The sequence below is a fragment of the Streptomyces uncialis genome (assembly GCF_001905345.1).
Taxonomy (GTDB): domain Bacteria; phylum Actinomycetota; class Actinomycetes; order Streptomycetales; family Streptomycetaceae; genus Streptomyces; species Streptomyces uncialis.
In genome coordinates this window covers 172,360-230,030 of record NZ_LFBV01000005.1, presented here as the reverse complement: position 1 = coordinate 230,030, position 57,671 = coordinate 172,360, and the positions used below count along the sequence as shown (strand labels likewise).

The 57,671-nt window shown below is 71.3% G+C and carries 46 protein-coding genes, 1 tRNA gene and 1 pseudogene (2 of these 48 only partly in view); 24 read left to right on the top strand and 24 right to left on the bottom strand.

What is annotated here, in order from left to right:
* From AB852_RS21295 to pyk, 4 genes are all read left to right on the top strand, one after another.
* On the top strand, positions 1 to 20 hold the final stretch of the coding sequence (locus AB852_RS21295; protein ID WP_073790945.1) for a chorismate mutase. Its footprint begins 322 nt before the window's first position; only the last 20 of its 342 coding nucleotides appear in the window; its start codon lies beyond the left edge, outside the window; it ends in the stop codon at positions 18 to 20.
* Positions 21 to 424: 404 nt separating this feature from the next.
* Positions 425 to 2,920 carry an aminopeptidase N gene (pepN, locus tag AB852_RS21290; protein WP_178391079.1) on the top strand — a complete coding sequence of 832 codons (2,496 nt, stop codon included), beginning with the start codon at positions 425 to 427 and terminating at the stop codon, positions 2,918 to 2,920.
* Between the two features lie 174 nt (positions 2,921 to 3,094).
* Complete coding sequence (locus AB852_RS21285; protein ID WP_073790939.1) at positions 3,095 to 4,525, top strand: lysine N(6)-hydroxylase/L-ornithine N(5)-oxygenase family protein; 1,431 nt, start codon at positions 3,095 to 3,097, stop codon at positions 4,523 to 4,525.
* Between the two features lie 221 nt (positions 4,526 to 4,746).
* Positions 4,747 to 6,177 carry a pyruvate kinase gene (pyk, locus tag AB852_RS21280; RefSeq protein WP_073790936.1) on the top strand — a complete coding sequence of 477 codons (1,431 nt, stop codon included), beginning with the start codon at positions 4,747 to 4,749 and terminating at the stop codon, positions 6,175 to 6,177.
* A 56-nt stretch (positions 6,178 to 6,233) separates the two neighbouring features.
* Here the strand turns inward: pyk and AB852_RS21275 are convergent, their stop codons facing one another.
* Both AB852_RS21275 and AB852_RS21270 read right to left on the bottom strand, forming a co-directional pair.
* On the bottom strand, positions 6,234 to 7,022 hold the full coding sequence (locus AB852_RS21275) for a hypothetical protein (RefSeq protein ID WP_073790933.1): 789 nt from the start codon (positions 7,020 to 7,022) through the stop codon (positions 6,234 to 6,236).
* Positions 7,023 to 7,101: 79 nt separating this feature from the next.
* Positions 7,102 to 7,188 (bottom strand) — tRNA-Leu (locus AB852_RS21270).
* Between the two features lie 95 nt (positions 7,189 to 7,283).
* Between AB852_RS21270 and AB852_RS21265 the strand changes: the two genes are divergently transcribed.
* Positions 7,284 to 7,940 (top strand): ANTAR domain-containing response regulator, encoded by a 657-nt coding sequence (locus AB852_RS21265; protein ID WP_073790930.1) that lies wholly within the window; start codon positions 7,284 to 7,286, stop codon positions 7,938 to 7,940.
* 111 nt (positions 7,941 to 8,051) lie between these two features.
* Here the strand turns inward: AB852_RS21265 and AB852_RS21260 are convergent, their stop codons facing one another.
* The 7 genes from AB852_RS21260 to AB852_RS21230 form a co-directional block, all read right to left on the bottom strand.
* Entirely contained in the window at positions 8,052 to 8,768 is a 717-nt protein-coding gene (locus AB852_RS21260) for an ABC transporter ATP-binding protein (RefSeq protein ID WP_073790927.1), read from the bottom strand.
* Positions 8,765 to 9,664: an ABC transporter ATP-binding protein gene (locus AB852_RS21255; RefSeq protein WP_073791661.1), complete on the bottom strand. Its 900-nt coding sequence runs from the start codon at positions 9,662 to 9,664 to the stop codon at positions 8,765 to 8,767. The genes AB852_RS21260 and AB852_RS21255 overlap by 4 nt, the downstream gene beginning before the upstream one ends.
* 5 nt (positions 9,665 to 9,669) lie before the next feature.
* Positions 9,670 to 11,469, bottom strand: coding sequence for a branched-chain amino acid ABC transporter permease (locus tag AB852_RS21250; protein ID WP_073791659.1), 1,800 nt, complete (start codon positions 11,467 to 11,469; stop codon positions 9,670 to 9,672).
* A 5-nt stretch (positions 11,470 to 11,474) separates the two neighbouring features.
* Positions 11,475 to 12,407, bottom strand: coding sequence for a branched-chain amino acid ABC transporter permease (locus AB852_RS21245; RefSeq protein ID WP_073790925.1), 933 nt, complete (start codon positions 12,405 to 12,407; stop codon positions 11,475 to 11,477).
* 212 nt (positions 12,408 to 12,619) lie between these two features.
* Positions 12,620 to 13,849: a branched-chain amino acid ABC transporter substrate-binding protein gene (locus tag AB852_RS21240; protein ID WP_073790923.1), complete on the bottom strand. Its 1,230-nt coding sequence runs from the start codon at positions 13,847 to 13,849 to the stop codon at positions 12,620 to 12,622.
* A 1,460-nt stretch (positions 13,850 to 15,309) separates the two neighbouring features.
* Positions 15,310 to 15,774 (bottom strand): PaaI family thioesterase, encoded by a 465-nt coding sequence (locus AB852_RS21235; protein WP_073790921.1) that lies wholly within the window; start codon positions 15,772 to 15,774, stop codon positions 15,310 to 15,312.
* 86 nt (positions 15,775 to 15,860) lie between these two features.
* Complete coding sequence (locus tag AB852_RS21230) at positions 15,861 to 18,140, bottom strand: FdhF/YdeP family oxidoreductase (RefSeq protein WP_073790919.1); 2,280 nt, start codon at positions 18,138 to 18,140, stop codon at positions 15,861 to 15,863.
* A gap of 138 nt (positions 18,141 to 18,278) precedes the next feature.
* Between AB852_RS21230 and polA the strand changes: the two genes are divergently transcribed.
* From polA to AB852_RS21215, 3 genes are all read left to right on the top strand, one after another.
* Entirely contained in the window at positions 18,279 to 21,008 is a 2,730-nt protein-coding gene (gene polA, locus AB852_RS21225) for a DNA polymerase I (protein ID WP_073790916.1), read from the top strand.
* Positions 21,009 to 21,662: 654 nt separating this feature from the next.
* Positions 21,663 to 22,082, top strand: a complete 420-nt coding sequence (locus AB852_RS21220) for a hypothetical protein (RefSeq protein WP_073790913.1) — start codon at positions 21,663 to 21,665, stop codon at positions 22,080 to 22,082.
* Between the two features lie 303 nt (positions 22,083 to 22,385).
* Positions 22,386 to 24,230 carry a lytic transglycosylase domain-containing protein gene (locus tag AB852_RS21215; RefSeq protein ID WP_073790911.1) on the top strand — a complete coding sequence of 615 codons (1,845 nt, stop codon included), beginning with the start codon at positions 22,386 to 22,388 and terminating at the stop codon, positions 24,228 to 24,230.
* A 264-nt stretch (positions 24,231 to 24,494) separates the two neighbouring features.
* Here the strand turns inward: AB852_RS21215 and AB852_RS21210 are convergent, their stop codons facing one another.
* Positions 24,495 to 27,236: an ATP-dependent RNA helicase gene (locus AB852_RS21210; RefSeq protein WP_073790908.1), complete on the bottom strand. Its 2,742-nt coding sequence runs from the start codon at positions 27,234 to 27,236 to the stop codon at positions 24,495 to 24,497.
* A gap of 140 nt (positions 27,237 to 27,376) precedes the next feature.
* Positions 27,377 to 28,195: a class I SAM-dependent methyltransferase gene (locus AB852_RS21205; RefSeq protein ID WP_073790906.1), complete on the bottom strand. Its 819-nt coding sequence runs from the start codon at positions 28,193 to 28,195 to the stop codon at positions 27,377 to 27,379.
* Between the two features lie 389 nt (positions 28,196 to 28,584).
* Between AB852_RS21205 and rpsA the strand changes: the two genes are divergently transcribed.
* The 4 genes from rpsA to AB852_RS21185 all read left to right on the top strand — a co-directional run bounded on the left by rpsA (position 28,585) and on the right by AB852_RS21185 (position 32,485).
* Positions 28,585 to 30,099, top strand: a complete 1,515-nt coding sequence (gene rpsA, locus AB852_RS21200) for a 30S ribosomal protein S1 (protein ID WP_073790903.1) — start codon at positions 28,585 to 28,587, stop codon at positions 30,097 to 30,099.
* A 261-nt stretch (positions 30,100 to 30,360) separates the two neighbouring features.
* Positions 30,361 to 31,299, top strand: coding sequence for a PAC2 family protein (locus AB852_RS21195; protein WP_073790901.1), 939 nt, complete (start codon positions 30,361 to 30,363; stop codon positions 31,297 to 31,299).
* Positions 31,300 to 31,381: 82 nt separating this feature from the next.
* A complete protein-coding gene (gene coaE / locus AB852_RS21190; protein ID WP_073790899.1) occupies positions 31,382 to 31,990 on the top strand; it encodes a dephospho-CoA kinase in 609 nt (202 codons plus the stop codon).
* A 114-nt stretch (positions 31,991 to 32,104) separates the two neighbouring features.
* On the top strand, positions 32,105 to 32,485 hold the full coding sequence (locus AB852_RS21185; RefSeq protein ID WP_073790897.1) for a tetratricopeptide repeat protein: 381 nt from the start codon (positions 32,105 to 32,107) through the stop codon (positions 32,483 to 32,485).
* Positions 32,486 to 32,517: 32 nt separating this feature from the next.
* Here AB852_RS21185 and AB852_RS21180 read toward each other — a convergent pair whose 3' ends face one another.
* A complete protein-coding gene (locus AB852_RS21180; RefSeq protein ID WP_073791656.1) occupies positions 32,518 to 32,778 on the bottom strand; it encodes a DUF6343 family protein in 261 nt (86 codons plus the stop codon).
* Between the two features lie 259 nt (positions 32,779 to 33,037).
* On the opposite strand from AB852_RS21180, the gene AB852_RS21175 reads away from it, so the two are divergent.
* Complete coding sequence (locus AB852_RS21175; protein ID WP_073791654.1) at positions 33,038 to 33,958, top strand: acyltransferase domain-containing protein; 921 nt, start codon at positions 33,038 to 33,040, stop codon at positions 33,956 to 33,958.
* Positions 33,959 to 34,041: 83 nt separating this feature from the next.
* Entirely contained in the window at positions 34,042 to 34,719 is a 678-nt protein-coding gene (locus AB852_RS21170) for a class I SAM-dependent methyltransferase (protein ID WP_073790895.1), read from the top strand.
* Positions 34,720 to 34,957: 238 nt separating this feature from the next.
* Here the strand turns inward: AB852_RS21170 and AB852_RS37940 are convergent, their stop codons facing one another.
* The gene (locus AB852_RS37940) at positions 34,958 to 35,707 is read right to left on the bottom strand and encodes an RNA-binding S4 domain-containing protein (protein ID WP_245876861.1); all 750 of its coding nucleotides are present in this window, start codon (positions 35,705 to 35,707) and stop codon (positions 34,958 to 34,960) included.
* A gap of 210 nt (positions 35,708 to 35,917) precedes the next feature.
* On the opposite strand from AB852_RS37940, the gene AB852_RS21160 reads away from it, so the two are divergent.
* A complete protein-coding gene (locus tag AB852_RS21160) occupies positions 35,918 to 37,456 on the top strand; it encodes a YfcC family protein (protein ID WP_073790893.1) in 1,539 nt (512 codons plus the stop codon).
* 214 nt (positions 37,457 to 37,670) lie between these two features.
* Here AB852_RS21160 and AB852_RS21155 read toward each other — a convergent pair whose 3' ends face one another.
* Positions 37,671 to 38,075, bottom strand: coding sequence for a RidA family protein (locus tag AB852_RS21155; protein ID WP_073790891.1), 405 nt, complete (start codon positions 38,073 to 38,075; stop codon positions 37,671 to 37,673).
* A 258-nt stretch (positions 38,076 to 38,333) separates the two neighbouring features.
* On the opposite strand from AB852_RS21155, the gene AB852_RS21150 reads away from it, so the two are divergent.
* The gene (locus tag AB852_RS21150; protein ID WP_073790889.1) at positions 38,334 to 39,305 is read left to right on the top strand and encodes a serine/threonine dehydratase; all 972 of its coding nucleotides are present in this window, start codon (positions 38,334 to 38,336) and stop codon (positions 39,303 to 39,305) included.
* Positions 39,306 to 39,625: 320 nt separating this feature from the next.
* On the top strand, positions 39,626 to 40,315 hold the full coding sequence (locus tag AB852_RS21145; RefSeq protein WP_073790887.1) for a DUF899 domain-containing protein: 690 nt from the start codon (positions 39,626 to 39,628) through the stop codon (positions 40,313 to 40,315).
* Positions 40,316 to 40,580: 265 nt separating this feature from the next.
* On the opposite strand, the gene AB852_RS21140 is transcribed toward AB852_RS21145, so the two are convergent.
* Together AB852_RS21140 and AB852_RS21135 are read right to left on the bottom strand one after the other, a co-directional pair.
* Positions 40,581 to 41,024: a hypothetical protein gene (locus AB852_RS21140; protein WP_073790885.1), complete on the bottom strand. Its 444-nt coding sequence runs from the start codon at positions 41,022 to 41,024 to the stop codon at positions 40,581 to 40,583.
* Between the two features lie 38 nt (positions 41,025 to 41,062).
* A pseudogene (locus AB852_RS21135) lies at positions 41,063 to 41,554 on the bottom strand (ATP-binding protein); the annotation flags it as partial.
* A 166-nt stretch (positions 41,555 to 41,720) separates the two neighbouring features.
* Between AB852_RS21135 and AB852_RS21130 the strand changes: the two are divergent.
* The 3 genes from AB852_RS21130 to AB852_RS21120 all read left to right on the top strand — a co-directional run bounded on the left by AB852_RS21130 (position 41,721) and on the right by AB852_RS21120 (position 44,053).
* A complete protein-coding gene (locus AB852_RS21130; protein ID WP_073790881.1) occupies positions 41,721 to 42,584 on the top strand; it encodes a helix-turn-helix domain-containing protein in 864 nt (287 codons plus the stop codon).
* On the top strand, positions 42,585 to 42,827 hold the full coding sequence (locus AB852_RS21125; protein WP_073790879.1) for a DUF397 domain-containing protein: 243 nt from the start codon (positions 42,585 to 42,587) through the stop codon (positions 42,825 to 42,827).
* Positions 42,828 to 43,126: 299 nt separating this feature from the next.
* Entirely contained in the window at positions 43,127 to 44,053 is a 927-nt protein-coding gene (locus AB852_RS21120; protein WP_079184818.1) for an SAM-dependent methyltransferase, read from the top strand.
* 173 nt (positions 44,054 to 44,226) lie between these two features.
* Here the strand turns inward: AB852_RS21120 and AB852_RS21115 are convergent, their stop codons facing one another.
* Together AB852_RS21115 and AB852_RS21110 are read right to left on the bottom strand one after the other, a co-directional pair.
* Positions 44,227 to 45,711, bottom strand: coding sequence for a glutamate synthase subunit beta (locus AB852_RS21115; RefSeq protein WP_073790877.1), 1,485 nt, complete (start codon positions 45,709 to 45,711; stop codon positions 44,227 to 44,229).
* Positions 45,712 to 46,103: 392 nt separating this feature from the next.
* Positions 46,104 to 46,586 (bottom strand): anthrone oxygenase family protein, encoded by a 483-nt coding sequence (locus AB852_RS21110; RefSeq protein ID WP_073790875.1) that lies wholly within the window; start codon positions 46,584 to 46,586, stop codon positions 46,104 to 46,106.
* Positions 46,587 to 46,917: 331 nt separating this feature from the next.
* Between AB852_RS21110 and AB852_RS21100 the strand changes: the two genes are divergently transcribed.
* Positions 46,918 to 47,337 carry a CBS domain-containing protein gene (locus AB852_RS21100; protein WP_073790870.1) on the top strand — a complete coding sequence of 140 codons (420 nt, stop codon included), beginning with the start codon at positions 46,918 to 46,920 and terminating at the stop codon, positions 47,335 to 47,337.
* Between the two features lie 221 nt (positions 47,338 to 47,558).
* Here AB852_RS21100 and AB852_RS21095 read toward each other — a convergent pair whose 3' ends face one another.
* The 3 genes from AB852_RS21095 to AB852_RS21085 all read right to left on the bottom strand — a co-directional run bounded on the left by AB852_RS21095 (position 47,559) and on the right by AB852_RS21085 (position 50,774).
* Positions 47,559 to 48,686: a magnesium and cobalt transport protein CorA gene (locus AB852_RS21095; RefSeq protein WP_073790868.1), complete on the bottom strand. Its 1,128-nt coding sequence runs from the start codon at positions 48,684 to 48,686 to the stop codon at positions 47,559 to 47,561.
* A gap of 154 nt (positions 48,687 to 48,840) precedes the next feature.
* Entirely contained in the window at positions 48,841 to 49,869 is a 1,029-nt protein-coding gene (locus AB852_RS21090) for a carbohydrate kinase family protein (RefSeq protein WP_107499305.1), read from the bottom strand.
* Positions 49,866 to 50,774: a pseudouridine-5'-phosphate glycosidase gene (locus tag AB852_RS21085; RefSeq protein ID WP_073790866.1), complete on the bottom strand. Its 909-nt coding sequence runs from the start codon at positions 50,772 to 50,774 to the stop codon at positions 49,866 to 49,868. Before AB852_RS21085 ends, AB852_RS21090 begins: the two co-directional genes overlap by 4 nt.
* Before the next feature lie 112 nt (positions 50,775 to 50,886).
* Between AB852_RS21085 and AB852_RS21080 the strand changes: the two genes are divergently transcribed.
* The gene (locus AB852_RS21080) at positions 50,887 to 51,249 is read left to right on the top strand and encodes a cupin domain-containing protein (protein WP_073790864.1); all 363 of its coding nucleotides are present in this window, start codon (positions 50,887 to 50,889) and stop codon (positions 51,247 to 51,249) included.
* Between the two features lie 43 nt (positions 51,250 to 51,292).
* Here AB852_RS21080 and AB852_RS21075 read toward each other — a convergent pair whose 3' ends face one another.
* The 3 genes from AB852_RS21075 to AB852_RS21065 all read right to left on the bottom strand — a co-directional run bounded on the left by AB852_RS21075 (position 51,293) and on the right by AB852_RS21065 (position 54,495).
* Entirely contained in the window at positions 51,293 to 52,576 is a 1,284-nt protein-coding gene (locus AB852_RS21075) for an MFS transporter (protein WP_073791650.1), read from the bottom strand.
* 347 nt (positions 52,577 to 52,923) lie between these two features.
* Complete coding sequence (locus AB852_RS21070; RefSeq protein WP_073791648.1) at positions 52,924 to 53,487, bottom strand: methylated-DNA--[protein]-cysteine S-methyltransferase; 564 nt, start codon at positions 53,485 to 53,487, stop codon at positions 52,924 to 52,926.
* Between the two features lie 111 nt (positions 53,488 to 53,598).
* On the bottom strand, positions 53,599 to 54,495 hold the full coding sequence (locus tag AB852_RS21065) for a glycerophosphodiester phosphodiesterase (RefSeq protein WP_245876860.1): 897 nt from the start codon (positions 54,493 to 54,495) through the stop codon (positions 53,599 to 53,601).
* Positions 54,496 to 54,771: 276 nt separating this feature from the next.
* On the opposite strand from AB852_RS21065, the gene AB852_RS21060 reads away from it, so the two are divergent.
* Complete coding sequence (locus tag AB852_RS21060) at positions 54,772 to 55,614, top strand: MHYT domain-containing protein (RefSeq protein WP_079184816.1); 843 nt, start codon at positions 54,772 to 54,774, stop codon at positions 55,612 to 55,614.
* A gap of 72 nt (positions 55,615 to 55,686) precedes the next feature.
* Positions 55,687 to 57,671, top strand: partial view of an excinuclease ABC subunit UvrB gene (uvrB, locus tag AB852_RS21055; protein ID WP_073790862.1) — the 5' portion only. Its footprint extends 145 nt past the window's final position; only the first 1,985 of its 2,130 coding nucleotides appear in the window; its start codon is at positions 55,687 to 55,689; the stop codon falls past the right edge of the window.

The window sequence follows — 57,671 nt, the reverse complement described above, 5'->3', positions numbered from 1 at the left end:
AGATCGCCGACGCCCGCTGAACACCACACGGGCCGCCCGCACCTGACCCCCGCGCCCGGCCCGCCCGCCGACCGCCGCCCACCCGCACCGGCCACCGGCACACCGGCACACCGGCTTCCCCCGCCCCCGCACCCCAGGGGCGGGCCCCACGGGCCCCGCCGACGAACGGGCCCCGGCCCACCCGCCCCACCCGGCCCGGACCCCGCGAGCGCCCCCGGCCCCGCGAGCACCCGCTCCCGCGTGCCCCTGCCCCCGCGTGCCCCCGGCCCCGCGCGCAGCCGTTCCCCGCCCGCCGGAACAGCCGCCCCCCGAGCCCCCGCACCCGCTCCACCACCACACAGCGACCGCACCGCGCCCGCACAAGCGGCACAGACCGGCCCGGACAGGACACCGCCCCTGTGCCCGGCGCCCCGCATCATGCAGCATGAGCAGCATGTCCGTACTCACGCGCGACGAAGCGCACCGCCGAGCCCAGCTCCTCGACGTCCAGCACTACACCGTCGACCTAGACCTCACCACCGGCGACGAGACCTTCACCTCCCGCACGGTCATCCGCTTCACCTCCCGCGCGGACGCGGACACCTTCGTGGAACTCAAGCCCACCGCACTGCACACCGCCACCCTCGACGGCGAACCCCTCGACCCCGCCACCCTCACCGACAACCGACTACCCCTCACCCTCACCACCGGCCCCCACGAACTCACCCTCACCAGCACCATGCGCTACAGCCGCACCGGCGAAGGCATGCACCGCTTCACCGACCCCACCGACGGCGAGACCTACGTCTACACCCAGCTCTTCCTCGACGACGTCCAGCGCGTCTTCCCCGCCTTCGACCAGCCCGACCTCAAAGCCACCTTCGACGTCACCGTCACCGCCCCCGACGACTGGACCGTCCTCGCCAACAGCACCACCACCCGGGACACCGACGGCCGCTGGACCGCCGCCACCACCCCCCGGATCTCCACCTATCTCGTCGCCGTCGCCGCGGGCCCCTGGCACACCGTCCGCACCGAACACCGCGGCATCCCCTTCGGTATCCACTGCCGCCGCTCCCTCGCCCCCTACCTCGACACCGACGCCGACGAGATCCTCGACATCACCACCGCCCTCTACGACCGCTACCACGAGAAATTCGAGGAACCGTACCCCTTCGACTCCTACGACCAGGCATTCGTCCCCGAATTCAACGCCGGCGCCATGGAGAACCCCGGACTCGTCACCTTCCGCGACGAATTCGTCTACCGCTCCGCCGTCACCGAAACCGAACGCCAGACCCGCGCCATGGTCATCGCCCATGAAATGGCCCATATGTGGTTCGGCGACCTCGTCACCCTCACATGGTGGGACGACATCTGGCTCAACGAGTCCTTCGCCGAATACATGGGCTACCAGACCCTCACCGAATGCACCCGCTTCACCGACACCTGGGTCGACTTCGGCGTCGCCCGCAAAGCCTGGGGATACGACGCCGACCAGCGCCCCACCACCCACCCCGTCGCCCCCGACGCCGTCGACGACACCGCCTCCGCCCTCCTCAACTTCGACGGCATCTCCTACGCCAAGGGCGCCTCGGCCCTGCGCCAACTCGTCGCCTGGCTCGGCGAGAAGGACTTCCTCAACGGCATCAACACCCACTTCGCCCGCCATAAATTCGCCAACGCCACCCTCGCCGACTTCCTCGACTCCCTCGCGAGCGCCACCGAACGCGACGTCCACACCTGGGCCGACAGCTGGCTCCGCACCACCGGCGTCGACACCCTCACCACCGGCGTCACCGCCAAACCCGGCACCTGGACCCTCACCACCACCCACCACGGCACCCGCCCCCACCGCATCACCACCGGCGTCTACGACCGCGACCTCAACGACCCCCGCGCCCTCGTCCTGCGCGAACGCCTCGACACCGACATCCCCCACACCGGCCCCACCACCCCCCGCACCGGCGTACGCCCCGCCCTGGTCCTCCCCAACGACCAGGACCACACCTACGCCAAACTCCGCCTCGACCCCCAGTCCCGGGAAACCGCCCTCAGCCACCTCTCCGGCATCCCCGACCCCCTCGCCCGCGCCGTCGTCTGGAACACCCTGCGCGACATGGTCCGCGACGGCGACCTCGACCCCACCACCTACCTCACCACCGCCGAGACCCACCTCCCCGACGAAACCGACCTCGCCCTCACCCAGGGCGTCCTGACCTTCGCCGCCACCCACATCACCGACCGCTACCTCACCCCCCGGCAACGCCCCGAAGCCCTCACCACCCTCACCAACCTCACCCGCGCCCTCATCCGCCGCACCGAGGACGGCGAACACCCCGGGCTGCGCCTCGTCGCCGTACGCCACTACATCTCGGCCGCCGCCCACCCCGACACCATCAGCGACTGGCTCACCGACGGCACCGCCCCCGGCGGACCCGAACTCGACCCCGAACTCCGCTGGCGCATCCTCCACCGGCTCGCCGTCCTCGGCGCCACCGACACCACCGCCATCGACACCGAACTCGCCCGCGACCCCAGCGCCACCGGCCAGGAAGGCGCCGCGCGCTGCCGCGCCGCCCTGCCCGACCCCGAAGCCAAGAGCGCCGCCTGGAACGCCCTCTTCCACCCCGACGACCCGCTCTCCAACTACCTCTTCACCGCCACCGCACAAGGCTTCTGGCAACCCGAACAGGCAGACCTCACCGCCGAGTACATCCCCCGCTACTTCACCGAGGCCGTCACCGTCGCCGCCCGCCGGGGCCCCGCCATCGCCGCCGCCATCGGCCACCACGGATTCCCTGCCCACGCCGTCGACGCCACCACCCTCACCCTCGGCCGCGCCGCCCTCGACGACCCCGGCACCACCCCCGCGCTCCACCGCAGGCTCGCCGACCAGCTCGACGACCTCGCCCGCGCCCTGCGCGTCCGCACCACCTGACCCACCACCAGCACACCCCACCCACACGGCGGGGGGACCGGGCCCACGCCCGTCCCCCCGCCGTAACTCTTTCGGGTCCCAAACCCACAGAACCCCACCCCTTCCACACCCCGCCGGTCACCCTGAGGATTTCCGCCCCCCACCCCCCTGAACAGGTGGAAGGACCCGCCCCCGATGACCCCCCACCCCCACATCCCCGCACCCCGCCAGGCATCCGACACCCCCCGCGACCTCATCGGTATCGGCATCGGGCCCTTCAACCTCTCCCTGGCCGCCCTCGCCCACCCCCTCACCACCCTCGACACCGCCTTCTACGACGAGCACCCCGCCTTCCACTGGCACCCCGGCCTCCTCATCGAAGGCGCCACCCTCCAAGTCCCCTTCCTCGCCGACCTCGTCACCCTCGCCGACCCCACCAGCCCCTGGAGCTTCCTCAACTACCTCCGCACCCGCGAACGCCTCTACCCCTTCTACTTCGCCGAGCGCTTCCACACCCACCGCACCGAATACGACGCCTACTGCCGCTGGGTCAGCGACAACCTCCCCGCACTCCACTTCGACCACCACATCGACGCCGTCCACTGGAACCCCGAACGCGCCCTCTACGAAGTCGACTACACCCGCCGCGACCCCCACACCGACACCGGAACCCCCGGCCGCTCCTACGCCAGGAACATCGCCCTCGGCATCGGCACCGCCCCCCACGTCCCCGAAGCCCTCCGCCCCCTCGCCGACACCCCCACCGCCCCCGTCCACCACGCCGCCGACTACCTCACCCACCGCGCCCGCATCCTTGCCGCCGACCACATCACCGTCATCGGCTCAGGCCAGTCCGGCGCCGAGATCTATCTGGACCTGCTGCGCCACCGGCCCCCCGGCCGCGAACGGCTCCACTGGCTCGCACGCACCCCCGCCTTCGCCCCCATGGAGTACTCCAGACTCGGCCTCGAACACTTCACCCCCGACTACACCCGGTACTTCCACCACCTCACCCAGACCACCCGCGACACCCTCGTCCCGCAGCAATGGCAACTCCACAAAGGCATCGACGCCGACACCATGACCGCCATCCACGAAGAGCTCTACCGCCGCACCCTGCACGGCGGCTGGCCCGACACCGTCCTCACCCCCGGGGTCACCGTCCGCACGGCCGGCCGGATCGCCACCACCCAGGTCGAACTCCACCTCGAACACGCCCAGCAGAACACCCGCAGCCGCCTCACCACCGACGCCGTCGTCCTCGCCACCGGCTACCGCGAACGCCCCCTCACCACCCTCCTCGCCGGACTCACCCCCTACCTCCGCCACGACACCGCTGGCCGCCCCCGCGTCGACCACCACCAACGCCTCGTCCTCGACCCCGCCATCAGCGACACCGGACACCACATCTACGTCCAGAACGCCGAACACCACACCCACGGGGTCGGCACCCCCGACCTCGGGCTCTCCGCCTGGCGCAGCGCCACCATCCTCAACGCCCTCACCGGCAAGAACCCCTACCCCCTCCCCACCCGCACCGCCTTCACCACCTTCGGCCTCACCCCGCACCCCACCGCGACCCCCGCCCCCGGCCACCGGCTCACCCCCCTCGCCGAACCCCGCTGACCCACCATCACCCCCACCGGCCACCGCCGATCGCCCCACAGTCACCCACCCGTCACACCACTACCGAGCGTGCCCACCCCAGCGCACCCAGCCCGCGGAAATTGCTCATCAGAGCACCCCCGTGCACAATTCAACACTTGTTAAAAACCCCTCATGCAAAGGATGTTGAGTAGTCACCACAACCCAATTCCCTACCGACCGGTAAGCCCTACGCTCGAAACATGCGCCGAGCAAAAATCGTCTGTACCCTGGGCCCCGCAACCGACTCATACGACCAGATCAAGGCACTGGTCGAAGCCGGGATGGACGTAGCCCGCTTCAACCTCAGCCACGGCGACTACGCCGACCACGAGGAGCGCTACCAGCGCGTCCGCAAGGCATCCGAGGAAACCGGCCGCAGCGTCGGAATGCTCGCCGACCTTCAAGGCCCGAAGATCCGGCTCGGCCGTTTCACCGAAGGCCCCGTACTCCTTGAACGCGGCGACACCTTCACCATCACCGTCGAGGACGGCGCCCCCGGCGACCGCCACATCTGCGGCACTACCTACAGTGGCCTCGCCGCCGACGTCACCCCCGGCGAACACATCCTCATCGACGACGGCAAAGTCACCCTCAAGGTCACCGAGGTCGACGGCCCCCGCGTCCGCACCACCGTCATCGAAGGCGGCATGGTCTCCGACCACAAGGGACTCAACCTCCCCGGGGTCGCCGTCTCCGTCCCCGCCCTCTCCACCAAGGACCAGGACGACCTCCGCTGGGCCCTGCGCACCGGCTTCGACGTCATCGCGCTCTCCTTCGTGCGCAGCGGGAACGACATCAAGGACGTCCACCGCATCATGAAGGAGGAAGGCCGCCGCCTTCCCGTCATCGCCAAGGTCGAAAAACCCCAGGCGGTCGACAACATCGAGGACATCGTCGCCGCGTTCGACGGCATCATGGTCGCCCGCGGCGACCTCGGCGTCGAAATGCCCCTGGAACAGGTCCCCCTCGTCCAGAAGCGCGCCGTCAAACTCGCCAAGCGCAACGCCAAACCCGTCATCGTCGCCACCCAGATGCTCGACTCGATGATCGAGAACTCCCGCCCCACCCGCGCCGAGGCCTCCGACGTCGCCAACGCCGTCATCGACGGCACCGACGCCGTCATGCTCTCCGGCGAGACCAGCGTCGGGAAATACCCCGTCGAAACCGTCCGCACCATGGCGCGCATCGTCGAAGCCGCCGAGGAGGACATCCTCTCCAAGGGCCTCCCGCCCCTCACCGAACTCAACAAGCCCCGCACCCAGGGCGGCGCCGTCGCCCGCGCCGCCGCCGAGATGGGCGACTTCCTCGGCGCCAAGTTCCTCGTCGCCTTCACCCAGTCCGGCGACACCGTCAAACGGCTCTCCCGCTACCGCTCACCCATCCCCCTCCTCGCCTTCACCCCCGACCCCGAGACCCGCTCCCAGCTCAACCTCACCTGGGGCGTCGAAACCTTCCTCGGCCCCCACGTCGACTCCACCGACGCGATGGTCGAACAGGTCAACGAACAGCTCCTGCGGATCGGCCGCTGCGAGAAGGGCGACATCGTCGTCATCACCGCCGGCTCCCCGCCCGGCGTCACCGGCTCCACCAACCTCGTCCGCGTCCACCACATCGGCGACACCCCGACCTGACCCACCCCGGAACAACCCAGGGCCGAAGCGCGAAGCACCGAGGACAGGACGGTCCTTCAGTGCTTCGGCCCGATGTGCAGATCCATGAGCGCGACGGACGCCTTGCGGGCGACGGAGATGTTGAACGGGTCGCTGCCGCGGGCAAGCACCGTCCACTCGACCCCGACGGCGTCGAGGGTGTCCGTGAGCAACCGCCGGATGTCGTCCGACTTGTTGGCGAAGCGGTAGCGCGGGTACTCGTACCGTTTCCGTATCCCTTGGACGAGGCGGATCGTCCAGTTGGTGATGCGGCAGCCGTCGGAGTGGATCAACCCTCGGATGAACTCCCAGGGGTGCGCGTCCACGATCGACTGCTGCCAGGGCTCCAGGGCGATGCGGCGCTCGTGCTTCCGTCCGGGTCCGTGCTGCGGGAAGAGGCAGTGCAGGTGCTTGGAGTAGACCTTGATGTTCTGACAGCCTTGTTTCCTCACTCGGCACACCGAGTTGTCCGGAAAGACGGCCTTCATTGCCCGCTCGCACTCATTCTTGAGTCCGGGCCAGTCATCGGCGCAGGTGATCATGAGATTCGGCACGCGGTGACCGGAGTAGTGGCTGATGTGGCCATCGCCGAGGTACAGGCCGAGCAGGTACGAGTACGCGGCTCTGTCCAGCGCGCGACCGTCGCAGCGGGGGCACTGGGCATCGGGCCTGCCGGGGCACTCGCCATGCTTGGCCCGGTCCATGTGCTTCCAGTAGCTGATCGTGCCCTTGGGGATGTTCAGCTCCCGGGCCACATCCGCGTTGCGGGCGCCGCCCCGCAGCAGGGAGACGGCCCTGTGTCGAATCGCCGTGTCGTGAACGTGCATACGAACACTCTGCGTCACGAAGCGCTGCTCTGGGTAGCAAAGAAGCGGAAGTTCACGAGATCGTGAGCTTCCGCTTCAGTGGTGCCGGGTGCGGGACTTGAACCCGCATGTCCTTTCGGACAGATGTGTTTGAGACATCCGCGTATGCCTATTCCGCCAACCCGGCATCAGTACCCCAGCAGCATACCGGGTCAGCGTACCCGCCCGCTGCTGGGTAGGCTGCGTATCCACGACAGCAGGCCCGTCATGAGGAGCCCCAAGGTGACCGCCCCCGAGCCGCCCCAGCCCGTAGAAGACGACGACAAGTCGCATGTGCCTCCCCTGACGACGCGGGTCGTCATCGCCGAGGACGAGGCGCTGATCCGTCTCGACCTCAAGGAGATGCTGGAGGAGGAGGGCTACAGCGTGGTCGGTGAGGCGGGCGACGGTGAGACGGCTGTCTCGCTCGCCCGGGACCTGCGGCCCGACCTGGTGATCCTTGATGTGAAGATGCCGAAGCTCGACGGTATCTCCGCGGCCGAGCAGATCGCCGAGGAGTCGATCGCTCCGGTGCTGATGCTGACCGCGTTCTCGCAGCGGGACCTGGTCGAGCGGGCGCGCGACGCGGGCGCGATGGCGTATCTGGTGAAGCCGTTCAGCAAGAGCGATGTGGTGCCGGCCATCGAGATGGCGGTATCGCGCTTCACGGAGCTGCGGACGCTGGAGCAGGAGGTCGCGGATCTGACCCAGCGGCTGGAGACGCGGAAGCTGGTGGACCGGGCGAAGTCGGTGTTGCAGACGGAGTACGGGCTGTCGGAGCCGGCGGCGTTCCGCTGGATTCAGAAGACGTCGATGGACCGCCGGTTGTCGATGCGCGAGGTCGCGGAGGCCGTGATCGAGGACGGGCGGGAGCGGAAGGCCGCGAAGGAGAAGTCGTAGGGGGAGTCGTGGGCCGGATCGTTCCCGGCCGGATGTGAAGGGGCCCGCTTTTCCGGAGTTGCTCTCCGGGGAAGCGGGCCTCTTCGTGTGCGGGGCTGCGTGGGGTCGGCCTCAGTCCTCGCCGAGATAGGCCTTGCGGACGGATTCGTCGTGGAGGAGGTGTTGTCCGCTGCCGGAGAGGACGATCTTCCCGATCTCCATGACATGGCCGTGGTCGGCGAGGGAGAGCGCGGCCTGGGCGTTCTGCTCGACGAGCAGGATGGTGGTGCCCTGGGATTTGAGTTCGGCGATGGTCGCCATGATTTTCTGCATCATGATCGGCGAGAGGCCCATGGAGGGTTCGTCGAGCATGAGGAGTTTGGGTCGCGACATGAGTGCGCGGCCCATGGCGAGCATTTGCTGCTCACCGCCGGAAAGGGTGCCCGCGGCTTGTCTGCTGCGCTCCTTGAGGATGGGGAAGAGGTCGTAGGAGCGCTCGATGTCGCTGTTGATGCCTTCGGTGTCCTTGCGGAGGAAGGCACCGAGCTGAAGGTTCTCGGCGATGGTGAGCCGGGGGAAGATATGCCGGCCTTCGGGGGAATGGGCGAGGCCGAGGGCGACGATCTTATGGGCGGGTGTCCCGGTGAGCGGGAGACCGTCGAAGGTGATGGAGCCGCTGAGCGGCTTCAGCAGCCCGGAGATCGTGCGGAGAGTGGTGGTCTTCCCGGCCCCGTTGGTGCCGATGAGGGTGACGACCTCGCCTGCCGCGACGGTGAAGGAGATGCCTTTGACGGCCTCGATCTTGCCGTAGGCGACTTTGAGGTCCTTGACTTCCAGGAGTGGGGTCACTGGTCGTCTCCTTCGGGGCGGGCGGTGCTGGTGCCGCTGTCGGTGCCGTCCGGGTGGGCGGCTTTCTCGGCGGCGACGACTTCCTCGATGGCGGAGTCCTCGGGTGCGCCTTCGAAAGGGGTGCCGAGATAGGCGGCGACGACGCGTTCATCGCTCTGGACGGTCTCGCTGGTGCCTTCGACGAGCTTCTCGCCCTGGACGAGGCACGCGACACGGTCGCAGAGGTTGAAGATGAAGCGCATGTCGTGCTCGATGACGAGGACGGCGATGCCCTGGTCACGGATGGCGAAGACCAGTTCCTCGGTGGTGCGGGTCTCCTGCGGGTTCATGCCGGCGGTGGGCTCGTCGAGCAGGAGCAGACCGGGGTCGCTGGCGAGCGCGCGGGCGATCTCCAGCTTGCGCTGATCGCCGTAGGGGAGATTGCGCGCGAGGTGATCGCGTTTTTGGGCGAGCCCGATGAATTCGAGGAGCTCCATGGCCCGTTCCTCGGACTCGCGTTCCGCCTTCTTGAATCCGGGGCCGCGCAGCAGCGCGGACCAGAGCCCTTCCTTGGTGCGGGTGTGCCGTCCGACGAGGACGTTCTCCAGGACGGTCATGTTGGCGAACAGCCGGATGTTCTGGAAGGTGCGGGCTATTCCGGCCTGGGTGACGAGATGGGGCTTGGGCGGAAGGACGGTGCCCTTGTACGCGACGGTGCCTTCGGTGGGGACGTAGAGCCCGGTCAGGCAGTTGAAGAAGGTGGTTTTTCCGGCGCCGTTGGGGCCGATGAGTCCGACGATCTCCCCGGTGTTGACGGTGAGGTCGACGGAGCGTACGGCGGTGAGTCCGCCGAAACGCATGGTGACACCGGTGGCCTGGAGAACGGTGGTGCCGGTGGCTGTCCGGGTGGTGGTCATGGTGGTCACGCACCCGTCTTCTTGGTGGTGAGGGGCGGATCGGGATCGAGTCGTTCGTCGGGGACGTCGAGTTGTCCGGTCTCATGGAATTCGAGTTGCTGGCGCCGGTTGGCGATGATGCCTTCGGGGCGGAATCGCATGAGGAGGACAAGGGCGACACCGAACGCGAGAAGCGAGTGTTCCTTGAGGAAGACGAGTTTCTCGGGGAGGAGATAGAGGAGCGCCGCGCCGAGCAGGGGTCCGCTCACGGTTCCCATTCCGCCGAGGACGACGGCGGCGAGGAGGAACGCGGAGTTGGGCGGTGTCGAGCCGGCGAACTGGTACGGGTTGGGGACCACGTTGTAGGTGACGTGGGCGCTGACGGTACCGGCGAGTCCGGCGAGTGCGGCGCCGAGGGCGAAGGCGATGAGCTTGACGCGGAAGCCGTTGATGCCCATGGCGGTGGCGGCGGTCTCGTCCTCGCGGATGGCGACCCAGGCGCGGCCGATGCGTGAGTCGGACGCGCGGTTGTAGACGAGGATGACGATGGCCATGACGAGGACCATCAGCAGGTAGTAGTTCGCGAACCTGCCGAGGGTGATTCCGGCGATGTCATGGGTCTCCCCGAAGTTGAATCCGAAGAGTACGAGGTCGGGGATACCGGCGATGCCGTTGGGCCCGTTGGTGATGTCGGGTCCGGAGTCGCCGTCGAGGTTGTTGACGGCGATGCGGAAGATCTCGCCGAAGCCGAGGGTGACGATGGCGAGGTAGTCGCCGCGCAGTCGCAGGGTCGGTGCGCCGATGAGGACGCCGAAGATCAGTGAGGCGGCGGCGCCGGAGAGGGCGGCGGCCCAGAAGGGGAACTGGACGCCGGAGAAGCGGGAGAACTCGGAGCCGGAGACCAGCGCGGCGGTGTAGGCGCCGACGCCGAGGAAGGCGACGTATCCGAGGTCGAGGAGTCCGGCGAGGCCGACGACGATGTTGAGGCCGAGGGCGACGGTTCCGAAGATCAGGATGTTGACGCCGAGGTTCGTGTAGTGGTCGTTCGTCTGGGTGAACGGGAACACGATGGCCGCGGCGAAGCCCATGGCGAGGGTGTAGGAGCGGTTCTCGGCGGCGAGCCGGGAGAGCCGGTCGAGGAGTCCCGCGGTGCTCATCGACCAGACGCCGAGGACGACGACGATCAGATAGCCGATGAAGGTCTCGCCTTCCTCGGACGGGGTCTCGATGCCGTAGATGAAGGTGAGGAGCCCGACGAGGGTGATGACGGAGATGAGGGTGCGCTGGAGCCACGGCGCGACGGGCGCGGGGGCGGGGACGCGGTCGGGCTTCCTGATCAGGCCGCGCAGGGTGAGCCCGAGGCCGGTGCCGCCGTCCGGTCCGGTCTCGGTCGGCCGGGGGAGGCCCAGGGCGCCGATGAGCGGGAGCGCGGACGCCACGACGGCCACGTAGGCGCCGGGTTCGAGGTTGGCCAGCCCGCCGAGGTCGACGGTGATGGCGATGACGGTGAACCAGGTGACGCCGAGGACCCCGAGGGCGGCGAGGGTGAGGGGCGCGTCGCCGCGGCCGGGGTTCAGCCATCGCAGACCGCGTATCTCGTAGGCGGCGAGCGCGTAGAGCGTGGCGAGGGCTCCGGCGACGACGGTCATCCACTGGAGGCCGCCGGGGTAGCCGTAGACGGTGAGGTCCCCGGGGAAGGCCGCGGTCCAGGTCCAGGCGAGGAAGGCGGAGACGATGCTCGCGGCACCGCCGGCGACGGTGAGGGCACGGGCCGCCTGGAGGGGGAGCGGGATGAGGGTGGTGGTGCTGCTGGTCTTGGTCGTCATGGTGGTCACGCCCTGTCCGCGACGCGTTCGCCGAGCAGGCCCTGGGGCCTGAGCAGGAGGACGAGGATGAGGAGGCAGAAGGCCCAGACGTTGGCCCAGCTGGCGCCGCCGAGCTGCTGGAGACCGGGTATGCCGTCGATGTAGGCGCTGGCGAGGGTCTCGGCGATGCCGAGGACGATTCCGCCGAGCATGGCGCCGTAGATGTTGCCGATGCCGCCGAGGACGGCCGCGGTGAAGGCCTTGAGGCCCATGATGAAGCCCATGCGGTACTCGACATGGCCGTACTTGAAGCCGTACGCGATGGCGGCGACGGCGGCGAAGAAGCCGCCGATGGCGAAGGCGATGACGATGATGCGGTTGGTGTCGATGCCCATGAGCTGCGCGGTGTCGGGGTCCTGCGCGGTGGCCTGCATGGCGCGGCCGGTGCGGCTGCGGCGGACGAAGAGCGCGAGGCCGGTCATGCAGACGGCGGCGATGGAGATGAGGAAGATGTCGGCGTTGGTGACGGTGAGGCTGCCGATCTCGTAGCTGCCTTTGCCGAGTTCGGGGAAGACACGGGCCTTGTCGGCCTTGGGGTAGAAGTTGCGCACGACCTCCTGGAGGGCCAGGGAGAGGCCGATGGCGGTGATGAGGGGTGCTAGTCGTGGTGCTCCGCGCAGGGGTCTGTAGGCGAAGCGTTCGGCTCCTACGGCGAAGAGGATGGCTATGAGTCCGCCGCCGATGAGCATCAGGGGCAGGGCCGCCCAGACCGAGGTGCCGGCGGGCAGGACGTAGGCGTAGACGGTGAGCGCGCCGAAGCCGCCGATCATGAAGATCTCACCGTGCGCGAAGTTGATGAGCTGGACGATGCCGTAGACCATCGTGTAGCCGATGGCGATCAGGCCATACATCGAGCCGAGGAGCAGCCCGTTGGCCAGCTGCTGCGGCAGAGTGTTCACCGCGTGGCCTCCATTGTCGCTGGGGGTAGGCAGGGTGGGGTCAGACGAGGGGCCGCGCGGTTGGGGTCTGCCTTCCGCGCGGCCCTGGCACTGCCGTTGTCGTCTGCTGGTGCGGTGGTGCGGTGGTGCGGTGGTGCGGTGGTGCGGTGGTGCGGTGGTGCGGTGGTGCGGTGGTGCGTCATGCGGTCGTGCTGTGGGGCGCGAGGTGTGGGTCAGCCGTTGTAGGTGCCGGTCTTCACGGCTTCCCACTTGCCGCTCTTGACCTGGTACACGGTGAGCTGCTTGTTGGCGGTGTCGCCGTACTCGTCGAAGGAGACCTTGCCGGTGATGCCTTCGAAGTTGCTCTTGCCGACCTCTTCGACGACCTTCGCGCGGAGTTCCTTGCCGCCGGGCAGCTTGCCGTCGTTGCCTTCCTTGATGGTCTTGACGGCGTTGATGATGGCGTTGGCGGCGTCGTACGAGTAGCCGCCGTAGGTGCCGTAGGTGCCCTTGTAGCCCTTGGACTTGTAGGTCTCGATGAAGGTCTTGGCGGCGGGGAGGGTGTCGACGGGGACACCGACGGAGGTCACCACGTCGCCTTCGGAGGCGCCGCCCGCGGTCTCGATGTAGGTGGGGCTGAACATGCCGTCGCCGCCGAAGAGCGGGATCTTGACGCCGGCTTCCTTGAGCTGCTTGGTGATGAGCTGGGACTCGTCGTACTGGCCGCCGTAGTAGACGAGGTCGGCCTTGGCGGCCTTGATCTTGGTGACGAGGGCCCCGAAGTCCTTGTCGCCGGTGTTGATGCTGTCGGTGCCGCCGACCTTGCCGCCGAGCTCCTCGAACTGCTCGCGGAAGATCTTGGCGAGACCGGCACCGTAGGTCTGCTTGTCGTCGACGACGAAGACCCGCTTCTTCTTCATGCCTTTGAACGCGTAGTCGGCCGCGAAGCCGCCCTGGAGGGCGTCGGTGGTGGCGGTGCGGAAGTAGGTGGTGTACGGGCGCTTCTTGGTACCGCTCTGCCAGTCCTTGCCCTGGGTCAGCTCGGGGTTGGTGTTGGAGGGCGAGATCTGTACCAGGTTGGCGGAGGCGAAGACCTGCTGCATGGACTGGGCGACGCCCGAGTTGAGGGGGCCGACGACCCCGACGACCTTGCTGTCGCCGACGAGGGCGGTGGCGTTCTGCTGGCCGGTGGCCGGCTGCGCCTTGTCGTCGAGGGCCTTGATCTGGAATTTCACCCCGGGGACGACCTTCTTGGCGTTGGCGTCGTCGACGGCGATCTGGACGCCGTACTGGATGCCGAGTCCGGTCGCGGAATTCTCGCCGGAGAGGGGTGCGTCGACACCGATGGTGATGGTGGTGGTGGCGTCGCCGTCGCCGTTGTCCCCGGAGCCGCCTTCGTCCCGTGATCCACAGGCGGTGAGGGTGAGCGCTCCTGTGGTGAGAACGGAGGTGAGTATCAGCAAAGAACGCTGTCGCACAATCAGTCCTTTCCGCCGACACGTCCGTCCCTGTTTGGGCCGAAACATTGTCGTGCTGGTACCGAACTCCCGATGGAGCGGTGACTGGCGGTGACTCTAAGCCTGACCCCTGGCCTGGGGCAGTGGCGTGGGCGTGCTTGTGACTCTCTTGTTATGACGGGCCGGAATTTGCGATTCCACTCTGCGGTCCGTGGACGGCTTCGGCGGTTTCTCCGTGTGGTCCACATTCTGAGAGTGCGCACTTCCGCTTAGTGGTGCGCCGGACACCGGAGAGCGGGCACTTGATGATCATTTGGGCCCCCCGGGAAAGATCCACTATCTAGATGCCTATAGCATCGAGATGTTTAGCCGGTATTGCTGCCGTGTTACGTAGCGTGATGTCGCACAGGCCTGGATCGGCATTCAGTGGTACTTCCGATTGAACGCCCCTTTATGTCCGCTCCGGAGCGTGCAAAATACGCCGGTGTTCCCGTCGGCGAGCGGATTGGGTGGCGGTGCGACGGTGCAGTCGTGGGAATCCGGTGAATCCCGAATCGGGGGAATGTGTGCCGCGTGGGGCGTATGGGGTCGGAGCGCCCCCGCGCTGACCGGCGCGTACGCGCTCCCGGTCCTTCCCGGTCCTTCCCGGTGGTACGTCCCGTGCGGGGCCGGGCTGTTGGAGGAAGGCGGGGCCGGAAAGCGGGGGGAGTGGGGGAGTTCACGCCCGTATGGCGCGATTTCCTACCCGGACGGGTGCCCGTTTTCCGGACGGGAGCGCGCTACCGACCTGTTCAACCCGGTTGGTGGTCCACCCGGTTGAGGCCCCGTCGGACCCGCCCCGGGCCGGCTGCGGCGGACGTCCCGGCCCTGGTGCGGCCCGTGTGCGATCCGGTGCGATCCGGCCGCGATGTCCACGCGCGCCCATGGGGGTCATGTGCGGAACGTGGTGGGACGGGTGGGAAGCGTGAGGGTTGTCGGTGGAGGGTCCGGGCCCGGTGAACATTTCGCAGGGTGACGGACCTGGTGCCGTGCCCGGGGCACTGTTCGTCCGCAAGTGCCGTGGGGGAGTGCTGAAACGTTCACTCGGGCGCCCACCGGACACACCGGTCCGCATTCTGGACACTTGTGCGCGGGAGTGGCGGGCGCGGGCGCTTTGTCCGGTCGGCGACGGGGGCTGGGGCCGGAAGTCGGGAGCCGGGGGCCAGGGCCGGGTGCCGGGGGTCGGGGCCGGACGGCTGTCGGCCGACACGTGCGCCGCCGCCGGGTCAGCGGGAATCCGGGCGACGGCCGATGCCCGCCCCTGTCCGCCCCTGTCCGCTCCTGACTCGGCTCCTGGCTCAGCCCTGAGTCGGCCTCTGAGGGGGCCCCTGAGTCGGCCCCGCCCCCGCCCGTGCCGGGATGGTTGCCGCCGGAGGGTTGCGGCGGGGGTGGCTCACGGCGGACCTCCGCACACCCCCCAGGGGGGGCTACTTGGTGTCGCCGACCGTCCTGAGCAGGCAGGTGAGCCGTGCTGTGCACACCCGCTTGCCCGTCTCGTCGGTGATGACGATCTCGTAGGTCGCGGTGGACCGTCCCTGGTGGACGGGGGTGGCCACGCCGGTGACATCTCCGGAGCGCACCCCGCGGTGGTGGGTGCAGTTCAGATCGACGCCGACGGCGATCTTCCCGGCGCCGCCGTGGAGCATGGCGCCGATGGAGCCCAGGGTCTCGGCGAGTACGGCGGAGGCGCCCCCGTGCAGCAGGCCGTAGGGCTGGGTGTTGCCCTCGACGGGCATGGTGCCGACGACGCGGTCGGCGCTCGCCTCCCCGATCTCGATGCCCATCCGGGTGCCGAGGTGTCCGGCGGAGAACAGGGAGGGAAGGTCGATGCCCAGGGCCGCGTACTCGTCGATGACTTCCTGCGGGAACTTCGCGGTGTGCTGCTCGCCCATGGGCCCGGCTCCGTTCGTGTTCGTCGTCGTGTGCGGTGTGCACCTGGTGGTGCGAACTGTTCTACCAGGTCCCGCTGAGCGAACGCTTAGGGGGTACGGGATGGTTCCAGCCGGACGACGACGGACTTGCTCGCGGGCGTGTTGCTGGTGTCGGCGGTGGCGTCGAGGGGGACAAGGACGTTCGTCTCCGGGTAGTACGCGGCGGCGCACCCGCGCGCGGTGGGGTAGTGGACGACGCGGAACCCGTCGGCGCGCCGCTCGGTGCCGTCGCGCCATTCGCTGACGAGGTCGGTCAGGGAGCCGTCGGGGAAGCCGAGTGCGGTGGCGTCGTCGGGGTGGACGAGGACGACGCGCCGGCCGTTCTTGATACCGCGATAGCGGTCGTCCAGGCCGTAGATGGTGGTGTTGTACTGGTCGTGCGAGCGCAGCGTCTGGAGCAGGAGCCGTCCGGCGGGGAGCTTGGGGTACTCGACGGGCGCGGCGGTGAAGTTGGCCTTGCCGGTGGCGGTGGGGAAGCGGCGTTCGTCGCGGGGGGCGTGCGGGAGGGTGAAGCCGCCGGGGTGCGCGACGCGGGTGTTGAAGTCCTCGAAGCCGGGCACGACGCGCGCGATGCGGTCGCGGATGGTGGCGTAGTCCCGCTCGAAGGTCTCCCAGGGGACGGCGCTGCGGGTGCCGAGGACGGAGCGGGCCAGGCGGCAGACGATGGCGGGTTCGGAGAGCAGGCCGGGGCTCGCGGGGGCGAGGCGTCCGCGGGAGGCGTGGACCATGCCCATGGAGTCCTCGACGGTGACGAACTGTTCGCCGCCGGCCTGGAGGTCGCGTTCGGTGCGGCCGAGGGTGGGGAGGATGAGGGCGCGTGCTCCGGTGACGGCGTGGGAGCGGTTGAGCTTGGTGGAGATGTGGACGGTGAGACGGGCGCGCCGCATGGCCGCTTCGGTGACGTCGGTGTCGGGTGACGCGGAGACGAAGTTGCCGCCCATGGCGAGGAACACCTTGGCGTCGCCGTCGCGCAGGGCGCGGATGGCGCGCACGACGTCGTAGCCGTGGGCGCGCGGGGGTGCGAAGCCGAACTCCTTCTCCAGGGCGTCGAGGAAGGCGGGGGCGGGGCGTTCGAAGATGCCCATGGTGCGGTCGCCCTGGACGTTGGAGTGACCGCGTACGGGGCACACCCCGGCGCCGGGGCGGCCGATGGCGCCGCGCAGCAGCAGGAGGTTGACGACCTCGCGGATGGTCGGGACGGCGTGCTTGTGCTGGGTGAGGCCCATGGCCCAGCAGACGACGGTGCGCCGGGAGGCGACGATCATCCGGAGGGCTTCCTCGATGGCGGGCCGGTCGAGCCCGGTGGCGGCGAGGGTGGTGTCCCAGTCGGCGTCCCGGGCGGTGGCGGCGAAGTCCTCGTAGCCGTGGGTGTGCTCGCGGACGAAGTCGTGGTCGACGGCGCCCTCGGTGTCGAGGAGGAGTTTGTTGAGCAGCCGGAACAGGGCCTGGTCGCCGCCGATGCGGATCTGGAGGAAGAGGTCGGTGAGGGTGGTGCCCTTGGTGAGGCCGCCCAGGCTCTGGGGGTTCTTGAACTTCTCCATGCCCGCTTCGGGAAGCGGGTTGACGGTGATGATGCGGGCGCCGGCCCGCTTGGCCTTCTCCAGGGCGGAGAGCATCCGCGGGTGGTTCGTCCCGGGGTTCTGTCCGGCGACGATGATGAGGTCGGCCTGGTGGAGGTCGTCGAGCAGGACGCTGCCCTTGCCGACGCCGAGGGTCTCGGTGAGCGCGGAGCCGGACGACTCGTGGCACATGTTGGAGCAGTCGGGGAGGTTGTTCGTGCCGTATTCGCGGACGAACAGCTGGTAGAGGAACGCGGCCTCGTTGCTGGTGCGCCCGGAGGTGTAGAAGACGGCTTCGTCGGGCGAGTCGAGGGCGGTGAGCTCCTCGGCGATGATCGCGAAGGCGTCGTCCCAGCCGACGGGTTCGTAGTGGGTGGCGCCCGCGGGCAGGTGCATCGGCTGGGTGAGGCGGCCCTGCTGGCCGAGCCAGTAGCCGCTGCGGCCGGCGAGGTCGGCGAGAGAGTGCTCGGCGAAGAACGCGGGGGTGACGCGGCGGAGGGTGGCTTCCTCGGCGACGGCCTTGGCGCCGTTCTCGCAGAATTCGGCGGTGTGGCGTTCGTCGCCCTCGGGCCAGGCGCAGCCGGGGCAGTCGAAGCCGTCCTTCTGGTTGACGCGGAGCAGGGTGAGGGCGGTGCGGCGGACGCCCATCTGCTGTTGCGCCATGCGCAGGCTGTGGCCGACGGCGGGGAGCCCGGCAGCGTGGTGCGGGGGCGGGGTGACTCGGGGGGTGTCCTGTGCCGGGTCGCTGCGGGGTGCTTCGCTGGCCATCTCGGCTCCTCGTCGAGCGCGTGTGCCGTTCGCCGTCCGTGATCGGCGGTCGTCCGATCCTCGCACGGGGGTGTGACAGCCGGTGGGCGCGGTCGGGAGCGGGGCCGGGTGTCAGTGGGGCGTGGCAGGATCGGGGGCGTGGCAGATTCAGCATCGAAGAAGACCGGGACGGCGGCGGGCGCGGGCAGCGGCAACCGGCCGCGGCTGCTCCTGATGGACGGGCACTCGCTGGCGTATCGCGCGTTCTTCGCGTTGCCCGTGGAGAATTTCACGACGGCCGCGGGTCAGCCGACGAACGCGATCTACGGTTTCGCGTCGATGCTGGCGAACACGCTGCGTGACGAGGCGCCCACGCACTTCGCGGTGGCGTTCGACGTGTCGCGCAAGACGTGGCGGTCGGAGGAGTTCGCGGAGTACAAGGCGAATCGTTCGAAGACGCCGGACGAGTTCCGGGGACAGGTGGAGCTGATCGGGGAGCTGCTCGACGCGATGCACGCGGTGCGGTTCGCGGTGGACGGCTTCGAGGCGGACGACGTGATCGCGACGCTGGCGACACGTGCGGAGGCCGAGGGTTTCGAGGTTCTGATCGTCACGGGCGACCGGGACTCGTTCCAGTTGGTCAGCGAGCACACGACGGTGCTGTACCCGACGAAGGGCGTGTCGGAGCTGACGCGCTTCACTCCGGAGAAGGTCCAGGAGAAGTACGGGTTGACGCCCGCGCAGTATCCGGACTTCGCCGCGCTGCGGGGTGACCCGTCGGACAATCTGCCGGGTATCCCGGGGGTGGGGGAGAAGACCGCGGCGAAGTGGATCAATCAGTTCGGTTCGTTCGCGGAGCTGGTGGAGCGGGTCGACGAGGTCAAGGGCAAGGCCGGGCAGAACCTCCGGGACCATCTGGAGGCGGTGCGGCTGAACCGCCGGCTGACGGAGATGGTGCGGGACGTGGAGCTGCCGCGCTCGGTGCCCGAGCTGGAGCGCGCGCCGTACGACCGCACGGCGGTGGCCATGGTGCTGGACACGCTGGAGATCCGTAATCCGTCGTTGCGGGAGCGGCTGCTGGCCGTCGACCCGGGTGCGGTGGAGGAGCAGCCGCAGGTCGAGGCGGGTGTCGAGGTCGACGGCGCGGTGCTGGCGACGGGCGAGGTCGCCCCCTGGCTCGCGGAGCACGGTGGTGAGCCGCTGGGCATGTCGGTGGTGGACACCTGGTCGCTGGGTGCGGGCACGGTCTCCGAGATCGCGTTGGCCGCGGCGGGCGGCGCGGCCGCGTGGTTCGACCCGGCGCAGCTGGACGAGGCCGACGAGCAGGCGTTCGCGCGCTGGCTGGCCGACGGCGGGCGGCCGAAGGTGCTGCACAACGCGAAGAGCGTGATGCGGGTCTTCGCGGAGCACGGCTGGTCGGTGGCGGGCATCTCGATGGACACGGCGCTGGCCGCGTATCTGGTGAAGCCGGGCCGTCGTTCCTTCGCGCTGGACGCGTTGACGCTGGAGTACCTGGGGCGGGAGCTGGTTCCCGCGTCGGCGTCGGACGGCCAGTTGGCCTTCGGCGCGGACGAGCAGGCGGAGGCGGACGCGCTGATGGTGCAGGCGCGTGCCGTGCTGGACCTGGGCGGCGCGTTCGAGGGGCGGCTGGCGGAGGTCGGTTCGGCGGAGCTGCTGCGGGACGTGGAGCTGCCCACCTCGGAGCTGCTGGCGCGGATGGAGCGGCACGGCATCGCGGCGGACCGGGCGCATCTGGAGTCGATGGAGCAGATGTTCGCGGGCGCCGTGCAGCAGGCGGTGAAGGAGGCGCACGCCTCGGTGGGCCATGAGTTCAACCTGGGTTCGCCGAAGCAGCTCCAGGAGGTGTTCTTCGGCGAGCTGGACCTGCCGAAGACGAAGAAGACGAAGACGGGCTACACGACCGACGCGGACGCGCTGGCGTGGCTGGCCGGGCAGACGGACCACGAGCTGCCGGTGATCATGCTGCGCCACCGTGAGCAGGCGAAGCTGCGGGTCACGGTCGAGGGTCTGATCAAGACGATCGCCGCGGACGGCCGTATCCACACCACGTTCAACCAGACGGTCGCGGCGACGGGCCGGCTGTCGTCGACCGATCCGAACCTCCAGAACATCCCCGTCCGTACGGACGAGGGCCGCGCGATCCGGCGCGGGTTCGTCGTCGGTGAGGGTTTCGAGTCACTGATGACGGCGGACTACAGTCAGATCGAGCTGCGGGTGATGGCTCATCTGTCGGAGGACGCGGGACTGATCGAGGCGTTCACCTCCGGTGAGGATCTGCACAGCACGGTCGCCTCGCAGGTGTTCGGTGTCGAGCGGTCCGCGGTGGACGCGGAGATGCGCCGCAAGATCAAGGCGATGTCGTACGGCTTGGCGTACGGTCTGTCGGCCTTCGGCCTGTCGCAGCAGCTGAACATCGAGGCGGCGGAGGCCCGCGGCCTGATGGACACCTACTTCGAGCGTTTCGGCGGGGTCCGCGAATACCTCCACCGTGTCGTGGAGGAGGCCCGCGCCACCGGCTACACGGAGACGTGGCTGGGCCGTCGCCGGTATCTGCCGGACCTGAACAGCGACAATCGTCAGCGCCGTGAGATGGCCGAGCGGATGGCCCTGAACGCGCCCATCCAGGGCACGGCTGCGGACATCGTGAAGATCGCCATGCTGAACGTCGACCGCGCGATGGGCGAGGCCGGGCTCACCTCCCGGATGCTGCTCCAGGTCCATGACGAAATCGTCCTGGAGATCGCGCCGGGCGAGCGGGCGGCCACGGAGGAGCTGGTCCGCCGCGAGATGGCGGCGGCCGTGGAGCTGAGGGCCCCGCTGGACGTCTCGGTGGGCGTGGGCCCGGACTGGGAGTCCGCAGCCCACTGACGGCACCGGGCGCGGCCCTGTTCTCCTCCCCACAGCACGGAGAAGACCAGGCCCGCGCCCACCCCAGCACACCCTCCCCACGCCCACCCCAGCACACCCTCCCCACGCCCGCCCCGCACAGCGACAAGAGCGGCGACTGGCCGTGCCCCAAGGGTCGCGAGGACCCGCGCACCCACGTCCGACCCGCACGGGAACAAGGTGCGGCGACCGGCCGTGACCCAAGGGGCGCGAGGAACCGCGCACCCACGTCCGACCCGCACGGGAACAAGGTGCGGCGACCGGCCGTGCCCCTTCAGGGGCGCGGGGAACTGCGCCCCACGTCCGACCCGCACGGAGACAACAGCGGCGACTGGCCGTGACCCAAGGTGCGCGAGGAACCGCGCACCCACGTCCGACCCGCACAGCCGCGAAGACGCCCACCGGTGATCCCCAGGCACGAACACCAAGGTGCGAGGGGAGACCCAACAGACACGCGCAGCGGGAACCAGGGCCGGGCCGGGCCCGGTACGGACGACCCGGGGACGGAGCCGGGGACGGAGCCGGGGACGGGGACGTGCCGGTGCCGGAGGAATCGGGCTTCCGCAAGACCGACGGAGTCACCCGCTTGGACTGCTCCCCGGGCCCCTCCGCCCCCGCACCGGGAGGATGCCGTCCATGGGCCTCCACCTCCGCGCGAGCCTCACGGCCGGCGCCGCCACCGTGACGGCGGCGGTCCTCGGGCCGATATCCGCCCTCGGCACCGCCGCCGAGCGCGTGCGGTCCGCCGCCCTGCGCCGCGCCGGTCAGGAGCGGGACCCCGCCGCCCCGGTGTCCAAGGGCGCCGGGGCGGCGCTCTCGTGGTCGGCCCGGCTGCGGGCGTCGCGATCCCCGGCGGGTCCTCGCTGTCCGCAGGCGAGTGTCCGCCGTGAGCGGTCGGGCGGCGGGCCGCGTGAGCTGCTGCGGGCGGCCGCCCGACGACGGGCGGCGTTCGTGCGCCGCACCCGGGGCGCGGCCGGTCCGGTCACGCGCCGCGCGTCCGGTGGGACGCCCACCTCGGGCCCGACGGCCGCTCCGCCGTCGGCTGCCGGGGACTGACGAAGGCGCCGCAGGGCACCCGCACGGCACCCGTCCCGCACACACAGCGCATACACGGCACCCGCATGCGCCCCGCACATCTGACAACCCGTATGCCGGTGACTCCCGCCGAACTGTTCCGGCGTATGTCCCACTCAGCGTCCGACTTCACGTATTCGCTTACCCCCACCGGTGAACGAACCGCCCCAAACCGGGCGCGAACGGGTGCCCAGGCAAAGCAAGTTGCCGTAGGGTCGCCAGCGTCGGAGCGTGCGCGGGACGGTGCGCTCCGCATCTGGTCACCGATGAGAAGGGGAGCCGGGAATGGCGGCGTACATCGGCCGGAGGCTGCGCAAGGGAGCGGCGACCACCGCTGTTGCGGCGGTCGTGGTGGCGGCGTTGTCCGCCTCGGGCGCCCCCGGAGCGCAGGGGGTCACCGACCCGGCGTCCGGGTTGCAGACCTCCGACAGTGCGCCAGGACCGGACGACGGTGATCATTCCGCCACCGGCGACTCGCCCTACTACACCGAACTCCCGCCGCTGAAGAGCCCCACGGTACCGCCCACGATCGGTGACCCGATCAGTCGGGGCGGCTCCGAGGCGGGCATCCCGGCGACCGTCCTCGACGCCTACAAGCAGGCCGAGGCGTCCATGAGGCTGTCCCAGCCGGAGTGCAACCTGCCCTGGGAACTGCTCGCGGCGATAGGCAAGGTCGAGTCCGGTCACGCCCGGGGCGGACGCGTCGACGGGAACGGGACGACGACCACGCCGATCCTCGGCCCGGTGCTCGACGGCAACGGCTTCGCGAACATCAGCGACACCGACAACGGTGCCTTCGACGGTGACGCCACCCATGACCGGGCCGTCGGCCCGATGCAGTTCATCCCGTCCACCTGGGGCGAGGGCGGCCCGACCGGCGACGGATGGGGCGCCGACGCCAACGGCGACGGCAAGCGTGACCCCAACAACATCTACGACGCCACCCTCGCCGCCGGGCGCTATCTCTGCGCGGGCGGCCGCGATCTGTCCGCCGCCGACGAGCTGCGTGCGGCCATCCTCAGCTACAACCGGTCCACCGAGTACGTGAACACCGTGCTGTCGTGGCTGGAGTACTACCGCAAGGGCAGCCACGAGATCCCCGACGGCACGGGCACCCTGCCGGCGGACCGCAGCGATCGCACCCCCGACCGCACGCCTTCTCCCGCCTCAGAGACGCCCCGCCCCGGCTCCTCCGCGCCCGACCGGCCCGGCACCCGCCCCGGCGCCGGCTCCACCCAGGACCCCGAGCGGCCCGGCTCCGGGCCCGGGACATCGCCCGGTCCCTCGGTCCCCGGCGGCAGCCCGTCGCCCGGTCCGACCACCCCGCCCACCAAGCCGCCGGGCAGCGGCGGGCCCACCACGCCTCCCACCACACCACCGACCACTCCGCCCACCAAGCCCCCGACCAGCCCGCCGACGACGACGCCCACCCCGACCGACACCGTCGCCCGGCTGGAGAACGCGGGCGGCGCCACGATCACCGCGACGGCCGGCGAGTCCTTCCCCCGTCCTGTGAAGGTGCGGGCCGAGACCTCGGCGGGGGACCCGGTCGCGAAGGTGCGAGTGCGGTTCACCGTCGCCGGTGACACCGACACCGCCTTCCCCGGCGGCGAGAGCGTCGCCACGGTGGTGACCGACAGCGCCGGTGTCGCCACCGCGCCCGCGCTCCTCGCGGGGGAGAAGGCGGGTGGCTTCACGGTCCGCGCCGTCGTCGTCGGACGCGCGGTCGCGGCCGCCGAGGTCAAGGCGACCGTCACCGCCCGTCAGGCCGACGCCCTGGTACGCGTCGGCGACAAGGAACTCGTCTGCTCGCCCGGCGGCGAGTTCGCCGACGCCGTCGTCCTCAAGGCCACCCGCAAGGGCGCCGCCGCCGGTCGCGTCGCCGCCACGGCCACCCTGGTCAAGGCCGCCGCCGACCCCGCCGTCAACGACAAGGGCCCCCACTTCAAGGACGCCGACGGCAAGCCGGTCCGCGAACTCACCGCCCTCGTCACCGACAAGGACGGCGTGCTCCAACTGCCGAAGCTCCACGCCGACGAGACCACCGGTACGTTCCTGCTGCGTGTCACCACCACCGGGGGCGCCACCCTCACCGTCGAACTGAAGGTCGCGGCCCCTCCGGCAACTTGACCCACGGCACACCTCCCGCCCGCCCCCGCGTCCACCGGCACCACGGACCCGGGGGCGCCGCCGTCCGCACCCCGCACCGTCCCCCGGACCGCGCCCCCGCCAGTCGCCCGCCCTCAGCCAGCCGCGCTCACCCCGGGGCAGCCGCGCTCACCCCGGGGCAGTCGCGCCCGCCCCGGGGCAGTCGCGCTCACTCCGGGGCACACCCCGGACCCGGCGGTGCCCTGCCTCCGCTCAACCTCAGCTCCGGCAATGCCCCGCCTCCGGTCAACCCCGGGGCCCGGCGGCGTCCCGGCCCCGTGCCCGCGCGCTCGTGTGCCGGGTGGGTGGTGCCGCGGTGGGGTCCTCGGGCCACGGATGCTTCGGATAGCGGCCCCGCAGCTCCGCCCGCACGGCGCGATAGCCCTCCGCCCAGAACGACGCCAGATCCCCGGTGACCGCCGCGGGGCGCCCGGCGGGCGAGAGCAGATGCACCAGCACGGGTACCCCCGCCACCTCCGGAGTCCTCGCCAGACCGAACATCTCCTGCAACTTCACCGCCAGCACCGGCCGTTCCGCGTCCGAGTAGTCCACCCGGACCCGCGACCCGCTGGGCACCTGGATGCGCTCCGGCGCCAACGAGTCCAACCTGGCCGCCTCCCCGCTCGCCCACGGCAGCAGCCGGGTCAGCGCCCGGCCGGCGTCGATCCGCGCGAGATGCGCCCGCCCCCGGGCACGCCCCAGCTCGGGCTCCAGCCACTCGTGGGCACGCGCGGTCAACGCCTCGTCCGACACGTCCGGCCAGCCCCCGCCCACCGTGCGGTGCAGGAACGCCAGCCGCTCCCGCAGCCCCATCGCGTCCCGGTCCCACCGCAGCAGACCCAGCCCCTCCCGCCGCAAGCCCTCCACCAGTGCCTCCCGCACCAGCGCGGGAGCCGGTCGGGCCAGCGGACGGACCACCAGCTCCACCGCGCCGAGCCGCTCCACCCGGCGGGCCACCAGGTCCCCGTCGGTCCAGGCCACCTCCTCGCCCTCACCGTGCAGTGACCCCGCCGCCCGCCGGGCGATGTCCTCGTCGACGACCGCGGCGAGCCGCACCCGCGCGTGCCCCGCCCCCGCGGGCCGGTCCGCGACCGCCACCGCCAACCACGGCACCCCCCGCAGAGCCGAAGCGCCGCCCAGCTCCGCGCGTGTCCCCGACACCATCCGGTAGTCGCCCTCGGCCCGCTCCCGGGCCAGCCGCTCGGGAAACGCCAGCGCCACCACCAGCCCCCCGGCGGCGTCCGCCGCGTCACCCCCACGCCCCGGCCCCCCGTCACCCGCCCCGCCTTGACCCGACCAGCGCACCGCCTGTCCGTCGCCCACCCCGCCCGCGGGGCCGGACGAACGCCCCGGCCCCGCGTCACCCTCCCCGACCGGTCCCGTCGAGTGCGCGAGCCCCGCGTCACCCTCTCCGCCCCGGCCGGACGAACGCGGCCGACCTGCGCCCCCTGACCCGCCCCGGCCGGACGGCCCGGCCTCCGCGTCACCCACCGCCGCGGTGAGTCTGCGCACCTCCTGGCGCCAGCGCGCGCCGTACCCGTCGACGCCGCGCCGGGCCTCCCGCCACGCCGCCGTCAGATCGTCCCCGTAGTCCCGGGGCGGCTCCTCGCTCAGCAGCGCGACCACCTCGGCCGCCCGGCGCGCGCCGAGCTCCGCCGCGCCGTCCAGCAGTGCCCGCCCCAGCCGGGGATGCAGCCCCAGCCTTGCCATCCGCAGCCCCCGGTCGGTCACCCGCCCCGAATCCGTGTGGACCGCGCCGATCGCGGTCAGCACCGACCGGGCCGCCGCCATCGCCCCGCCCGGCGGGGCGTCCAGCAGCGCCAGACCCGTGGCCTGCGGATCACCCCACACGGCGGCCTGCAACGCGAACGCCGTCAGATCGGCGACCTTGATCTCCGGCGCCGGGAACCCCGGCAACCGCTCGTGCTCCGCCGCGGTCCAGCAGCGGTACACCGCGCCCGGCGCCTGCCGCCCGGCCCGGCCCGCCCGCTGCCGGCCGGTCGCGCGCGACGCCCGCACCGTCGTGAGCGAACCCAGACCTCGCGCGTGGTCCATCCTCGGCTCGCGCGCGAGCCCGGAATCCACCACGACCCGTACGCCCGGCACCGTCAGACTGGACTCCGCCACCGAGGTCGTGAGGACCACCCGCCGTCCGGATCCGCCCGCCAGCACCGCGTCCTGCACGGCGGCCGGTGCCCGCCCGTGGACCTGGAGGATCTCCACCCCCTCCGTCCCCGCCAACTGGCCCGCCACCCGCGCGATCTCCCCCACCCCGGGCAGGAAGCACAGCACGTCGCCCTCCCGCTCCGTGAGGGCACGCCGCACCACCGACGCCACATGGGTCAGCAGCACCGGATCGACCCGGGTGCCCTGCGGCGGACGCACCACCCGCGACGGCGGCGCCCACACCACGTCCACCGGATACGACGTCCCCGCCGCCTCGATCACCGGCGCCCCGCCCAGCAGCCGCGCCCAGCCGCTCGCGTCGGTCGTCGCCGACGCGGCCACCAGGCGCAGATCGGGGCGCAGCGCCCCCCGTACGTCCAGCAGGAACGCCGCCGTGGTGTCGGCGTCCAGATGCCGCTCATGGCACTCGTCGAGCACCACGGTGTCCACCCCCGACACCTCCTGGTCCCGCTGGAGACGCTGGAGCAGTACGCCCGTCGTCACGACCTCGACCCGGGTGCGCGGTCCGACGGACCGCTCCCCGCGCACCGTGAATCCGACGCTCTCCCCGACCTTCTCGCCGAGCAGCCAGGCCATCCGCCGGGCGGCGGCCCGCGCCGCGATCCGCCGGGGCTCCGCGACGACGACCCGCCGGGCCGGGCCGCCGCCGACCAGCCCGGCGAGCGCCAGCGGCACCAGGGTCGTCTTACCGGTCCCGGGCGGTGCGCACAGCACCGCCGTGCCCTCGCTGTCCAGGGCCGACATCAGCGCGGGAACGGCGTCGCGTACCGGGAGACGGTCGAGTGCGTCGGTTCGGATCATGCGGCCAGTGTGGTGCCTCGGCGAAATCGGTGTGCGCGGTTGTCCACAGGCACGGCAGGATCAACGGATCGTATGACTTACGCCGATCCCACCAGGTCGGGCGGCCGTGCGACGGGCGGGCTCCGCCGGATTCCCGGGGCTCAGTCGTCCCGGTCGCACACGAAGATCGCCGTGCCGGGGATCAGATGTCCCCGCAGCGGGGACCAGCCGCCCCACTCCTCCCGGTTCCACAGCGGCCACTCCGGTTCCACCAGGTCCACCAGCCGGAATCCGCCGGCCACCACGTCCCGTACCCGGTCGCCGACCGTCCGGTGGTGCTCGACGTACACGGCGTCGCCGTCCTCGTCCTGCTCCACGTACGGCGTGCGGTCGAAGTAGGACGCCGATACCGACAACCCCTCCGGGCCCGGCTCGTCGGGGAAGGACCACCGGATCGGGTGGGTCACCGAGAACACGAAACGGCCGCCGGGCCGCAGCACCCGGCGCACCTCCCGCAGCACCGCCACCGGGTCCGCGACGAACGGCAGTGCCCCGTACGCCGAGCACGCCAGGTCGAACGAGCCGTCGCGGAACGGCAGGGTCCCCGCGTCGGCCTCCACCAGCGCCACGCCGTCGCCGCCGATCCGCAGCGCGTGCTGGAGCTGCCGGTGCGAGAGGTCCAGCGCCACCGGCAGTGCCCCCTGGGCGGCCAGCCAGCGTGAGCACTGGGCGGCCCCCGCGCCGATCTCCAGCACCCGCCGGTCCTTGAGACCGGCCGCCGGGGCCAGCAGCCGCGCGTCCGCCTCGTCCAGTCCCTCGGGGCCCCAGACGAAGCGGTCGTCCCCGAGGAACGCGCCGTGATCGCTCTGGTACTCGTCGGCGTTGCTGTCCCACCAGCCGCGGTTCGCGCGGCTGCTCTCCGTGCCCGAGACGGTACGCCGGGTGGCTTCCGGTTCGGGCTGTTCGGACTCTTGGATGATCGGCTCCCTCGTCGTACTCTTCCGTCCAACCGCCGTGGGGGCCCGCGTTCCGGCCGCGTCGACATGAGGCGCGGTACGGCTGCCGCGGCCTCACGGATCAGTTCTTGTGCCGGGTATGCGGCGATCCGCCCCGGGTGTGCGTCTTCGCGCATTGACCCTGTCCGGCTGCCCCCGTATGCTACAAGTTGCGCTGCGAGCCTGCGCTCCTCAGACAGAGCAGGCTGCGCTCGCGTCTGTTGTATGTCCTTTCGGTTCTTGAGGTGTGTTTCCGGGTCCCTTCGGGGAAGCGGGGGCGTGCCTTTCAGGCTGTCCGGCTTCTTCAGAGCGACAACGGCTCCCGGCGTAGCAGTACCTACGACTTCAATGTCCGTACCGGAGCCCTTTCCCACATGACGAGCAGCACCGAGACCACCGCAACCACCCCGCAGGTAGCGGTCAACGACATCGGTAACGAGGAAGCCTTCCTCGCCGCGATCGACGAGACGATCAAGTACTTCAACGACGGCGACATCGTCGACGGCGTCATCGTGAAGGTCGACCGGGACGAGGTCCTGCTCGACATCGGTTATAAGACCGAAGGTGTCATCCCGAGCCGCGAGCTCTCGATCAAGCACGACGTCGACCCCAATGAGGTCGTCGCCGTCGGTGACGAGATCGAAGCCCTTGTCCTTCAGAAGGAGGACAAGGAAGGCCGCCTGATCCTCTCGAAGAAGCGTGCCCAGTACGAACGTGCCTGGGGCACCATCGAGAAGATCAAGGAAGAGGACGGCATCGTCACCGGTACCGTCATCGAGGTCGTCAAGGGTGGTCTCATCCTCGACATCGGCCTCCGTGGCTTCCTCCCGGCCTCCCTGGTCGAGATGCGCCGTGTCCGCGACCTCCAGCCGTACGTCGGCAAGGAGCTCGAAGCCAAGATCATCGAGCTGGACAAGAACCGCAACAACGTGGTCCTGTCCCGCCGTGCCTGGCTGGAGCAGACGCAGTCCGAGGTCCGCCAGACGTTCCTCACCACCCTCCAGAAGGGCCAGGTCCGTTCGGGCGTCGTGTCCTCGATCGTCAACTTCGGTGCCTTCGTGGACCTGGGTGGCGTCGACGGACTCGTCCACGTCTCCGAGCTCTCCTGGAAGCACATCGACCACCCCTCCGAGGTTGTCGAGGTCGGTCAGGAAGTCACCGTCGAGGTTCTCGACGTGGACATGGACCGCGAGCGTGTCTCCCTGTCGCTCAAGGCGACGCAGGAAGACCCGTGGCAGCAGTTCGCCCGGACGCACCAGATCGGTCAGGTCGTCCCCGGCAAGGTCACCAAGCTCGTTCCGTTCGGTGCGTTCGTCCGCGTGGACGAGGGCATCGAGGGCCTGGTCCACATCTCCGAGCTGGCCGAGCGCCACGTGGAGATCCCGGAGCAGGTCGTCCAGGTCAACGACGAGATCTTCGTCAAGGTCATCGACATCGACCTTGAGCGCCGCCGCATCAGCCTCTCGCTGAAGCAGGCCAACGAGTCCTTCGGCGCCGACCCGGCCTCGGTCGAGTTCGACCCGACGCTCTACGGCATGGCCGCGTCGTACGACGACCAGGGGAACTACATCTACCCCGAGGGCTTCGACCCCGAGACCAACGACTGGCTCGACGGGTACGAGAAGCAGCGCGAGGAGTGGGAGCGCCAGTACGCCGAGGCGCAGTCCCGCTTCGAGCAGCACCAAGCCCAGGTCATCAAGTCCCGCGAGGCCGACGCGCAGGCCGCTGCCGAGGGTGGCGACAGTGCCGCTGCTCCGGCCGCGTCCGGTGGCAGCGGTGGCGGTGGCGGCGGTTCGTACTCCTCGGAGTCCGCGGACAACTCCGGTGCCCTGGCTTCGGACGAGGCGCTCGCCGCGCTTCGCGAGAAGCTGGCCGGTGGCCAGAGCTGACGCTTGATCCCAGGCGCTAGTCGCTGATGTTGTCGGGCCCGCACCCTCCGGGGTGCGGGCCCGACGCTGTTTCCACCGCCGCCCGCCGGGGACAACCACTACGCGCGCGTGCCCGTCGGCACCGTCGCGGGTGCGGACCGGCCGGTATGCCACCCAGGAGTGTCCGGGCGGACGGATGAGCGAGCGGGTGCCGACCGGCCGGACGGGGAATGCCTCCGCTCCGCAGCGTGTTCTGACTGAGGGACACGAGGAGGAGCGGCTGTGCTTGATCCGCAGGGTTTGTACGCTTGGGAACCGAAGGGCCTGGCCGTCGTCGATGTGGCGCTCGCCCAGGAGTCCGCCGGACTGGTGATGCTGTACCACTTCGACGGATACATCGACGCGGGGGAAGCCGGTGACCAGATCGTCGAACGGCTGCTGGAGTCGCTGCCTCACCAGGTCGTCGCCCGTTTCGACCACGACCGACTGGTGGACTACCGCGCACGGCGCCCCCTGTTGACGTTCCGGCGTGACCGCTGGACCGCCTACGAGGTGCCCTCTCTGGAGGTGCGTCTGGTGCAGGACACCACCGGCGCGCCCTTCCTGCTGCTGTCCGGCCCCGAACCGGACATCGAGTGGGAGCGCTTCGCCGCCGCCGTCCAGCAGATCGTCGAACGGCTCGGTGTACGCCTCGCGGTGAACTTCCACGGCATCCCCATGGGCGTCCCGCACACCCGGCCCGTGGGCCTCACCCCGCACGGCAGCCGCACCGACCTGGTGCCCGGCCACCGCAGCCCCTTCGACGAGGCACAGGTGCCCGGCAGCGCCGAGTCCCTGGTCGAGTACCGCCTCATGGAAGCGGGCCACGACGTCCTCGGGGTCGCCGCGCACGTCCCGCACTACATCGCCCGCTCCCCGTACCCGGACGCGGCCCTCACCGTCCTCGAAGCCATCACCTCCGCGACCGGCCTGGTCCTGCCGAGCATCGCGCACTCCCTGCGCACCGAGGCGCACCGCACCCAGAACGAGATCGACCGGCAGATCCGGGAGGGCGACGAGGAACTGGTCGCCCTCGTCCAGGGGCTGGAGCACCAGTACGACGCGGCGGCCGGCGCCGAGAGCCGCGGCAACATGCTCGCGGAACCCACCGACATCCCCTCCGCCGACGAGATCGGCCTGGAGTTCGAGCGCTTCCTCGCGGAACGCGAGGGCGAAGGCTGACCCCGCCCGGCAACCCTCCTCACGGCCACCCCGCGCGCGGGGTGGCCGTCGGGCGTCCAGGGGCAGGGCCTAAGCTGCGGGCATGCTGACTGTGGGCCTGACCGGGGGTATCGGCGCCGGGAAGAGCGAGGTGTCGCGGCTGCTCGTGGAGCACGGCGCGGTCCTTGTCGACGCGGACCGGATCGCCCGGGAAGTGGTCGAGCCGGGAACCCCCGGGCTGGCCGCCATCGTCGACGCCTTCGGCGAGCAGGTGCTCTCCGAGGACGGTTCGCTGGACCGCCCCGCCCTGGGCGCGATCGTCTTCGCCGACGCCGACCGGCTCGCCGTCCTCAACGGCATCGTGCACCCCCTGGTCGGTGCCCGCTCCGCGGAGCTGAAGGCCGCCGCCCCCGACGACGCGGTCGTGGTGCAGGATGTCCCGCTCCTCACGGAGAACGGCCTCCAGGACCGGTACGACCTGGTGATCGTGGTGGACACGAGCCCCGCCACCCAGCTCGACCGGCTGGTACGGCTGCGCGGCATGACCGAGGCGGACGCCCGCGCGCGGATGGCCGCGCAGGCCACCCGCGCCCAGCGGCTGGCCATCGCCGACATCGTGATCGACAACGACGTACCCCGCGGCGAGCTGAGCGCGCGTGTGACGGAGGTCTGGGCCGAACTCCTGCGGCGTGCCACCATGAAGTCCGGCTGACCGCCGGGGCCCGCCCCGGCCGGTGTGCCCGCGCACCCCGGCGCGGACCGGCCGCCGGGAATATGCCCGCGCGTGAGGGGCGTTGAAGCGGGGAGCGAGGGGAAGGAATGGGTCGTGCCCGAGCGCAGCGGATCAACCCGACGTACGCCGGAAACTCTTGTCATCGACTTCCGCGCCGCCGAACACCTCCTGGCCGCGCGTGACCCCCGGGGAGCCGTGAAGCTCCTCGACCCGGTCATCGCCGCCCACCCGGAGAACACCGCGGCCCGGTTGCTGCGCGCGCGTGCCTTCTTCGCCGCGGCCCAGCTGAGGCCCGCGGAGCTGGAGTTCACGATCGTGCTGGAGCGGGAGCCGGACAACGCCTTCGCGCACTTCGCGCTGGCCCGCACCTATGAGCGGGCCGGCCGCCCCGAGCAGGCCGTACGGCACTTCCGGCTCGCCGCCGCGCTGGATCCCAACCCCGATTACCTGGCCGCGGCCCACTTCGACGACTGACCGGGCCCCGGTCCCGACCGGCACCGGGCGCGTCAGCGGTCCGACGGCGGCTGGTAGGGCGGGACGTCCCGGCCGGGCTGGAAGTGCGGGCCCTGGCGGATGTGCCGGACCACCACGACCATGTCGACGACGGTGATCAGCCACAGGGTGGCGCAGGCCGCCGCCCAGCCGGGATGACCGATCAGGACGAAGGCCACCGTCCCGGCGACCGCCCAGATCATCCCCCACAGGCTCAGCCAGAACCGCATACGCAGGGGACTGCGCGCGGTCATCGGTTCACTGCCCGTACGCATCACGCTCATCACTCCTGACTGCAACGTACCTCTGTTCCCGGCGCGGCGGGCACCCGGGCGACGGACGCCCGGCACACCGGCCGGGCACTTCCGCTGGCCGTGGCGCGTTCCCAGTGCGACAACGGGGACCGTCGGACGGGGGACGATCATGGGAGCCGAGGACGGGGGCGGCCCGGTGGTGGAGGCGGTGCGCGCGGACGAGTGGGGCGCGCGCTGGCTGGCGGAGCTGGAGCGGCCGGAGGTCGCACGGCTGACGGCCGTGCTGCCGGAGGCCGGGGAGCTGCCGGAGATCCTGCTGGACCTCGCGGTGCCGCACGAGTCGGTCAACGAGCTGGTCGCCCTGCGCCGTCGTTTCGATCGGGAACCGCAGTGGCGATGGCTGCTGGACCGCGCGCTGAGCGGGCTGCTCCACCGGCCCGACGAGCCCGGTGCGGCCATCGGGCCCGGCACCCCACCGGTCGACGATCCGCTGGGCCGGTGCTTCCCGGTCTTCGTGTACCTGGCGGCGCTGCCGCACGCCCTGGCCCATCACCGGCGCCACGGCGTCGACCCGGAGGTGTCCCGGCGCACCCTCGCCGATCTAGGCCGGCAGATCGCCCTCCACCGCGGACAGCACGGCCGTACGGGACTGTCGACGCCCCGTTGGCCCTCGCTGCACTTCAGAGGCGAGCTGTACCAGCTGGGGCGGCTCCAGTTCCAGCGCACGGTGCTCACGGAGAAGCTCGCGCCCCTGGTGACGGCGGCCGGTGCGGCTCCGGGGCCCGACGCCCCCGCCCTGGATCTGCACATCCCCGACTTCCTCGGACCACTGTCGCCCGACGCGGTCGAGCGGTCGCTGGAGCTGGCCCGCGCCTTCTTCCCGCGCCACTATCCGCAGGAGGACCACCAGGTCGCCATGTGCGCCTCCTGGCTGCTGGACCCGCAGCTCAGGGCGTATCTGCCGGCCGATTCCAACATCGTCGCGTTCCAGCGGCGGTTCAGACCCGCCCCCCTCGATCCGGAACCGGACGACGAGGGTCCGATCCGTTTCGTCTTCGGTGAGGTGGTACCGCTGTCCGAGCTGCCGCGGCGGACGACGATGGAGCGGGCGATCGGCGACCATCTGCGGTCCGGGGGGCACTGGCACTTCGGGCGGGGCTGGTTCCCGCTGCGGGACGGCGCCGGGTCACTGCCCGTCTGAGCGTGGGAGGTTGACGCGTTCCGCTCGTACGGACCGGGAACCGCCGTGACGGGCTGGTTCGTTGGGCCGGTATGAGCCTTTGGATGCGTGAGGGATACGACGGATCAGGACCCGGGGCGATCACTCCGGACGGCTGCTCGGTGGAGGTGTACGCGCGGCTGCCGCTCTACGGCGAGCCCGACATCATCGCCGCGGCGGTACCGGAGGCGGCCCGGCTGCTGGAACTCGGCTGCGGGGTAGGGCGGATGACCGGACCCCTGGTGGAGCGCGGCTTCACCGTGACCGCCGTCGACGAGTCCGCGGAGATGCTGGAGCGGGTCCGCGGCGCGCGTACGGTCCGCAGCCCCATCGAGAGCCTGGAGCTGGGAGAGCTGTTCGACGCGGTGACACTGACGTCGTTCCTGGTCCACGCCGGGGACGAAGGAGTACGCCGGGGACTGCTCGACACCTGCCGTCGCCATATCGGTGACGACGGCTGTGTGATCATCCAGCGGGAGCCCCTGGACCAGCGGGCCCGGCTGCCGTACGAGCGGGTCGACCCGGCCGGTTTCACCGTACGGATGAGCTCCGAGCCCGCGGGGGACGGGGTGGATCTGATGCGGGCGGAGTATGTGTTCCCCGACACCGTGTGGCGGCAGAGATTCCTGAGCCGCGCCCTCACCCGGGAGGCGTTCGAGGCGGCTCTGGCGGAGTCCGGGCTGAGGGTGGACCGGTACCTCACGGACGACGGGACCTGGGTGCGGGCCGTCCCCACCGCCTGAGACCGGTCGGGCCCCAAGCCACTCCACGCCGGGCCCCTGCACGTATCAACCATTCCACCGTCGAGCTCCTCGTCACGTACGCGCCACCCCGCCGCCGAGCTTCCCGTCACGTATCGGACACCCCACCGCCGGGCCCCCGCGCCACGTACCCGGCTGCTCCAGCGCCGGGCCCCCGTCACGTACCGGGGGTTCCGGGTGGCTCCGGGTGGGGCGGCACCCGGCGCGTACCGCCGTGGGGTCAGCGGCGACGGTCGCGGCGGTTGTCGCGGCCGTCACCGCTGTCGCGCGTGGTGTCGCCGCGCCGGGAGGTACGGGCCCGGGAGGCCCGGTCCCCGCGCTCCGCCGCCCCGGCGGAACCGGCCGCCGCCGCGAAGCCGTCCGGCTCCGCGGGTCCCCGGGTGATGCCCACGCCCCCGGCCTCCCGGAGCCGATCCATCTCCCGGCGGTCCCGCTTGGTGGGCCGTCCGGCACCCCGGTCCCGTACACCGGCCGGGGCGACCGCCTCCCGGGGCGGGGGCGGCGGGCTGTTGTCGAGAAAGCACTCGACCGCCGCCGGGGCGCCTACCCGTTTGCGGATGATCCGCTTCACGACGACCACCCGCTCGTGCCCGGCGTGCTTCAGCCGGACCTCGTCCCCGACCCGGAGCGCGTAGGCCGGTTTCACCCGTTCCCCGTTCACCCGGACATGGCCGCCCCGGCACGCCGCCGCCGCGAGGGAACGGCTCTTGACGAGCCGGACCGACCAGATCCAGACGTCCACCCGCACACTGCCCTGCGAGGGGTCGGGGGCGACCGTACGCCCGGCCGGTCCGCTGCCCACGGCGTCGGCCGCGTCCGCCCCGTCCCCGTCGGCGATGTCCTCTTCCCCGTGGAAGCCGTCCGAATCGTCCCCGTCCACCGGGTCCGTCGGGTCGGCGGAGCCTGTCCGGTCCACCCGGTCGGCCGGTCCACCCGCCGTCATCACGTCCACCACCGCGTCAGGAGCCATGACACGACCCTAGAGCCTGCCCCGCCGTGGACGCCGCGCGATATCCGCCCGAGCGGCCCACCCCGGATGCGTCCCCGTGTCCCGCCGGGAATCCTGGCAGCCGGTCGCCCGGCGGACCGGCGTCCCGGCCGGAGCGCATCCGGCGGGCGAGGCCGGAGGGAGAGCGCTCATGCGGGCCGAAGTCACCGCCGGGGCCGACGGGGCTCCCGGGTGAGCGGCAGCGGTACGGACACCCCGGTCCGGGAACCCACCGGGGAACCCGGCCGCCGGTTCGTGTTCCCCAGCGCGCTCACCGTGCTCGTCCTCGTCACGCTGGGGGTCTGGGCCCTCGCCTTCCTCGTCCCGCCCGGGACCTACGACCGGGACGACGACGGAGCCCCGGTCCAGGGCACCTACCATCGCGTCGACACATCGCAAAGCCTCACCGACCGGCTGAACGATCTGTTCCTCGCCCCGGTGAACGGCCTCTACGGCATCCTCGACCCCGGGTCCGGGCAGGTCGGCCCGACTTTCAGCGGAGAGCTGTACGGCAGCGCCGGGGTGTTCCTCTTCATCCTCGCGATCGGCGCGTTCATCACCGTCGTCTTCGCCACGGGCGCGCTGGAACGCGGTATCGAGCGGCTCGCGCACCGGCTGCGCAGCCGCGGGTCGCTGCTGATCGCGGGCATCATGCTCGTCTTCTCGGTGCTCGGCACGGTCGAGGGGTTCGCCGAGGAGACGCTCGGCTTCTACGGGCTGATCGTGCCGCTGATGCTCGCCCTCGGCTACGACCGGATGACCGCTGTCGGCACGATCATCCTCGGCGCCGGGGTCGGGGTGCTGTGCTCCACCGTCAACCCGTTCTCGACCGGGGTCGCCTCGTCCGCCGCCGGGATCTCCCTGGGGGACGGCATCGTGCTCCGGTTCGTGATGTGGGTGGTCCTCACGGCGGTGACCATCGGTTACGTCGTCCGGTACGCGCGACGGGTGCTGGGGGACCCCGGCCGGTCGCTGTCGGGGTTCCTGCCGGGCGACCGCGAACAGATCGCCACCGGGGACGACGGCGGACCGGCCCCGGAACTGACGCGGCTGCACCGGACGGTCCTGGTACTGACGTGTCTGATCTTCTCGTTCATGATCTTCTCCGTGGTGCCCTGGTCCAGCGCGCTGACCGGCCGCGCCGACGCGACCCCGTACGGCTGGGAGCTCGGCTGGTCCTTCCCGGAACTGGCGGCGCTGTTCCTGGTGGCCGCGGTGCTCGTCGGGATCGTCGCCCGGATGGGGGAACCGGCCCTCAGCGCGACCGTCGTCCAGGGCGCGGCCGACTTCATCTCCCCGGCGCTGGTCATCGTCCTCGCCCGCGGGGTCACCGTGATCATGAACAACTCGCAGATCACCGACACCGTGCTGCACTCCATCGAGGGCATCGTGGCGGGCACCTCGTCGGGACTCTTCGCGGTGATCGTCTTCCTGGTGGATCTGCCGCTGGCGTTCCTGATCCCCTCCAGCTCCGGGCACGCGACGCTGGCCATGCCGATCCTGGCGCCGCTCGCCGACTTCGCCGGGGTGTCCCGCGCCGTCGTCGTCACCGCGTGGGCGGCGGCCAGCGGCTGGATGAACCTGTGGGTGCCCACCACCGCGGTCACCATCGGCGGGGTGGCCCTCGCGAAGGTCGGGTACAACCGCTATCTGCGGTTCGTCTGGCCGCTGCTCGCGATTCTCGCGGTGCTGATCTGCGGGTTCGTGGCCGTGGGCGCGGTCGTGAGCTGACGTGCCGGTGGCCGTGAGCTGATGTGGCGTCGGTCGCGAGCTGAGCGGCAGCGGGTCGTGAGCCGACCGGCCGCGCCGCGAGCCGCGCGGCTACGGAAGGGGTAACCGACCGCGGACGGGCTGGCCTTCCGTCCTGCCGAACGCGGGGGCGCTGGGCACGCCGCGTGCCGAGCCGGGTCCCCCGGTCCGGTCGGCACACGCCGCGCCCTGGAGGTCAGTCGCCGGCCACCGCGACCGTCGCCGTGATCTCCACGAGCTGGCCCTCGTAGCCGAGACAGGTCACACCCATGATCGTCGAGGAGTGCGGGCCCTGGCTCAGACCGCTCGCCTGGACGACCTCCCAGACCTCGGTGAGGACGTCCGGGGAATCGGTGACCACGTACACATCGGTGTACGCCACGTCCTCCAGGACACCGCCGACCGCCTTCACCTGCTCGGTGAGGTTCGCGACGACCTGCTCGGCCTGCCGGACGGGATCGCCCGCTCCGACCAGTTCCCCCGCCGGGTCCAGCGGTACGGACCCGGCGAGGAACGCCAGCCGGGTGCCGGCCTCGACGATGGAGGCGTGCGAGTAGGTGGGCGGGGTGAAGAGGGACGGGACGGTGAGGCGGCGGATCATGGGGCTCCTCGGTGGGATCTGTCGTTCGTACGGCTTCCGCCCAGGTCAGGGGTCGGAAGCCGATGTGTCCGATCATGCGATGTCCTGCCCGGTTCCCGCATCGGGTTTTCCGGTGACCGGACAAACGCGGGCCGTGACCGGCGGTCCGGGAACCCGCGGCGGGCGCTCCATGGTCCGTGAGACGAGGTGCGTGATCCGCGAGCCGGGGCCGCCGACCCGTGCCTCTCGACCCGACCGGCTGCACATACCATCGACCTCATGACCGGTGACCACGAAACGATCGACCACGCCGATGTGCGGGCCGCGACCGGGCGGACGGCCGGGCACACCCGCCCGGTCACCGTCGCCCCCGACGACATCGTCGAGGGCCTCCATCTCGCGTACGAGTTCACCCAGCACACGGGCTCGTTCAAGGCACGGGGCGCGATCAACTTCACCACCGCCCATCTGGCGGCGGGCACCATGCCCTCCGCCGGAGTGGTGATCGCCTCCGGCGGCAACGCGGGGCTCGCGTGCGCGTGGGCGGCCGACCGCTGCTCGGTGCCCGCGACCGTGTTCCTGCCCGAGACCGCGCCCGAGGTGAAGGTCGCCCGGCTGCGTTCCCTCGGCGCCACCGTGCACCTCGTGGGCAAGGAGTACGCGGAGGCCTTCGAGGCCTCCCGCGACTTCGCCGCCCGCACCGGGGCGCTGCTGTCCCACGCGTACGACAATCCGTACATCGCCGCCGGGGCGGGCACCCTGATGGAGGAGATCCACGCCGCGCTGCCCGAGCTGGACACCGTCGTCGTCGCCGTCGGCGGGGGCGGGCTGTTCAGCGGTGTCGCCGCCGCGGCGCACGCGCACGGCGTCCGGGTCGTCGCCGTGGAGCCCGAGAACTCCCGTGCCCTGCACGCGGCGATCGCGGCCGGGCACCCTGTCGACGTGACCGTCGACTCCGTCGCCGCCGACTCCCTCGGCGCCCGTCAGGTCTCCCGGGAAGCGGTCCGCTGGGCCGGACTCGCGGACTGCGTCCCGGTCCTGGTCCCCGACGAGGAGATCGTCGCCGCGCGCCGACTGCTGTGGGACGACCGGCGGCTGGCGGTCGAGCACGCGGCGGCCACCGCGTACGCCGCCGTGCGCACCGGGGCGTACCCCGTGGGGGACGGCGAGCGGGTGTGCGTGGTGCTGTGCGGCGCCAACACCGACCCCGGTGACCTGGTCACCCGGGCGTCCGCTCCCACCGGAGGCTGACCGCTCGCCAAACGCCCTTCCGGCGCACGGTGTCGAAAGCGGGCGCCCACGCGTACGGAGGGGCGTTCCGTTGTGCGCGGGGGGCGCCTGGATGCCGGTCCGCGCCGCCCTCGTGGCCCCGGGTGAGCCGTCCCCGCGTCCCGGTGCGCCGTCCCCATGTCCTCGGTTCGTGGTTCGGCTGCCCCCTATGCGGAGGGTCGCGGGAGCCGTCTGACGGCGGGTCACCCAAACCGCCCGCGACATTCTTCGCCCCCGCCGATGAGTTCCGTTCCTCCGGCCGGTCCACCCCGCACAACCACCGGCCGTTCGGAGGAGGAACCATGTCGCTCCCGCAGATCGTCACGCGTGCCCAGTGGGTGGCCGCGCGTGAATCCCTGCTGGTCGAGGAGAAGGCCGTCACCCGCGCGAGGGACGGGCTCAACGCCCGCCGGCGCGCCCTGCCCATGGTCGAGGTCGTCACGGAGTACGTCTTCGAGGGCCCCGACGGGAAGGTGGCCCTGCGGGACCTCTTCGAGGACCGCGAACAACTCGTCGTGTACCACTTCATGTTCGGGCCGGAGCAGGACACCGGGTGCGCGGGCTGCTCCGGGTTCCTCGACCAGATCGGGAACCTGGCCCATCTGCGCGCCCGGGGCACCGCCTTCGCCGCCGTGTCGCGGGCGCCGTTCACGAAGCTGCTGCCGTTCAAGGCGCGGATGGGCTGGACGCTGCCGTGGTACTCGTCGTACGTCTGCGACTTCAACGCCGACTTCGGCGCCACCGTGCCCGCGGGCGACCGCCCGGTCGAGCGGGCGGGGGTGAGCTGCTTCCTGCGCCACGGCGAGCGGCTGTTCCACACGTACTCGACCTTCGACCGGGGTCTCGACGGTCTCGGTTCCACGACGAGTCTCCTGGACCTGACGGCTCTGGGGCGTCAGGAGGAGTGGGAGGAACCCCGCGGCCGGGCGCTGGTACGGCGGGTGCGGGACGGCAAGGGCTGGCTCCGTCATCACGACGACTACGACGACTGAACGCCGGGACGGTGGCCGACGGGGCCACAGCCGGGACCGGGAGGACCGGGCCCGGGGCGCCGCGGGAAGAACCGCGCCGAGAAGATCAAGCGCGAGCGGGACGGCGAAGAGCCGCGGGGCGGAACCGGGGGAGGGATGGCTCGGAAGTCGGGGGAGGGCCGGACCATTCACCGGATCGAGTGAAACGAAGAGTGGTCCGACCGGCGGCACCCCCACGGGCCGCCGGTCGGACCGGGTGACCGAGCGACACCCCCAGGGTCGCCGGTCAGGCTGTCACGGGACGCGACCAGTTCGGTGTCGTCCCTGTGACGCGGCATAGAGCCAGATAGAGCGGTATAGGAGGCGTGTACGGAACCGCCGCGTCCGGTCGGTGGATCAGCCCTGGTGGGCGGTCCTCGTCCGGTAGTACGGCCCCGGTGGTGTAGCGCGCCGGGGCGGGCCAGTCCAGTGCCACGTCCGAGTCCGAGGGGACGATCCACCACCAGCGGTCCCTGTCGGCGTAGACACAGCCGATCCGGGGCAGGCGGGTGATCACCCGTCGGGCGTAGGGGGCGGGCACGGACACCGTGTCCCAGCCCAGGGGCACGTCCATGTCCTTCGGCAGGGTCAGCCGCCGCGTCGGGCAGCGGCCACGTCCGTGGGCGGAACGGCGGCGCTCCATCGACACCAGGGTGCCGAGGCTCAGTGACCGCGCGGTCATCACAGCCATTCGGCCCCCGTTCCGCGGAACGCGTCCGCCACGGCCGGCCTGGCCGTGCCCGCGGCCCTCGGCAGATCCGCCCAGACCAGCAGACCCGGACCTGTCTCCTGCGCGCCCCAGGCACTGGACACCGCCGCGACGAGCAGCAGGCCTCTGCCGTGCTCCTCCTCCGGGCGCTGCGGCGAGGGCCGCGGCTCGCCCGGAGCGCATCCCTCGTCGCTGACCGCTATCCGCACCTTCTCGGTGTCGTCGTGCAGCTCGCAGACGATCAAGGTGGAAGCGGTGTGCACGATGGCGTTGGTGACCAGTTCGGACACCACAAGATCCGCCGCGTCACATGTGTCCTCACATACGGCCCAACCGGTCAGTCGGGCACGCGTGAGGCGCCGGGCCTGAGCGGGAGAACCCGGATGTGCGGCCAATTCGAAGCGGAAGCGGCGCCTGGCGGCTTCGCCAGGAGACGCCCCGGCTGCCTCGGCACCGATACCCATTTCGGCGGCCTCTGTTCCTAACGGCGCGGACGGAATCACGTTTGCCACTATCTCCCCGTCGTGAACACTTGGCAAGTGTCACTCTGAAAATTGCAGAGTGCAGTGTGCCTGGCCGGGGACACATGGCACACTGCTCGCAACAGCACGCGAAGCGGCCCCAGTTGGGTCCGCCGTTCTGTGCTGCCTGATCATCGGTGACTCTCCGGAGGTGGACGTGAGCGAACCGCGGTCCGCGCCGACCGTCGGGCAGGTCGTGCTCGGGCGCCGCCTCCAGGACCTGCGTGAACGCGCGGGACTGAAACGCGAGGAGGCCGCCAAGGTCCTCCGCGTCGCTCCCGCGACCGTCCGCCGGATGGAGATGGCCGAGGTCGCGCTGAAGATCCCGTACGTCCAGCTGCTGCTGAAGACGTACGGCGTCTCCGACGAGGAGACCGACACCTTCGTGCTCCTGGCGGAGGAGGCGAACCGTCCCGGCTGGTGGCAGCGCTTCCACGACATCCTCCCGGGCTGGTTCTCCATGTTGTACGTCAGCCTGGAGGGCGCGGCCGTACTCATCCGGGCGTACGAGCCGCACTTCGTGCCCGGACTGCTCCAGACGGAGGACTACGCACGCGCCGTTCTGCGCTCCGGGGCCGTCGGTCAGACCCGTCCCGAGGACATCGACGGACATGTGGCGCTGCGGATGCAGCGTCAGGACCTCCTCACCCGGGAGAACGCGCCACGGCTGTGGGTCGTGATGGACGAGACGGCCCTGCGCCGCCCGGCCGGCGGCCCCGAGGTGATGCGCGGCCAGATCGACAAGCTGCTGGAATGCACGAAGCTGCCGAACGTCACCTTGCAGATCGCCCGGTTCGACTCGGGTCCGCATCCCGGTACCTACGGGCCCTTCGTGCTGTTCCGCTTCGCCATGCCGGAACTCCCCGACATGGTCTACAGCGAGTACCTGACCGGTGCCGTCTACCTCGACGCGCGCTCCGAGGTGGCCAAGCACCTTGAGGTCATGGACCGCATGGCGGCACAGGCCGCTACGGCACATCGCACGAAGGAGATCCTGCGGGATCTCCGCAAGGAGCTATGAATGGACCGACCGGGGATATACAACGGCATGCCCGCGCGGGAACTCGGCACCGAGGGCTGGCACAAGCCCTGGAGCGGAGGCAACGGCGGGAACTGCGTCGAGGCCATGAAGCTGGCCGACGGCAGGATCGCCATGCGTCAGTCCGCCGATCCGGACGGGCCCGCCCTCATCTACACGCGTGGCGAGATCCGGGCGTTCATCCAGGGCGCGAAGGAGGGCGAGGCCGACTTCCTGTTGTCCTGAGCCCATGACCGGCCCGGCCCTGCCCCATGACCTGCCCTGGCCCATGACCTGCCCGCCCGCCGACCATCCGGCCCGTGACCACTCTGGGCCCACGACGGCCGGACCCGCCCGGCCCCCGGCCCGGCCCCACCCGTGCCGTCCCGTCCGGCACCGCACCCGAGCAGCGCGGTACCACCCAGCACCACAGCTCGACACCACCCATCCCGCCGGCGTCGGGCACCGGAGCCGTTCCGTCCGGTACGGGCGGTGGAGGTGCCGCACCGGCGTCAGGCAGCCACGCGGACGACTTGGAGTCGGTCATGACACAGCGGGACGACACACCCACGGCAGCGGGACGCGCACCGGACCAGGACGGGCACCGGCCGACGGCGGACGAGGCCACACAGGCGTTACGAAGGGCCTCCCGGATCTCCGGTTTCGACCCCTCCCTGCCCGGCCCCACGGTCATCGACACCACCACCCCGCACCCGGCCCGGATGTACGACTGGTTCCTCGGCGGCAAGGACAACTACCCCGTCGACGAGGAGATGGGCCGCAAGCTGGTCGCCATGGACGCCCGCACCCCGGTCATGGCCCGCGTCAACCGCGCGTTCATGCACCGCGTCACGGGCCGGCTCGCCGCCCAGGGCGTACGCCAGTTCCTCGACATCGGCACCGGTATCCCCACCGAACCCAACCTCCACCAGATCGCCCAGCGCCACAGCCCCGACGCCCGGGTCGTGTACTGCGACAACGACCCCATCGTCCTCGCCCACGCCGAGGCCCTGCTGCGCAGCGCGCCCGAGGGCGTCACCGAGTACCTCCAGGCCGATGTCCGCGACCCCGGCACGATCCTCGACGCCGCCCGCGCGGTCCTCGACCTCAGCCGGCCGGTCGCCCTGTCCATGATCGCGCTGCTGCACTTCGTCCCGGACGGGGACGGTCCCTACGACCTGCTGCGCCGCTACATGGCGGCCCTCCCGTCCGGCAGCCATCTGGTCGTCTCGCACGCCACGGGCGACTTCGACCCCGAGGGCGCCCGGCGGGCCCGGGAACTGTACGAGGCACGCGGACTGAGTCTCGCGCTGCGCTCCCGCGCCGAGGTCACACGCTTCTTCGAGGGCCTCGACCTGGTCGACCCCGGCATCGTCCTGGTCGACCAGTGGCACCCGGAACTGGGGGAGAGGGTGCCGGGCCAGGAGAACGGACCGATGCCCGGGTACGTGGGGGTCGGACGGAAGGCGTGAGCCGTACCCGGCGGCCGGGCCGCCCCTGGCTGATCAGGGCCTGGCTGATCAGGGCCTGACGGGTCGGGGCGCTGACCGGTCGGCGGCGGTGGCGGTACGCGCGGTGGTGTCGGCCCGGCTCAGGCTTTCATCGGCTCCGGGCGCCCGTCGCTCACGCGCTGATCGGCCCCGGCTCACGCCCTCATCGGGCGGTCCCACGGACCTATCGGGCAGGGCAACTGGCTCGTACCCACCAGATAGCGGTCCACCGCCGCGGCCACCGCCCGGCCCTCCGCTATCGCCCAGACGATCAGCGACTGACCGCGCGCCGCGTCCCCCGCCGCGAACACCCCGGGGACGTTCGTCGCGAACGACGCGTCCCGCGCGATGACGTCCCGTCCGTCCAGCGCGAGCTCCAACTGGGCCACCGGTCCGTCGTCCAGCTCCGGTCCCGTGAAGCCCAGCGCCAGCAGCACCAGGTCGGCGCGCAGGGCCCGCTCCGTCCCCGCCAGCGGTCTGCGTTCCGCGTCGACGTCGGCCACCCGTACTCCGCCCACCCGGCCGTCCGCCCCCTCCTCGAAGCGCACCGTGGACGCCGCGAAGAGCCGGGCGTCGGCGTCCGACACCGGGGCGCTGCCCAGTTCCCCGGCCTCCTGGTGCGCCGGGGACAACCGGTAGACCGCCGGATAGACCGGCCAGGGTTCGGCCTCGGTGCGCTCCGGCCGGGGCAGCGCGCGGATGTCGAGCTGGGTCACCGACGCGGCACCTTCGCGTACGGCCGTCCCCAGGCAGTCGGCGCCCGTGTCGCCGCCCCCGATGATCACGACCTGACGACCCGCCGCCGACAGCGGCGACACCGCCAGATCCCCCTCGCGCACCCGGTTCGCCGACGGCAGGTACTCCATCGCCTGATGAATGCCCGCCAGTTCCCGCCCGGGTACCGGCAGTTCCCGGCTCCGGGTCGCACCCGTCGCGAGGACCACCGCGTCGTAGCGGGCGCGCAGCTCACGGGCCCCGATGTCGCGGCCCACCGCCGTACCGGTACGGAACTTCGTCCCTTCGGCCCGCAGCTGCTCCAGCCGCCGGTCCAGCCGGTCCTTCGCCATCTTGAACGCCGGTATCCCGTACCGCAGCAGTCCCCCGATCCGGTCGTCCCGCTCGAAGACGGCCACCGTGTGCCCGGCCCGGGTGAGCTGCTGGGCGGCCGCGAGCCCCGCCGGACCCGAACCGACCACGGCCACCGTCCGCCCGGAGAGACGTTCCGGCGGCTGGGGCCGCACCCAGCCGTCCTCCCACGCCCGGTCCACGATCGACAGCTCCACGTTCTTGATCGTCACCGCGGGCTGGTTGATCGCGAGGACACACCCCGCCTCGCACGGCGCGGGACACAGGGTGCCGGTGAACTCGGGGAAGTTGTTCGTGGCGTGCAGCCGCTCGCTCGCCGCCCGCCAGTCGTCCCGGGACACCAGGTCGTTCCACTCCGGGATGAGGTTGCCGAGCGGGCACGCCTCATGACAGAACGGGACCCCGCAGTCCATACAGCGGTCGGCCTGCCGGCGGATGATCGGGAGCAGCGCACCGGGGACGTACACCTCGTCCCAGTCCTGGACGCGCTCGGCCACCGGGCGGCGCGGCCATTCCTCGCGCGGAGTCCGCATGAATCCCTTGGGGTCGGCCATGGCCGTCTCCCTCGCGTGCGCTCTGGGGCCACGATACGACGCGGGGGGCTGCGGCGCCGACCGGTACGGGGGCCGTCGCCGGGCCTGGCGGGTGGGGACGGGGCGGGCTCCGTCCGGCGCGGGCCGAGGTGGGGCGCGGGCTACGGGACCCGTGCGGGCGGCGGTCGGGCGGGGGCCGAGGTGGGGCGCGGGCTACGGGACCCGTGCGGGCGGCGGTCGGGCGGGGGCCGAGGTGGGGCGTCGTCCGGGCGCGGGTCCGGCGGGGGTGGCACTCACCGCCGCACCGGGCTCATCGTTCCCGCACCGGGCTCACCGCACCGGGCTCACCGGACACACCGCCTCCGCACCGGGCTCCCCGCTCCCGTATCGGACGCCCCGCTCCCGTATCGGGCTCACCGGACGAGTGCCAGGACGAACAGGGTCGCGGCCGCGAGCGCGGCGGCCGTGCGTATGTGGTTCCACCTGGTCCACTCCCGGGCCCAGTCGCGCCAGTACGCGGCACTGGCCGGTGCCTCGGGGTCGACCTTGTCCAACGCGTCGTTGCGCGGGAAGTGCGCCACGGCGCTGATTCCCAGCATCCCGAACAGGTACAGCGCGCAGCCGACGAGCAGCAGCGGCCCGCCCTCGCCCGGCCAGGACACCAGGGTGAACACGGCGATCACCGCGCTCAGCAGGGCCCCGCCGAGGAAGGCCACCATGAACGCCGGGCCCGGCGCGGCCCTGTTGATCGCCTGCATCGCCGCGATGCCCTGCGCGGGGGGCAGGGCGGTCAGGCCCTTCATCACGAAGCTGGAGAACGCGTAGAGCGCGCCCGCCGACACCGCGCACACCAGGGCTCCCACGAGCACCACCACGAACAACGCTCCGTCGATCATCAGACCACTCCTTGCCGACTGTGTGCTTGCCAGGCCATCTGTGTGTTCGCCGGGCCGACCGGGTCCTCGCCGGTGAGCCCTTGCGGGTGAGGGGCCCGCTGCCCGTACGCGTCCGGCCCGCGCTCCTCAGTCAACCCCGACCGATGGGGCCCGGCCATGGCCAAGGCGCGCATCGCCATACGCGGGCGTCGCCCTCCGGCGCCGCCGTACCCCCGACGCGGTCGCCGTCCCCAGCGGGTGCGCTCCCTCCGCGCCCCGGAGAGAATGAAGGGCGCCGGGACCAGCGACGCCCCCCGCGCCGCGCCGGCCGTCCGGCACCAGGAGGTACCGCATGACCACCGCCGGAGACATGATGCACCGCGGCGCCCAGTGGATTCCCGCGCACGAGACCCTTGACCGCGCGGCTCAGTTGATGCGTGACCTGGGCGTAGGCGCACTCCCCATCGCCGACGCGGAGGAACGCCTCTGCGGCATCCTCACCGACCGCGACATCGTCGTGGAGTGCGTGGCGATGGGCCACGATCCGTCCCGGGTCACCGCCGGTGACCTCGCCCAGGGCACGCCCCGTTGGGTCGACTCGGGCGCCGACGTCAGCGAGGTGCTCCAGGAGATGCAGGGGCACCAGATCCGCCGTCTGCCCGTCATCGAGGACAAGCGGCTGGTCGGGATGATCAGCGAAGCCGATCTCGCCGGACATCTGTCGGACGAGCAGATCGCCGCCTGGGTCGAGAGCGTGTACGCCACACACTGACCCCGGCTCCAACCCGGCTCCGACCCTCTGCCCCGGGCCTTCAGCCCCGGTTCCGGCCCCTGGCACCGAGCGCGCAACCCGGCATCGGGCGACCGGCCTCGGCGCCGAGCGACCGCACCCGGCGTCGGGCGACCGACATGGGCACCGAGAAACCGCACCCGGCGTCGTGTGCCCGAGATCGACTTCGGGAGACCTTCCCCCGGAGCCCCCGGACGTGGTCCTCACAACCAGCCGTTGCGCCGGAATCCGCGGTACAGCAGGACGCACGCCGTGGCTATCACCCCGAGCACGGCCGGATAGCCGTACGTCAAGCGGAGTTCGGGCATGTTCTCGAAGTTCATGCCGTACATCCCGCACAGCATCGTCGGGACGGCGATGATCGCCGCCCAGGCCGTGATCTTGCGCATGTCGGAGTTCTGCGCGACCGTCACCTGCGCGAGATGGGCCTGGAGGATGGAGTTGACGAGGTCGTCGAAGGCGTGGATCTGCTCCGCGACCCGCTGGAGATGGTCGGAGACGTCCCGGAAGTAGGTCTGTATCTCGGGGTCGACCGCGCGCATCGGCTGGGTGGCGAGGACCTGGAGCGGGCGGTCCAGCGGTATGACGGCCCGCTTGAGCTCCAGCAGCTCGCGTTTGAACTGGTAGACCCGCCCCGGGTCCACACGGGCGCCCTGCTCGGAGAACACATCGGACTCGATCTGGTCCATGTCGGCCTGGATCGCGTCGGTGACCTGGAGATAGTCGTCCACGACATGGTCGGCGATCGCGTGCAGCACCGCCGCCGGCCCTTTCGCCAGCCGCTGCGGCTCCGCCTCCAGCCCCTCCCGTACGGGCCCGAGCGAGCCGTGCCGTCCGTGCCGCACGGTGATCACGAAGTCTCGGCCGACGAAGACCATGATCTCGCCGGTGTCGACCACCTCACTGGTCGCGGTGAGTTCGACATGATCGACGTAGCAGACGGTCTTGAACACCGCGAACAGCGTGTCCCCGTACCGCTCCACCTTGGGCCTCTGATGGGCGTGCACCGTGTCCTCCACGGCCAGCGGATGCAGCTCGAACAGCTCCGCGACCCCGGCGAACTGGCGCTCCGTCGGTTCGTGCAGTCCGAGCCAGACGAATCCCTTGTCGGTCTTGCGGGTCCGCTCGACGGATTCCACCAGGTCCTTGCCGTCCGGCTGGCGTATCCCGTCGTGGTAGCGGACGCAGTTGACGACCGCCGATCCCAGTGGGGACCGCGCCGGATGACTCAGATCGACGCGTGGGCGCTTGCGAGCCATTCGCCCGACCCTGCGCAGGCCGTCGACCCCTGGGAGGTTGCCGACCTTGCGCAGGTTCCCCGCTACCGACATGCCGGACTCCTCGTGCTGGATGGTGACTTGGCGGGCAAGTCTGCCAGTCCTGGAGCGGGTGCGGGGAAGCCTGTGGGAACGGACCATTCCGTTCCGTTCCCGGGTCTCACCCCATCCGGTGACACCGGCCCTCCGCCATGTCCGCACCGTACCGTCAGCACGGTCCCCCGTCCGTCCCGTGCGACCCGTCCGTCCTGTGAGTCCCGTGCAGCCCGCGCATCACATCCGGTCCCTGTACCCCCTGCGCCCTGTCCACCCTGTCCACCCCCTGCGTCCCACCCGTCCCACGCGCCGGGCGGGCGCCGACCTGGGACACGGCCCGGGCACCCGCACGGCATCCCTCGGTTACCGCGTCGGTGATCCCCGAGCCCCTGAGCAGTCCGGCGAGGAACGCGCCCGTGAACGCGTCGCCCGCCCCTGTGGTGTCCTCGGTCCGCGCCACCGGAAACGCGGGGACCCGGGCCCGAACCGCTCCGTCGCGGGCCACCAGTGCGCCCTTGGCGCCCCGCTTCACCACGACCAGCGGAAATGCGCGGCTCAGCTGTGCCGCCGCGTCTTCGGCGTCCGGCCAGCCGGTCAGCTGCCGTGCCTCGTCCTCGCTGGGCAGCAGGATGTCCACCCCGTCGGCCAGCGCGAGGAAGCGGTCGGCCCCGAGGTCCCCGAGGAACCCGGCCGACGCGGGATCGACGCTCACCGGCACACCCCGCGCGCTTGCCGACGACTTCGCCGCGTCCACCATGCCGCGACCGGACGGTGTGAAGAACAGATAGCCCGACAGATGCAGCCGCGCGACCCCGTCCAGGAACGCGTCCGTCCAGTCGGCCGCCCCGAGGCGGGGAGCGGTTCCGCTGTCGGTGAGGAAGGTGCGTTCCGCGCCGGCGCCCGCGTCGACCAGGCTGATCACGGTCCCGGTGGGCGCGTGCGGGTCGACGACCAGATGGGGGCGCACCCCGGCGGCCGTGAGCAGGCGCTGGTGCCAGGCGGCCGTCGTGGCGCCCACCCGGCCCAGCAGACGGACATCGGGGGCGCCCTGGTGGGCGGCCCAGCAGGCGACGTTGGCGCCCGCGCCCCCCGGCACGGTGCGGATGACGGCGGCCGTGTCGGTGCCGGGCGCGAGCGGGGCGGCGTGCCGGGCGACGATGTCCGTGATCACCTCCCCGAGGACGAGCAGCGCGGCGTTCACACCCCGGTCCAGGCGGCGGCGATCCGGGCCGCGAGACGGACGTTCCCCGTCACCGCCGCCACATTCGCGTCCAGCGACGCGCCGTCGGTGTGACGGACCAGTTGGTCCAGCAGGAACGGTGTCACCGCCTGGCCGGTGATGCCCCGTCGGTCGCACTCCTTGAGCGCCGCGTCGAGCACGCGCGCGTGCAGCCCGGGATCGAGCTGTTCGGCCTCCGCCACCGGCCGGGCCACGATCAGCGCGGAGTCGGGTCCGCCCAGCGAGTCCTGCGCGCGCATGACGTTCGCGACGGCGCCGGGGGAGTCGAGCCGCCAGTCCACCGGGTGCCCGGAGTCGGTGAGGTAGAAGCCGGGGAAGCGGGAGGTGCGGTACCCGGCGACGGCGACGCCCAGTGTCTCCAGTCGTTGCAGGGTCGCCGGGACGTCGAGGATCGACTTCACCCCCGCGCACACCACCGTGATCCGGGTCCGGGCGAGCAGGGCCGGATCCGCGGACTCGTCCTGGGTCGCGGTCCACTGCCGGTGCACCCCGCCGAGGCCGCCCGTCGCGAACACCCTGATCCCCGAGCGGGCCGCCAGCAGCGCGGTGGCGGACACGGTCGTCGCGCCGCTGGCCCCGCTGGCCATCGCCAGCGGCAGATCGCGGTGGCCCAGCTTGCGGACGGTCGGGTCGTTCGCCACCCGCTCCAGCTGCGGCCCGTCCAGGCCGACATGGGGCCGTCCGTCGAGTACGGCGATCGTCGCGGGTACGGCGCCCCGCGCGCGTACGTCGTCCTCCAGGCCGCGGGCCACCCGCAGGTTCCGGGGCGCCGGGAGTCCGTGCGCGATGATCGTGGACTCCAGCGCGACGACCGGTCGCCGGGCCTCCAGCGCCTCGCGTACGTCCTTGGACACGACCAGAACCACAGTGCCTCCCGGGTCAAGAGCCTTCTTCCATCCCTGGCGGACCGAAAGCCTCGTCAAACCCGTACGGGACCTGTCACCGGGGCGCGCGCCGGGCCCGCTAGGGTGACCGGCCATGACCGCGAACGATCAGAATCTTTCGTCATTTGCCGTACACATCCCCCAGGCCGAGTTGACGCCGGAACCGCTCGATCCGGCTCAGATCGTCTCCGGGGACCCGGTCGTCACGGGCCGGACCCTGTGGGAGTCCCCGGACGGCAAGCAGGTGCGCGGCATCTGGCAGATCACCCCGGGAGTGGTGACCGACACGGAGGCCGACGAGCTGTTCGTGGTGATCAGCGGGCGCGCCACCATCGAGGTCGACGGCGGCGACACGCTGGAGGTCGGCCCGGGGGACGCGGCGGTGCTGCGCGCGGGGGACCGCACGACATGGACGGTCCACGAGACGCTGCGCAAGGCGTACCACATCAACCTCTGAGCGCTCCGGGACCGCTTCCGGGCGCTCCGGGACCCCGGCCGCGCTACCCGCTGTCGCCGACGGCCTTCGCGGCGGGCCCCACGGCCTCACCGCGGGCCCCCGGCCGGGTCCACAGCGCCAGCGCGCCGAGCGGCAGGAGCAGCAGCGCCGCCAACAGGTTCAGCCATCCGTAGCCCGCCGTGGCGACCACGACGCCCGCGAGGGCGCCGCCCACCCCGGCGGCCGTGTTCATGACCAGGTCGGACAGACCCTGCGCGGCGGCCCGCGCGGGCGCCGGTACCGACTCCGTGAGCAGCGCCGAACCGGCGACCAGGGCGGCCGACCAGCCCAGGCCCAGCAGGAACAGTCCGGTGGCGGTCCGTCCGTGGGCGCCGCCCGCGGTGCCCGCGAACAGCGCGGCGCCGGCCAGCAGCAGCACCGACAGGGCGATCACGAAGTCCCGGCCGAGCCGGTCCGACAGCCATCCCATGACGGGCGAGAACGCGTACATCCCGGCGATATGGCCGCTGATGACCAGACCGATGAGGTCGATGTCGGCGCCATGATGTCCTAGATGGACGGGTGTCATCGCCATCACGGCCACCATCGCGGTGTGCGCCAGGGCGACGGTCACCAGCGCCAGCCGGGCCCGGGGCGACGCGGCCACGGCGGTGAAGCCCGCGCGCATCGAACCGCCGCCGGGCGCGCGCTCCTCGACGGGCTCCAGGGCCCGCGCCACCAGCAGCGGATCGGGCCGCAGCAGCACGGCCACCAGAACCGCCGAGAGCACGAACACCCCCGCCGCCCACAGGAACGGCCCGGCGGCCTCCGGGATGCCCAGACCCGCGACGCTCGCACCCGCCGGGGCCGCGATGTTCGGCCCGAGGACCGCGCCGACGGTGGTCGCCCAGACGACGTTGGAGATGGCCCGCCCGCGATACCGCGGCTCCGCGAGGTCGGCCGCCGCGAACCGGGCCTGGAGGTTCGCCGCCGAGGCCGCGCCGAACCCGGCCATACCGGCCAGCAGCAGCGGGAAGCTGTCCACGGACGCCCCGACGACGACGAGGGCGGCGCCGAACGCGCCGATCGCGTACGCGAGGACCAGTCCGGCCCGTCGTCCGCGCGCGTTCATCAGGGAGGCCAGCGGCATCGACAGGACCGCTGTGCCCGCCACGGTCGCCGTGAGCGCGAGACCGGACAGCGAGTCCGATCCGCCGACCTCCTTCGCGAGCACGGCTGCCAGGGCGATGCCCGTGGCGATACCGAGCCCGCCGAGTATCTGGCTGGCTATCAGCACCGCGGCGACCCGGCGGCGCAGCGAGGTCAGCTCCCCGGCGCTCCCGGGCAGACCGGGGACGGACTCGTCGGGGACGGTCCCGCCCGGCCCCTTCGAAGAGGTGCCTTGGGCCGCCTCGGCGCCCGCCACGGGCCGCCGGTCGCCGTGTGGCGGGAGGGGAACGCCCTGGCCGGGCTCAGATCTCGCGTCAGGAGTCACCGCCGCAGTCTGACACCAGCCGCCCGCTCCGCCCGGAGCGCCATCGTCCGCGCCGACCCGCGAGGACACCCACGGACCGCTCACGGCCGACGGCCGTGGCCGGCCCGGGGAAGCGCCTGCGGACTTCCCGCTACAGGGCCCGCAGCCCGCCCGCACGCAAGAGCGCCTGCGCCCAGTCCGGAACAGCGCCTGCGGCCGGCTCAGAACAGCGGCTGCGGAAGCACTCCCTCCAGCGCCAGCAGGGTCCGCTTGGCCTCCAGACCGCCCCCGAACCCCCCGATCCCGCCGTCGCTCTCGACGACCCGGTGGCACGGCACCACGACCGGCAGCGGATTGGCGCCCATGGCCGCGCCGACGGCCTGCGCCGCGCGCGGCTGGCCCACCCGGCCCGCCAGCTCGCCGTACCCGACCACGGCCCCGTAGGGCACCCCCGCCGCCAGCTCCCGCAGCACCTCGCGGGGAAAGCCCGAGATCAGCGACCAGTCCAGCGGCAGAGTGAACTCCCTCAGCTCACCCCGGAAGTACGCGGTGAGCTGCCGTACCGCCTCGGCGAGCAGCGGATCGCCGGGCGCGTGCACCGGCCGCGCGCCGAGCCTGGACGCCAGCTCGTCCAGCGCCTTCTCGCGTACGGCGTCCCGGGCGTGGAACACGACGCTGACCAGTCCCCGCGCGGTCGTGACCAGCAGCAGCGGCCCGATGTCGCTGTCGACCACCGCCCACGCGGGCCGCCGTGTGTCCCGCTCTTCCTGCCCGTCAGCGTCCATGACCACCACGGTACGGCCGACCACTGACAACCCGACAGCCACGGCGGACAGGACCCCCGCTCGGCGGGCGGCGGCGCCCGCGTGCCGAGCGTCGCGCCCGCCCCGGGCCGGTCAGTCGTCCTGGCCCAGGGCCTCCTCGACGACATCGGGGGCGTTGGTGATGATCCCGTCGACCCCGGTACGGGCCGCCCTGCGGGCCTCCTCGGGGTCGTTGACCGTCCAGGTGTTCACTTCGAGGGGCCGCCCGTGCGGACCGTCGAGCGCGTGCACGGAGGCGACGTAGGCCGCCGTCAGGGTGGTGCTGCGCGGATTGATCTGGTCGGTGAAGCTCGCGTACGAGCCCAGGTCCGCCGGCTCGGGGGTGCCGAGGAAGCCGGTGCGCACATCGGGGCGGGCGTCGTGCACCGCGCGCACACTGGCCGCGCTGAAGCTCTGCACCACGAGCCGGTTCCGCAGATGCCTCCGGTCGAGCCACTGCTCCTGGCTGAGGACCTCCAGGACGTCCTTCTCGATGCCCGGGTACTGCTCGGGGGCCTTGATCTCCAGCAGCAGCCGCTGGCCGTTGGCGTCCAGCCGGTGCAGGAACTCCCGCAGTGTCGGCACGCGCGCGCCCGCGTGTGCCCCGCCCTTCCAGCTGCCCGCGTCGAGCTGGGCGATCTCGTCCGCGGTGAAGTCGCGTACCTTCCACGGCGCGCGGCCGGGGAAGACCTCCTCGACGTCCGTGGTGCGCTTCAGATCGGTGTCGTGGATCACCACCAGGACATCGTCCTTGGTGCGCTGCACATCGTTCTCGATCCAGTCGAAGCCCAGCTCATCGGCCAGGTCGACGGCGGCGAGGGTGTTCTCGGGCGCCTGCGCGGAGGCGCCGCGGTGCGCGATCACGACGACCTCGCCCTCACCCGCGAGGGCCTGGGTGGACAGGGCGGGCAGGAACACCGCCGCCACGCCCAGCGCGACGACCGTGGAGACCGCGGCCGTACGCGCGCGGACCGGTACCTCTCGCATCATATGAACAAGCACGGACCGAGAGTGACAGCACCGGACCGGCACACCGGGTGCGGCGCGTGGACGTGCGCGCAACGGATGACCCGGTCGGACGTACGCACGACACCGTTCGGCACAGTCCCGCGCCGTTCCGCGCGGGCGGGTAAGCGGATCCGTTACCGGAAAATCGCTCAAACGTTCCCGATGCGGTCATACTCCTCGGATCGGCCCATGACGATCCGCGGCCCCAGGGGGGAACGGACGCCACGCGGGTTTCATCGGGTGAAAGGGCTACGGCTCATGCAAGGGACCGTCGACGGCTTCAGCCATGGATGGATCACACCGGTCGTCGCGTACGCCATGGCGTGCCTGGGAGCCGCGCTCGGACTGCGTTGCACCACACGGTCACTACTGGTCACGCACTCCTGGCGGCCCGGCTGGCTGCTGCTGGGGTCGGCCGCGATCGGCTCCGGCATCTGGACGATGCACTTCATCGCCATGATGGGCTTCAGCGTCGACGAGACGACCATCCACTACGACCCGTCCCTGACGTTCGCCAGCCTCGGTGTCGCGATCGTCATGGTCGGCGTGGGCATCTTCATCGTCGGCTACCGGGGCGGCACCCGGGCGGCCCTGCTCACCGGCGGCACCCTCACCGGCCTCGGCGTCGCGTCCATGCACTACCTGGGGATGGCGGGCATGCGCCTCAACGGCAGCCTCGTCTACGACACGGGCACCGTCGTCCTGTCGGTGGCCGTCGCGGTCGCCGCCGCCACCGCCGCCCTGTGGGCCGCCGCCCAGGTGCGCGGCTTCGGATGGTCCCTCGGCGCCAGTCTGGTGATGGGCGTCGCGGTCACCGGGATGCACTACACCGGGATGGCCGCGCTCAGCGTCGACCTGCACGACTCCACCGGCACGCCCACCGGCGTGTCCTCCGCGGAACTGCTGGCCCCCATGCTGATCGGCCCGCTGGTCTTCCTGATCCTCGCCGGGGTCGTCGTCATGTTCGACCCGCTGCTGGTCATGGGCCGCACCGAGGACGACACCGACCGGCGTTCCGCACCCGTCCAGCCCTCCCTCTTCGGCACCCCCGGCGGCACCCCGCCCGGCCACCACCCCCGGCAGACCCCGCCCGACTGGTGACCCCACCCGCCGCGACAGGGCCCGGACCTGCGAGAACGCCGGTTGTCAGTGGGGGGTCGTACGGTGGATGCCATGCGGCCCGTATCCCAGATCGAACGTTCGGTGGCACCCTTCGAGGTCGTCAGCCCCTTCCAGCCCAGTGGCGACCAGCCCGCGGCCATCGCGGAGCTGGAGCGGCGCGTCGGCGGCGGTGAGAAGGACGTCGTCCTGCTCGGCGCGACCGGCACCGGCAAGTCCGCCACCACGGCGTGGATGATCGAGAAGCTCCAGCGCCCCACCCTGGTGATGGCGCCGAACAAGACCCTGGCCGCCCAGCTGGCGAACGAGTTCCGTGAGCTCCTGCCGAACAACGCCGTCGAGTACTTCGTCTCGTACTACGACTACTACCAGCCCGAGGCGTACGTCCCCCAGTCGGACACGTACATCGAGAAGGACTCCTCGATCAACGAGGAGGTCGAGCGGCTGCGGCACTCCGCGACGAACTCCCTGCTGACGCGTCGCGATGTCGTCGTCGTCGCCTCCGTGTCCTGCATCTACGGCCTGGGCACGCCCCAGGAGTACGTCGACCGGATGGTCTCCCTGAAGGTCGGCGACGAGATCGACCGGGACGAGCTGCTGCGCCGCTTCGTCGACATCCAGTACACGCGCAACGACCTCGCGTTCACCCGTGGCACCTTCCGGGTGCGGGGCGACACCATCGAGATCTTCCCGGTCTACGAGGAGCTCGCCGTCCGGATCGAGATGTTCGGCGACGAGATCGAGGCGCTCTCCACGCTCCACCCGCTCACCGGCGAGATCATCAGCGACGACCAGCGGCTCCATGTCTTCCCCGCCTCGCACTACGTGGCCGGTCCCGAGCGGCTGGAGCGCGCGGTGAACGACATCGAGAAGGAGCTGATCGACCGGCTGGCCGAGCTGGAGAAGCAGGGCAAGCTGCTGGAGGCCCAGCGGCTGCGGATGCGCACCACCTACGACATCGAGATGCTCCGCCAGATCGGCTCGTGCTCCGGCGTGGAGAACTACTCGATGCACTTCGACGGACGCGACCCCGGCTCCCCGCCGAACACCCTGCTGGACTACTTCCCCGACGACTTCCTGCTCGTCATCGACGAATCGCATGTCACCGTCCCCCAGATCGGCGCCATGTACGAGGGCGACGCGTCCCGCAAGCGCACCCTGGTGGACCACGGCTTCCGGCTGCCGTCCGCGCTCGACAACCGCCCGCTGAAGTGGGAGGAGTTCCAGAAGCGCATCGGCCAGACCGTCTATCTGTCCGCCACCCCCGGCGCCTACGAGCTGTCGCGCGGCGACGGCTTCGTCGAGCAGATCATCCGCCCGACCGGCCTGATCGACCCCGAGGTCGTCGTCAAGCCCACCGAGGGCCAGATCGACGACCTGGTGCACGAGATCCGCAAGCGCACCGAGAAGGACGAGCGGGTCCTCGTCACCACCCTCACCAAGAAGATGGCCGAGGACCTCACCGACTACTTCCTCGAACTGGGCATCCAGGTCCGCTATCTGCACAGCGACGTCGACACCCTGCGCCGGGTGGAGCTGCTGCGTGAACTGCGCGCCGGGGAGTACGACGTCCTGGTCGGCATCAACCTCCTGCGGGAAGGGCTCGACCTGCCCGAGGTCTCCCTCGTCGCGATTCTCGACGCCGACAAGGAGGGCTTCCTGCGCTCCGGCACCTCACTGATCCAGACCATCGGCCGTGCCGCCCGTAACGTCTCCGGCCAGGTCCATATGTACGCGGACAGGATCACCCCGGCGATGGAGAAGGCCATCGACGAGACCAACCGCCGCCGGGAGAAGCAGGTCGCGTACAACACGGAACGGGGCATCGACCCGCAGCCGCTGCGCAAGAAGATCAACGACATCGTGGCGACCATCGCGCGCGAGGAGATCGACACCGAGCAGCTGCTCGGCTCCGGCTACCGCCAGTCGAAGGACGGCAAGTCCGCCAAGGCACCCGTCCCGGCGCTGGGCACCGCCGCCAAGGCCAAGGCCAAGGGGAAGTCCAAGGCCGTCGTCCCCACCGACCAGCCGGCCGCCGA

Bases quoted from the DNA above. Each gene is read 5' to 3' on its own strand.
- AB852_RS21180 (WP_073791656.1), bottom strand. From the start codon at position 32,778: ATGCGTACGGGCAGTGAACCGATGACCGCGCGCAGTCCCCTGCGTATG.
- AB852_RS21110 (WP_073790875.1), bottom strand. From the start codon at position 46,586: ATGATCGACGGAGCGTTGTTCGTGGTGGTGCTCGTGGGAGCCCTGGTG.
- AB852_RS21170 (WP_073790895.1), top strand. From the start codon at position 34,042: ATGCGTGAGGGATACGACGGATCAGGACCCGGGGCGATCACTCCGGAC.
- AB852_RS21275 (WP_073790933.1), bottom strand. From the start codon at position 7,022: ATGCACGTTCACGACACGGCGATTCGACACAGGGCCGTCTCCCTGCTG.
- AB852_RS21080 (WP_073790864.1), top strand. From the start codon at position 50,887: ATGACCGCGAACGATCAGAATCTTTCGTCATTTGCCGTACACATCCCC.
- AB852_RS21120 (WP_079184818.1), top strand. From the start codon at position 43,127: ATGACACAGCGGGACGACACACCCACGGCAGCGGGACGCGCACCGGAC.
- pyk (WP_073790936.1), top strand. From the start codon at position 4,747: ATGCGCCGAGCAAAAATCGTCTGTACCCTGGGCCCCGCAACCGACTCA.
- AB852_RS21210 (WP_073790908.1), bottom strand. From the start codon at position 27,236: ATGATCCGAACCGACGCACTCGACCGTCTCCCGGTACGCGACGCCGTT.
- AB852_RS21095 (WP_073790868.1), bottom strand. From the start codon at position 48,686: ATGTCGGTAGCGGGGAACCTGCGCAAGGTCGGCAACCTCCCAGGGGTC.
- AB852_RS21255 (WP_073791661.1), bottom strand. From the start codon at position 9,664: ATGACCACCACCCGGACAGCCACCGGCACCACCGTTCTCCAGGCCACC.
- AB852_RS21285 (WP_073790939.1), top strand. From the start codon at position 3,095: ATGACCCCCCACCCCCACATCCCCGCACCCCGCCAGGCATCCGACACC.
- AB852_RS21230 (WP_073790919.1), bottom strand. From the start codon at position 18,140: ATGGCCAGCGAAGCACCCCGCAGCGACCCGGCACAGGACACCCCCCGA.
- AB852_RS21070 (WP_073791648.1), bottom strand. From the start codon at position 53,487: ATGGACGCTGACGGGCAGGAAGAGCGGGACACACGGCGGCCCGCGTGG.
- AB852_RS21220 (WP_073790913.1), top strand. From the start codon at position 21,663: ATGGGCCTCCACCTCCGCGCGAGCCTCACGGCCGGCGCCGCCACCGTG.
- AB852_RS21145 (WP_073790887.1), top strand. From the start codon at position 39,626: ATGTCGCTCCCGCAGATCGTCACGCGTGCCCAGTGGGTGGCCGCGCGT.
- AB852_RS21155 (WP_073790891.1), bottom strand. From the start codon at position 38,075: ATGATCCGCCGCCTCACCGTCCCGTCCCTCTTCACCCCGCCCACCTAC.
- AB852_RS21115 (WP_073790877.1), bottom strand. From the start codon at position 45,711: ATGGCCGACCCCAAGGGATTCATGCGGACTCCGCGCGAGGAATGGCCG.
- rpsA (WP_073790903.1), top strand. From the start codon at position 28,585: ATGACGAGCAGCACCGAGACCACCGCAACCACCCCGCAGGTAGCGGTC.
- AB852_RS21060 (WP_079184816.1), top strand. From the start codon at position 54,772: ATGCAAGGGACCGTCGACGGCTTCAGCCATGGATGGATCACACCGGTC.
- AB852_RS21100 (WP_073790870.1), top strand. From the start codon at position 46,918: ATGACCACCGCCGGAGACATGATGCACCGCGGCGCCCAGTGGATTCCC.
- AB852_RS21150 (WP_073790889.1), top strand. From the start codon at position 38,334: ATGACCGGTGACCACGAAACGATCGACCACGCCGATGTGCGGGCCGCG.
- AB852_RS21140 (WP_073790885.1), bottom strand. From the start codon at position 41,024: ATGGCTGTGATGACCGCGCGGTCACTGAGCCTCGGCACCCTGGTGTCG.
- AB852_RS37940 (WP_245876861.1), bottom strand. From the start codon at position 35,707: ATGGCTCCTGACGCGGTGGTGGACGTGATGACGGCGGGTGGACCGGCC.
- AB852_RS21235 (WP_073790921.1), bottom strand. From the start codon at position 15,774: ATGGGCGAGCAGCACACCGCGAAGTTCCCGCAGGAAGTCATCGACGAG.
- coaE (WP_073790899.1), top strand. From the start codon at position 31,382: ATGCTGACTGTGGGCCTGACCGGGGGTATCGGCGCCGGGAAGAGCGAG.
- AB852_RS21250 (WP_073791659.1), bottom strand. From the start codon at position 11,469: ATGACGACCAAGACCAGCAGCACCACCACCCTCATCCCGCTCCCCCTC.
- AB852_RS21215 (WP_073790911.1), top strand. From the start codon at position 22,386: ATGGCGGCGTACATCGGCCGGAGGCTGCGCAAGGGAGCGGCGACCACC.
- pepN (WP_178391079.1), top strand. From the start codon at position 425: ATGAGCAGCATGTCCGTACTCACGCGCGACGAAGCGCACCGCCGAGCC.
- AB852_RS21125 (WP_073790879.1), top strand. From the start codon at position 42,585: ATGGACCGACCGGGGATATACAACGGCATGCCCGCGCGGGAACTCGGC.
- AB852_RS21065 (WP_245876860.1), bottom strand. From the start codon at position 54,495: ATGATGCGAGAGGTACCGGTCCGCGCGCGTACGGCCGCGGTCTCCACG.